Source organism: Paenibacillus sp. ICGEB2008, from assembly GCF_000307675.1.
In the GTDB taxonomy this organism is placed as follows: domain Bacteria; phylum Bacillota; class Bacilli; order Paenibacillales; family Paenibacillaceae; genus Paenibacillus; species Paenibacillus polymyxa.
In genome coordinates, this window is sequence record NZ_AMQU01000026.1 from 346,029 (window position 1) to 395,145 (window position 49,117).

Genomic DNA, 49,117 nt, shown 5'->3' on the forward strand with positions numbered 1-49,117 from the left:
TTGGATGCGTCGCAAGATGAAGAGATTCTCCGATACAATTTGACAGAGGACTATAAAGGGATGTGTAGCATCCGTGTAGGTGAAGTATACCGCTATGGAGGGGAATGGAAATTCGGTGCTATTGGGGAAGGCAGCACCATTACCTCCCTGAATGAGCTTGTCAAAACGTATGAATAAGTATTTTTGGTGTTAAGGAAAAACCCACGTCTGACGTGGGTTTTTATGCTATCTCTTCAACAGCCACCTGATACAGCAGAGAACCTTCACGGAGCAGCAGGCGGTCTTTTCTGAAATCCTGTTCGTGCGGCTGAAGGAGCTCTTGATCGTCATTTAAAAAGCGAATGTGTTGTCCTTTGCTCAAGTTGCCTGGCTTCACATTCCTTTTCAAGACATATTGTCCATTCTTGCCATACCCGCCGTCGAACAAAAAGTGGTACCCATCTGTAGCCACCCCGGAGCAGCCGGAAATTCTCGGATTCATAAACGTAATATTCGTACGGTCGCTACCGGAAATATGCCCTAATGAAAAGTCTGAATAGTAATAAAACCAGATTTCCTGTTCGCTAACCACGTTCAAAGCATAGCAATCATGAATGTCTGCCGCTTGGTTTTCATATATTTTATGCCCCTCTTTATTCCAGGCGACAAGGCCGGAGGACCCCACAGGCTCATTCCAACCATAATTCCCGAATATACCTTCATCAAAATAACTGGTCCAGATCGTACCTTCTTTTGTAACCTGAACACTCTGGATACCGTCTCCAAGCAGCAGTTCATTCACGGTACGACCTTCATAATCAATAACTTTACCATTTAGATCGTATTGGCCGGTTCCATAATAATGACAACGCGCTCCGACGAGTAACAAATAATTTTGTAGAGGCTGTACATAATGATAGTTAAACTGCTGCCCCTCCACATACACTTCTTCAATGTGATCGTCCATAATGAGTATCTTGTAAGTACGTCTCTCTTTAAGAGAGGCAGGCGTGAACATCCCCCGCACTCGTTCTGGGACTTTATCAATGAGCAAAATATACACGCGTCCATCAGGACCAAATTGGGTCGAAACGATCTCAAACCCTTCTATATTATTGGAAATATCGACAAATGAATGAAGCTGTTTATCTAGATGTGACAATGTAGTTCCTCCTCTGAGAGATCAGTAAAGTGAAGTTTTATTTGTATTGGATTTCATTTTGGCATAACGACAAGTAACTGAGGAGGGTGGAAGTATGGCGATATGGGTAGTAATCCCAAGAGATGAGTCATCGGCAAAATATAGCGAACAAAAAAAGCTGGGTTCTGCTTCATAAGAAAAGCAACCCAGCTTGATCTTTATAGATGTTCCCCTTAGAGTGTCTGGCCCTTGTCGGCCTTCTGCCATAAATCCTCAGTCAGCTCATCAATCGTCTCTTTCATCGCCAGCTTCTCGCGCCAGTGACTCGGGATACTGCTTAACCCATAATAAGCCCCTGCAATCTGGCCGTACACTGCTCCGGTCGTATCTGCGTCATCCCCCAGATTTACCGCCAGCAGTGCCCCCTCTTCAAATGAAGCCGAATGGTGAAATGCCCACAGCGCAGCCTCAAGGGAACGAATAACATAACCGCTTCCTTGGATTTCAGGCGGCTCCTTATGCTTGTAAGATCCCTGAATGATTTCTTCAATGGCTGCCGAATAAGCTGACTGGTCCTTCCGCCGCCACTTATAGCAGACATCGGGTGATAACATGGATTCTTTGTCCGCTCCCCGCAGACCTGCCACAAGAATTGAAGCAAGCGCGGCACAGGCCTCCACACTTTCGACTGCTCCATGGGTGGTGCGCGAGCTCAGCTCAGCGTACATCACGGCCTCTTCCGGGCGGTTCGCATAGGCCATGGCGACAGGTGCAAGCCTCATAATCGAGCCATTACCGGCAGTCATGGGGTCAACGGACCCGCTATACGGATCTCCAGTGGCTTCGAAGCGATGCAGTGCTGTTCTCGTCGCACCACCGATATCAAAGCACGTTCCCGTGCTGCTCATATATCCCAGGTGGTACCAATTGGTGTAGCGACGCATCTGGTCCGCTGGATCAAAGCTATCCTTTTGTACCATACTCTGCGCCAAACATAACGCCATAGACGTATCGTCCGTCCACTGCCCTGCCTTCAGCCCAAATACACCACCGCCTACAATATCCGTTACAGGTTCGAATGTGCCTGGACTGCTAAATTCTACTGTGGTTCCCAAAGCATCACCTACGGCCAGTCCAGCGAGACATCCATAAAAACGCTCCTTGTTAAGTGCCATTTTGATGTACACTCCTTTGTAATTGTTATAGCTAATGCATATATTTCCATATCACTAGGAAGGAAGAATATCCGGTACGCCATTTATTCGTCGTAGCTCAAGGCTGTACAACCGCTATCTGGATTTAATTCAATGAAAATTCCTGCCTCTTGATGGTAAATGAGCGGAAATCGCTCCGTATCTATATATTCGCGCACACCGCTTGAAAGCCGCCATACCTGAAGCGGGACTTCTTTTCCCCATAAGAATAATCGGTCGCCGCAAACGGTCATATCCGCTTGGGGATATGGATAAATCCCGTCTTCTTCAGGCTTACAGTTTAGTGGCGGGATCGCAGGAAGCACTCGTCGATACCCAGGCTGAGTCATATCGAATAGGACAACCGCCGGTTCCACTCCCTCCTCTCCCCAATCTTCCTCCTCCAGTAAATCGGCATCCATCTGTCCCCATACCGCCAATGTATCAGGTCCTGTCCAGCATATTGGCCCATCCCAATCTATGGTTTGCCAAAGATGGCGAACTGACGGACCGTTTTCCGATTCCCATGGGTTCAGTAGCCAATCGGATAATGACCAAGTTCGGACCACTCCTAAGGGAGCCCATACCCATCCCGTATCCGCAATCCACTTTCCCTCTGGAGAAGCCAGCAGCCTTCCATGAAAATAATCTAGATAATGCTCATCTTTGCTTTCGCTGTTATAAACCGGGGTAGGTCTTGCTGTCAAAGGCAGCCCTGTTTCTACATCTGTCAAATCCAGCCGGTTCCATTCCGTTCCATGAACAAGAATACATGCACCGTCTTGATGTACAAATGCCAGGGGAAACATACTTTTATCATAGTGGTATTCGTCCCGCGATAATTGCATTTTTTCTTGAGCATGGACTAAATCATACACTGCCGCATGCCGGCCAAAACGATTGGATATGGCTACGTACTTGCCGTCAGGGCTGGTCACCATTTGGACAGGTTGCAGGGGATTAAAATCAGGAATACAAATACGTGTACACAATTCGGCATTACCAGAGCAAAGCTCTAGCCTCCACAGTTCTGCTTGTGTGTTCAATGCCAGCAAGGTTATGCTTCCCTGAGAGCCACCCTTTAGTGGATAAATGGCTGTAAGACGTCCGATCGTCTGTGGTAAATCGGGTAAAGAAACGTGATGAAATGGCATCATTTAACCCCTTTTAATCTGGATAAATAATAATTTATACCCGTATTTGTGAAGCTGGATTTATCGATAAAAAATCTGAGTTCAAGCAATGCAGACAATACTTTCATAAAAACACCCGGTTTTTTCTTGCAGAAACATTTAAAATATGTAATTTCGCTAGGATTACTTTTGAGAATAAAATAGGAGTAATTCATCATGATCATATTGGAGATGAACTGCTCTGTTGGAGATTGATGTTCATTGATACAGTCGATCAGCACTTCTAATAACCTATTTTTATTAGAGTTATAGGCTTGTATAAACCTCGTTGCTTCTGCAAACGACTTGTTGAAATCATCATACGGAAAATCATATACATCATGACTGCCCAAGATGAAGTTGACCAACTGGCCTTGCAAAATTTTTATTTTTCCCAGCGTTGCTCGGGTATCCATATCCATCTTATTTTTGTTAATATGCTCATGCAAAATATCAATTAGAATGTGCAAATCATACTGCTGTCCGTCTTCCATACTGTACAGTATCTTATTATTTTCAATCGTTAGACGATCATAAATGTCATCTCCTAAACCCAATTCAAATAAGAGAAGGTGAAGAAAAAATAGCCTATCCTGAGTAAGTGAGAATTCATTCCCTCTCTCTGCTAGATGTGAAACTTGATATTGATAATAAACACAACATAAGTTTTTTCTGCAATAAGCAACATCTTTATGTATATCAAACATGTTAAAAATAAGCGCGAGCAATCGAATCAGACGTTCAGCATCCGTTACGCTTAGAATGGGATGATCCATTTTGGTAAATAGCGACCTGTCAAATAAATCATGCCATCGCACTAAAGAAATATGATCCTGCTCATTTATATTCAGAGTTAATATTCTTAAATTTTGCTCTTGATCAGGATAGGAATAAAATAGATATTCATGACTTAAATCAGAAATGCGCTCATTAAAGTAGGCTCTTAATTTGTAATCGTATATTTCAGAAAAAGACATTTCTCTCCTCCTTGCACCTTATCTTCGAACTCCTATATTGTAAAATTAATCAGGATCGACTGGCAAGGTAGCATAATTACAGAAACATATGTTCTTCATTTCTATATTATGATATCTTAATGCTAAAAGTAAAACGTGATGTCGCAGGTCATAGCCTACGACTAGAAAGGAATACACACCTATGAAACAGTTAAACGAAGCGCTTACCCGGTTTGTACACCAGCAAAACTTGTATAATGAAACCTACGGGCTGTTCCAAGACCACGATATCCAGCCCCGTTCAGAGAGTATAACAGATTGCTGGGACAGTCGGATTCCTCTATCTCCTGAGCTTGCGTACATGTATAGCCACTATGAAATGATCGATGCCAAGGCAGCGGGAACACACAAATTGAAAAACGCGGCAGTTGAAGTTGGGGATGCCGCAGTTCTCTTTTTTGTCGCACCAGAACATTTATATCGCCAACAGTTGGGTTATCGCTTTATTACGTCTGATGAGCTTGTTCATGAGTCATCTTCATGGCCATCCCATCATGTTGTAATTGCCACGTTTAATGACGATCCAGTCATTGTCGATACTAGCGCACCCGGTTCGCCTGTATACGCTGCAATTGAAGGTGGGGCAGCGCAGCAGGTTGCTGACTCTTTAGCTAACTTCTTTACGGCTCTTTCCATCCTGATTGAAGGTGCCTGTACCTTTAAGGGAGAATTGATAGATGAAGATACATACGAAACCAAAGCAGCATATATCGAGCACGTAAAACCATTGCTGCATCATTTGTTGGGCGAAAACCAAACCACGTATTTGCTGAATTACCTATCCTTTTGTTAGAAATCCTATTGGTTAAAGAGAGGTGGGGCTTTTTATGATCTATATCGCATTACTGCGGGGCATCAATGTCGGCGGCAACAACAAGATCGAGATGAAGAAGCTCAAGCAAACGTTTGAACATGCAGGTATGGGGCATGTGACGACTTACATCAATTCTGGAAATATCATATTTTCCAGTCAGGAGCGGTCCAACCAGGAGCTATCGCTCGTACTGGAACAGGCGATTCTGGAGGATTTTAGCTTACCCATCCGTGTCATCGTCCGTAATATGAAGGAGATTCAGAGCATTATGGAGGCACTGCCGGATGAATGGGCTAATGATACACAGATGAAAAGTGACGTAATGTTTCTGTGGGATGAAATTAACGATATTACCGTTCTGGACAAGCTTCCTTTGAAACCGGGAATTGGGCACGTCATGTATACGCCCGGGGCGATTTTGTTTTCTGTCAGCAAGGAGCAAGTCACCAAAAGCGGATTAACGAAATTAGTTGGCACCAAGCTGTATCAGCAAATGACGGTGCGGAATGTGAACACAACCCGGCAGATTTATAAGCTGATGCAAATGGCTGAACAGGAAGAGTTACGAGATTTGGACTCCTGACTGGATGACGAAAGCAATCTAGTAGAGTCTGCTCAAAAAGGGAGCCTTCTTACGGCTCCCAACTGTTTTTCTTCGTCCTTCATTTAAATACCCATCACCGTATGGTCCTCGTTAAATTTTAAAACCTTCGACCAGTCCATTCAGTCGAGCAGCGCTTTCCTTCACCTGATCAGATTGTTGTGCCACATCAAGAGATTTCTCCGTTGATGAAACCATATTCTCTGCAATGTGCTGAGTAGATATAGCAGACTGCTCGCTGGCGGTTGCAATCTCATGGATCGCTCTCACCATGGTTTGGATGGTTTCATTTACCTGCTTAGAGGTAGCGTTCAAATCATTGACTGTGTTCGTATGCTCAACAGCATCAGTGTAATATTGTCCCGCTGTGTCCTCAAGCAGCTGATAATCCTTGCCCACCTGGGTTTGCAGGAAGTGCAGTAATTCTTCGGCATTGGTAGTCAGATTTTCTACAGACTGCACAACCTCTTGAGTAACACTCTGAATTTGGTCTACCGCGTGTTTGGAGCCGTCTGCCAACTTACGAATCTCATTAGCTACAACCGCAAACCCTCGACCTGACTCACCGGCACGAGCCGCTTCAATAGATGCATTTAGGGCCAGCAAATTGGTTTGTGCCGTAATTTCCAAGATAGACTGAGAAAGTATACGAATTTGATCTACTGCCTTGGCTCGTTCTAATGCTTCTGTCATCTTTGCATTAGCCTTCTGGTAAATTTCCTTGGCCGCTTTATTGGATTGACTAGCCGCTTGCTTCAACGTTTCGGCCTTTACACTTGTATCATAGGCAGACTGAGCTCTTTCTTGAGTTTTGACTGAGATGTACTCTGCTGCCCGCTGCATTTCATCCGCAGAATGATTCATATTTTCGGTGTATGCTGAAGTCTCCTCCATAGCTGCTGACAGCTGTTCGACCGTGGCGGATACATCGCGAATCCGTTCATTGAGATCTGTCATATTCAGATTCGTCTGATCGCTAAGCTGGTTAATTTGGCGCGACTCATTGATCACGCCCGTAATGACCATTGAGGTTGAATCTGTCATTTGCTGAATAGCACGAGCAATGACAGCGATCTCATTATTTCCTTTGAGCAAGGCAGGATCAAGGGCTGCCGTTAAATTGCCTTGGGTAATTTCTTCACAGTATTTCGTAATGGTGCTCATCCGAGAACGAATGTTTTGAATGGCCACAAAGGAGATTGTGATCAGAACAGCCAGTACGAGAGCCAGAACCGTGATCAACACAATTGTGCGCATTTTTATCTCATTTTGCGTATTTTGATATAGGTTGGCGGATTGCTCATTGTTATAATCTGAAATGGTAGTCAGCATCGTAACTATGGCCGTACTAGATTTATTAATCCGACCTCTCTCTTCTGTGTCATAGGTTCCAGTATTTTTTTTGACGGCCATGATCTGTTCAATATCCTGAAAATACGTGTCTATACTGCCTCTTAGTTCCTCATACAATTTCTGTTCCTTTGCATCCAATGTCCTTTGTGAAAATTCATTTAGCCCGGTTGTAACACTATCCTTTCCTTTCTGTACCTGCTTATATTGTTTATCTGTATACTCTTTATTGTCGAGTATTTTTGTATAATTGGCCCGCATATTGTAGAAATCACTTTTGACTTCAAGAATATTGGTTTGGTGTTGAAAGCGATCCACATACAAAATACCTTGACCCTCTTTAGCTTGATACATACCGATAACCCCTACCAACGATACAATGAGCAAACCCACCAAGCTGATCACAATCATGGAGATCATCGTTGTTGTGACCTTTAAATCTCTAAGCCCTTTTCCTTTTTTCGTCCTGTCCGATAGCTTGTTACTCATCCAAACCCCTCCAGCTCGTCTATGGATAATAGTTCACGCTGCTCTCAACTTTCACGAGTACTCCGATCCCCCTTGATGCTGCCCTCCAAACAACAATATGAAGTAGATTACAAAACGTGATGCTATATATATCGGTAGAAAGCGCTTAAATTTATAAGTCAAATTACAGTACTGCAAAAATAATGAATATTATAACAGGCAAATTTATACATGGACTTGCTACGTAAATCCACAATTTTAGTACTTATAAGCATGGGGAGTTTGGTAAACTAGAGGGGAATGCCTGCATGAAGTGAGGCACATATGCAAATTAAGTTCTAAACACTGGATGATGGGAGAGAACGTATTGTGACAAACATACAAAATCCAAAGCAAGTATATATAATCCATGGATACACCGCTTCGCCAGCAGATCATTGGTTTCCTTGGTTACAAGACAAATTGCAAGAAGACGGGGTTTCGGTAGATATACTAGAAATGCCCAACTCGCAAGCGCCCAAGCTTAATGAGTGGATTGAGTATCTATTGCAAAATATTAAAGTTCTACATAAAGACACCTATTTTATTGGTCATAGCTTGGGATGTGTATCCATATTAAGGTACCTGCAGCAAGTAAATATCTCGGAACCGCTGGGGGGCGCCGTGTTCGTTTCCGGTTTTACTGACCCAGTGCCAAGCCTACCATCATTAGATGAGTTTACAATTGACCATTTGGATGATCAGCAAATTATGGATTCACTAAAGGCACGTGCAGCTATAGCTTCAAAGGACGATACGATTGTCCCCTTTGCACTTAGCAAGAAACTAGCGGAAGATATGCAGGCTGATTTTCACGAAGTAGATCATGGGGGGCACTTTTTGCAAAGTGACGGTTTTACCACCTTACCGATGGTATATCAAGTGTTACTTGAGATGATGAATGCAAATGAATAGCATGTCAGGAGAGCCTTGTGTCAAAAAAGCAACGCGGATTGAATCCGTAAACCTAGCTACTATTTACTTTTAGCAAACGATAACAAGCCCCGATGATAAGCTATTCCATCGGGGCTTGTTAATTTGCTATGGCCTTCTTCTCTTTATTGTTAAGTCTTCATTTTAAAACCTAGTGTAATAATTTCATGCGGCTTTACAGACTGAAGTAACTCATTAGAGTAATCCATTACGATGTCTTCTCCTGGTTCTTCGAGGATATTACTTTTATAGAAATCGTACTGCTGCGGCCCGGGCTTGATAATTAATTCGGCTATACTATTGCTCATATTGTACCAGCGTAACAGCACATCCCCCGACAGCTCATTCATTTTCATAGAGGAAAAGGCAAGCTCCGTGCTTTGCCAATCAAACGGCGCATAATCTGAAGCAACTGTACCCGCATGAATCCCCGTTTGTTTTACAATCCAAGGAATTTGGTATTGATAGGCTTCTGTATACGCGCCGGACTGAATACCGTCGCCATCATGTGGAATGATTTCCAGACGAGCGGTGCGCTCACCTGGGCACTGCGCTTCCGGCGTCGGGAACCATCCCCAATCCCCCAGCTCGCCAACTGAGCGAAGCAGCGTTATTGCAATCGTGTTACGACCATCACGCATGATTTCATATTCATTCAACCCGAGATTGGCTACGGTTAGACCCGCCTGTTCCCCGCTTACATCCACAAACGCCTGCTGATGCTGTGTGTTGCTTGGGTTTTCCCACTCAGGTGCAGGTTCATTGTCCCGGATTGCAATTTCAAACATCGAGTCCACCCGATGCTCACCGGTTTCTATATCTGTCGGAAACAGAGCACGAAGACGGTGATCCTTGCCCTGGTTGTTAAAGGTGGTTTCCATGGAAACCCCTCTGCTGTCCCTAGATAAAGAAATGACGGTCCGTATCGTCAGCGGAACGGTCTGCCAGGAGCGCTGAGCCTTGCGGTACGGATAATAAACTAGTTCTCGCTGCTCCTGCTCCAGCGTTTCATCCGCAGAGGCCGGGATTTCCCAATGATGGATAATCTCGATGGATGCCAGAAAAGGTGTATCTTCAAGCACACGAATGTCAGCAATCAAATCTTTGGTAGTCAGTGCCTGCTCTCCCTCGGGCTGTCTGAACATATACTCGTTGCCGATATCACCCACATTTTCATATACGCCAAGGTCTTTGTAGCTGCGGCCTGTACGCTTATCTGTCAGGGTAAAAGAGCCGTTATCCGCAATTTCGACGTGAAGTAAATCATTTTCCATACTGCGACTGCCATGAAAAAGGGAAGAGGAGTCCGTATCGACACTACTTCTCAGCCAAGCATAGGTTTTTAAGCCTAGCAGGGGCACACGTTCAACCTCAAAGGTAAGGCGAACCCGACGAGACATGTAAGGCTGGCGGAATCGGTCATCCGGCAAATCATAACCGAACTGTAGCCCGAGGTCCTCCATCTTGCATGCCACCGGTCTCCCTTCACTGTCCACCAGTATGCGCCCGGAAAGATCCACTGTTTTCGCTCGATGAGCAGCCTCTTCAAGCGTGTATCCTTCGCGGAAGTACAGACGCACCACTTCTAGTTCTGCCGACACTACACCACTGCGTTCCCAGCCTGACGTATTAAAAATCACGAGTGGTAACGCATCTGCTCCAAAGCGATTGAAGTCCGTCGTATCCACGGCTTGCGCAATGACCTCAATGCTTTCATCCACAATGCTCTCGGCTACATGACGGCTCTTATCGAACCGGGTCACCATCTCACGGTGCACCTCGTCCACACTACAACCGCAAATACTGTCATGCGGATGGTTCTGCATCAGTGTTTTCCAGGCATAGGTGAACAAATGATGAGGATAAGCCTGCCCCAGCAGATGGGCAAAGGTCGCAAGCGGCTCTGCCACTTTTTCCAGCATCACTTGTCCCAACTGGTTCATCTGTTTCAAATACACCCGGGCAGAAGCCGTATTCACCAGCGTTCCCCAGCCGTCCGCGCGCTGACTGCGAAACTCTCCCTTCACTGACGAGAGTTGCCTTTGGGAAGTCTGTTTCAGAGAAGTCAGATAATCGTTGAAATTGGAATGAACAAACTCGATATCCGGATAAAGCTTCTGTGCCGTACGGATTGCTTCCGGTAAATCAAACTGTAAAGGCTGATGATCGCAACCGTTCATGAACAGCAGCTCGCCAGTTGAAGCATATTTTTGCGCATCATCCAGTTTACGCTTCCAATACATTTTGGCTTCCGCCTCATCTATAGGAACCTCATTGCCGTTGGAATACCAGTTGGCGAATAAAATACCGAGTACCTCTGATCCGTCTGGCCCCGTCCATAACAGTTCCGAAAAGGAAGACTCGTAGCCTCTATCCGACACCGTATTGTTAAACCCTGTCGGCTTTACGCCCCTTCCGAAGAAAACATTCGTTATCCCCGACTGTTGCATGAACTGCGGAGTCTGCCCAACCAGACCAAACGTATCGGGGAAGTATCCGATCTTGGACGGACTGCCGTAACGCTCACAATCGCGGTGCCCAATCTGCATATTGCGTACATTTGCTTCGCCGCTGGTCAGAAAAGCATCTTGCAAAATGTACCAGGGCCCGATAAAAATACGACCATTGCGAATAAGCTGCTCCAAACGTTCCTTATGCTCGGGCCGAACCTGTAGATAATCCTCCAGAATGATCGTCTGCCCGTCCAGATAAAAGTTTTTATAATCCGGGTCCTGCTCCAGCTTATCCAGCAGAGAATCCATCAGGCTAATCAGGCGCATATGGTGCTTCTCATAAGGCAAATACCACTCCCGATCCCAGTGGGTATGCGAAATAATATGTGCTGTCGTCTTGCTGCCCGTGTATGTGTCTACTTCCCTGCTTATCGCTTGATTGTTGATTGATTCATCCCTTTGCTCGCTCATCGCATATCTCCTCACCGTATGTCTTGACCTGCCATCGTTCACTGTATCACTTCAATCGTCACGTCCTCGGGACGATATACTGCTAGCAACTGACCTTCTCGACCCACAGCAAACAAGATAGAGCGGCTCCTTGGCAACAGAAAAGCGTAGGATAATCCAGTCTCCTTATCCCGAACACGCACTTGGGTATCCCGGGAAAACTCCGATACGAAAATATATAGGCCCCCATTCTTGAAATTCAGCTTACGTCCATATAGCCCCGGCTGATCGCCACCGTCTATCCATTCCAGCTCTCGCTCCACCCCGGCAGCAGCGAAGGCGTAACGATACAATTCGGCAATCGGCTCATCTCTGCCATTCAACTCCAGTGGAAGCGGACTCCAGATCAAGCGCCCCTTGCCAAGCGGTAGATTCACAACTTCATCACCCATCGCTCCATCCGCTTCCGGTGACAGTTGTTCCTCCTTAGCGACCTCAGCAATTCGCCGCTGTCCGAATGAGACAGGGAAGGTTTGACCCTCCAGACTCAGTACTTCCTCCCGTTGGACGTTCCCCAGCGTACGCTGCCCAATAATGGCATCAACCCGTTCGGTCATTTTCCAGTAAGGATCAAGGCCCAACGGTCCAGTGACTAGTAGCGTCACACCGAAGGCTCGCACCATGTCCAGAAGATGCTCCAGCGATGTACTATCGAAATTGTGCGCGCTGGGGATCATAATCAGTTTCGGTAACTGCCGCTTGAGCGAGTCCAGATGATACTCGGAGACGGCACGGAACGGCTGCTTGAGATTATAGGACATCACCCGGGTAAGCCTTGTCGTGGCATCGAAGGCAAGTGATCGGTTAGAGAAATCATTGGAATACGGGAATACAACAGCCGTTTCTTCCAGCTTCCGGTCTGTAAACAGATCGCGAATTTCATTCATAAAACGCCCAAAATCGTAAGATACCTCTGCTTCCGGCTTCTCGGTCCCATCCGCACGTAACGCACCGATGTGCGATTCATTGGCATTATCCATATAAAAGTTCGTATTCCAGATCCAATGAATCGCACCCGCTCCGCCAGTCGAAAAGGCATACGCATACTTGCGCTCCAGCATGTCGCGCAGCTCCTCCTCCGAACGCTTGGCTCGACCATCCGGCGTCTCAACATACATGATCCCGGTTTCCTGCACGAGATTCGGTTTGTCTGGTGTTTTGGCAAAAATACCGTCCCACACCAAATGATCATTCAGCCACCATGAATGCACCGTCGTATAATCCACCACAGCCTCATAAAAAAACGGAGATGGCCGTTGCGCGCCCAGTGCCTCGTCCTGACCTACAGTTACCAAATGTCCGGGACAAAGCTCCCGAATCGTAGTCGCCAATTGCTCGGCCCACAGATTGTGCATTTCCATCGAAAATAAACAGTAATCCAGCCATTTGGCTCCCTTTTTGGCCTGATGCATATCCTGAACGTCGAAGTTGATCTCCTCCGGCTCGGGGATTGTGGCAGAAGAAAAACAGGAAAGCTGCTGTGGCGTCATATTCCAGGCTTCCTGCAAAGCCTCAATGCTGCCGTGTCGTTGCTCCAGCCATGTGCTGAACACCGCCTGTTCCCATGAGTCCCTCGCAGAACGTGGACCGTCTGCGAAAATACGCGACGGATCAAACATAGAAGGCTCGTTAATTAGATCCCAATCCACATGGGTTGTAGCCGTGTGCCGACTGACAATACTGCGGATGAACCGCTTTTGTGCTTCCACGCTTTGCGGATCAAGATATGGGTTAACCCCTTCCCACGTTTCCGGCGTAAAAGAAAAGAACGTGAACGTCACCTGCAGGCCATGCCTTTTGGCTGTCAGCAGAAAAGCATCAATCGCGCGAAGTACCTCTTCCGAGGCGTGCCCGTCTATCTGCATCATGTTGCGATAAGCCGTCCATACCCCTGTACGAATCCAGTTGATGCCCGCTTTGGCCATCTGGGCCATATCCCAATCCCAAATTGCTGCATTGGGCAAAAACAAAAATTTCCGTGCCACATCTGAGGTCATATAGGTCATGCCAACAACAGGTAACGGACGCCCGTCCTTTATTAAATAATCCCGACTACGCATGATGATCTGTCCTTCAGCCAGCAGTTCGGCATCCTGCCCCCAAAAGCCCTGTCGCAATATACGTACTTCACCATCCGATGATTCAGCTCTGCAAATGACCCGATATAAACCGCTTAGAATGGAAAAGCCAAGGGGAATACGTACAAAGTTCTGTTCTTTGCTAACCTCAATCTGCAAGCGATTGCTCCATACCTGCTGATTGTACTCATCCAATATTTGCTCCACCGTCAGGTCAAAGCTCCATACCTCGTGATTTCTGGGCGTGGCTCCTTCTCGCTGCAATTGCTGGGTTTGAAGTGTCAGTATGGCTCGTTCCCCAGGCTCATAAGCAGCATAGTTCGGCTTGATAGATAGCTCCGTCATCCCCTTGGCGCAAAAACGTGCCCATTGGGCAAGCAACTGCTCACCATCCTGTTCCCAAAAGGAAGCTATCAACGGCACATGGATAAACATCCAGCGTGCGCCAGCAAACAGACCTCGGGCATGCTCCCACAGCACGACCGGGGCAGCAATATCCCGACCGTCCTTACTTACTCCCTTAAGCAAAGGATAAATTTGCGTATTCATCGGCCCTGCAGAGCCCATCTGGTGTGGCAGATCGCTGCTTTTGGTCGTATGTGGAACGAGATTACACGTATCTGTCACCTCAAACAGCGACTCCTGACCATACAGTACAGGAATATCCTCTGATGCGACCAGCGAAGCTACCTTCGACGCATCCACTCGCAGCACCTCATGAATATGCAGCTCCTGATGATACGCAGTCTGTTCAGTCTCAATTATCCAGTCTCCATGCTCATCAGCAGGATTGCGTACCGGATGCTTAAAGGGTGCTCCCCCGACGTTAAGCAGCCCTCCTCCCTTATGGAGAAATGCCACGATTTCAGTCCAAGCGGATTTGGGGAAGTACGGTGCATGCAGATTGACAAAACAGCCGTTGTCCATATGCTTTAGCGTTTCAGCCAGTTCATCGGCTCCTACGACCACCACCTCTGCAACTCCATGAAACGCCTCATCCGGCAACAGGTTCCCTATAGCGGGAAAGCCTTGCTCACTAAAAACAACGATGGATGGGCTTACTGTGGATTCATTCATAACAAGCCCTCCTTCATGGCCTTATACACAAGCTGGGCAAACAGACTGTTGGACCAGGCAAACCATTTTCGCGTATAAACCGTAGGATCATCGGCATGAAAGCCTTCATGCATGTAACCGGTATCCCCATCTGTCGCTTCTAACATCCGAATCATTTCCAGCCTCTCTTCTGCGGTCCGGGCCGTTAATCCTTGCATAGACAGGGCCATATGCCAGATGTAACCTGGCAGCGTGTGCGGACTTCCGATGCCTTTAGCCGCCTTGCCCTCAAAGTAAAACGGATTCTCCTGACTTAAAGCAAAGCGTCTCGTATTTTGATAGATAGGATCGTCCGCCGTCGTATAGCCCAAATACGGAATGGACATCAATCCAGGTGTACCCGCATCATCCATCAGGCAGTAGTTGCCAAATCCGTCCGTTTCATAAGCATATATAGGCCCAAATACCGGATGGCGGTAAATGCCGTACAAGCGGATACCGTGCTCCACCTCAGCCTCCAGCTCCTTCAGCTCGTTCAGAAAGTCCATATCACGGAATACCCACTCCGCAAACTCCTGCATCTGCCGCAAAGCAACCACTGCAAACATATTGCCGGGTATATTGTAGTGAAAATCGCAAGCATCATCACTGGAACGGAAGCCCGACCAAATCATCCCTGTATAATTTACAGGCATACCGAGTCCCTGATTGCGCAAGGAATCTGTGGGAATGCCGTTATTACGCGTAAACCGATACGCAGATTGCTCTTGGTGACGCTGCTCCGTTTTGAACACATCCACTATTTTGCGCAGAGCCGACTTGAATTTTGAATCAAAAATATCGGTAAGCTCCGTTTCCTTCCAGTACATATAAGCTAGCCGAATGACAAAGCACAGCGAGTCGATTTCAAATTTTCTTTCCCACACCCATGGTGACATCTCCGTCTCATCAGTCGCATTCCAGTGCCAGTCATTCGCTGTCTCATTGAACGCATTCGCATACGGGTCTATGAGGACATAATGAATATGGCGCTTGATCAGCCCCCCAATGATGCGCTGTAAATCAGCATCCACCCTGGCTAACGGCACATAATGAATGACCTGCTCTACAGAATCCCGCAACCAAAGAGCTGGAATATCCCCTGTAATGAGAAACGTTGTCCCATCATCCATTAGCTTGGTCGTCGTCTCCAGTGAATTTGGAAAACAGTTTTTAAACAGCTTCAGCAGCTTCGGCCTGTGAGCCAGTGCTTGCTCCGCTTCCTTGAGTACGTCCTGAACAGCCTGCGGCATGTCAAGTTCGGGCATCGGTATTTTGGGAAGTCTGAATTGTTCCAATAGCTTTTTCGCTCCTTTATCTGTCGGGAAACACCCGTGCGCTTATAGTCATTCCAATCCAGCGTATCTATTGCAAACGTATTGTTTTAATTTCATAAGGTGTAAAAGACAGCGTAAGACATCCACCTTCCAGCTCAAGAGGATGCACTTGTTCCTCCAGCGCATTCGACATGTAAGCTGCGTTGAACGTATAAGGCCAGGTCAGCCTGATCGTTTCCCGTCCCCCAGAGGATTCATACAAACGAAGAATCGACCCCAGCCCATCTTCGGCCGGCTTGATCGTATCCAGCACAACGTGACGGCTATCAAAGTTAATGAACGATCCACTGCTCGGCAGCACTCCGCTATTGTGCTTTTGCTGCTGCACAACAGGCATATCTTGATTCAGCTCAGCCGCATGACGCAAAGTATGGGCGCTGCGCCAATCTCCAACATGCGGATAAAGCGAATACGTAAAATCGTGCTCGCCCAGATCGGCATCTTTATCCGGCCATTTGGGTGCTCGTAGCAGAGACAGACGGATGGTACTGTCTTGAATGTCGTAGCCATATTTGCAATCATTGAGCAGACTCACGCCATACCCGTGCTCGGAAACATCCGCAAATCGGTGTCCACATACTTCATACTGCGCCTGCTCCCAACTCGTATTCCGATGGGTCGGCCGTTCCAAGGCACCGAACGGAATTTCATAAGTCGCCTTGTCCGTAACCACATCTATAGGAAAGCCTACCTTTAGCAGCTTGTGCGCTTCATTCCAGCTCACATGCGTTTTGAAATCAATTCGCCGCTCATGATGATAAAAGATTACATCCTGTGTCATTTCAGATTGATGGATTCGCCATCGGAAGCGCAGCACATCCTTCGTTTTTCCCTGAAGCACTACTTGTTTTTCCAGCAACTCGGCTTCTCCTGCTACCTGTTCCTCATAGCGGTCATCCAAATCCCAGGCATCCCACAGCGTCGGACGGTCATGGAAAAAATAAAAACGGTTTGCCCGTTCCCCTTGCTTCAAAATTTCACGGTTTGCCGCTTTATCCAGCAAACGAATCATTTCGCCCCGCTCGTTAAATTGCACCTTATAAAAGGCCGTCTCCCACATATCCCCCAGCGATCCAGATATCACAGCGATCTTGGGCTTCTCACCTGCTTGAGCCTGTTCTCGCTCCAACCAAATCGTTTTGTAGCCTAGTGCAGGAATATCCGGAATACGCACTGAAATGCCGCCTTCCTCCACATCGGTGTCCAGCCGCTCGGCTTCATCATTAGCGTAGTGGTAGGCATACCATCCCTGTGCCGATTCCGTAGCAATATGAATCACAGCATTACGGCTCCAGCCCAGGTTGTTAAACACCAGATACGGTATTCCTGCCCTCGATCCTTCCGTGTTCACTTGAGCCGCCAGCGTCGTAATCCCCTGTTGAAGCCCGACATGTCCCCATTCGAAAATTTGCTGATACTCCTTATCCGAAGTGCCGTACACCTCGGTAATCGCCGAGCCAGGGATAATATCGTGGAACTGATTCAACAAAATCAGCTTCCAGCCCTCATGCAATGCCGAACAGATATCCTCCACCTGCTCCGGCTCCAGCTGTGGTAATGCCAGCGTGCTCCACAGTTCTGCCTCGCGGTAGACTCCCTCCGCTTTCCGGTTATTGCGTTTGTTGCGGGCATGAGTCGTGTAGGTTCCTCGGTGCAACTCAAGGTACAAATCACCATGCCATTTGGGAAGCTTCGGATGTGCCTGATCTATGCCTGCGAAAAACTGTCCCGCCGTGCTGAACCGACTCGCAGGCAATCCCACCATTAGCGAAGAACGCTCTATATATTCCAGCATTTCACGCGTAACTCCGCCCCCGCCGTCTCCATGTCCATAGAGCAGCATGTGCTCAGGATGAGCCGATTTTTCACGATAGGACTGCCAGTGGTCACGAATGTCCTGTGGCCGTGTATTTTCATTCACGCCATGATTGAGGTAGGACAACATCGAAGTCCCATCGATGCCCACCCAGTGGAACAAATCGTAAGGAAACACATTCGTATCATTCCAGCCAAGCTTGGTCGTCATAAAATAGTCTATCTTCCCATGCTTTAAAATCTGCGGCAGGGACGCACAGTAGCCAAACGTATCCGGCAGCCATTCGATATGAGAGGTTTGGCCAAATTCCTGTTGGTAAAAACGCTGACCATACAGCATTTGGCGGATGAGTGATTCGCCACTGGGCAGGTTCAAATCAGGCTCTACCCACATCGCCCCGACCAGTTCCCACCGTCCTTCAGCGACTCTTGCTTTGACTCGTTCATACAGCTCTGGATCATTTTCCTTTACAAAAGAGAAAAGCAGCGGCTGGCTCTGTGCATATTGGTAGGCCGGGTATTCATCCATCAGCGCATCCACCGTTGAGAAGGTTCGGCTTGTTTTCCGTACGGTCTCGCGCATCGGCCACAGCCAAGCAATGTCGATGTGCGACTGTCCTACCATGTGCTCCAAAGCTTGCGCATTTCCGCCGATCTCCTGAACCTGCTGAATGAGCTCATTTTCTGTGGCTGATATCGCCCCCCCTGCTCGAATGGCGTCTTCCTCCAGATTCGCAAAACGATCCATCACCCCATACAGAGCCTTCAGCAGGCGTATTTTGCGGATATCGCCCTCAGGCAGTAGTAGAGCGGCTTCGTTAACAACGGTAACGGTATACATCAGGCTTTGCACAGGCTTATTGGGCCGTACAAGATAGCTTATAATAGAAGAAATCGGAGGTTGAATGACAGCCTGCCGATTGAGCGAATCTACGGGCTCAGGTACCGGATCAAACAGCTCAATCTCCAGCTCAGGGGAAAACCCGATGAGCTCTGGATTTAGCGTGACATAGGTATGATTGCGATCAAGCCCGTGATAGGAAGCACCATTGACTCGCAGCAAACCTTCCCCCCCGGACTCAAACACCAATCCAAAAGGCTCTCTCAACCACGTTGTCGGTACATCCAGCTGCGTTCGAAGAAAGTAAGTTGTCCCCTGACTGCTGGGGAATCGCTTGAGATCCAGTCCTTCCGATAAAGGTGCGGCGTCTTCGTATTGACCTGGTGTTAGGTAAGTGGAGCGTGTGATGTTCCAGCTCCGCAAATCCAGCTTCTCCAGCCATTGGCATTCCGACAATTCCCGAATCAGGCGTTTGATACGCTCCATTATTCATCCTCCCGTACGATCAACTCGGCACACAGGGTATCTTTGGAGTGCCTGCCTACTTGAATTGAAAATCGCCCAGCCTCAACGACTGGCTGTAGATCATGCCCTATATATTGCAGCTTGTCGGAGCCTACTGCAAACACCACCGTCCGTGTTTCTTCTGGCTGTAATACAAGCTTGCAAAAGCCCTTAAGTTCCCTGATTGGACGGGTCACCGAACTCACCGTGTCCGAGATATATAACTGAACTACTTCAGCCCCTTCCCGGTCGCCCGTGTTGGTTACATCGACTGTAACCGTAACGGATTCGCCAGCTCGGATCGAATTGGCGCTTAATGTAAGCCTTTCATAGCTAAACGTCGTGTAGCTAAGACCATAGCCAAACGGATAGCGCGGCTCGGCATCGTCTTCCAGATACCGCTTGCCCCGGGAACGCTTGCCATTGTAATATACCGGCAACTGCCCCACATGTTTAGGGATGGAAAGAGTCAAACGTCCCGAAGGGTTCACATCCCCAAATAAAATATCCGCGATTGCATGCCCTCCCTCCTGACCGGGATACCATGCTTCCACAATGGCATGTGCGTGCTCCTCCACCCATGGCTCAGCAATCGGTCGCCCGTTCATATAAACGACGACAAGCTCCTTCCCCAGCCTGTAGACTTCCTGCATGAGTTGAAGCTGTACGCCTGCAAGCCCCAACGTCATCCGGTCAATGCCTTCGCCGCATTCCATGTCGTTCCAATCGTGATCTGATACCTTCGAGGCGCCGGTTTTCAGGTCAATCGTCCCTTCCCCGAAATCGCGGGCGCTGGACCCTCCAACCACCATCACCACGGTATCAGCCTCAGCCGCACATGCCAGTGCGTTATCAAAGCCTTCCCGGGACCTTCCCTTGATCCGGCAGCCAGGTGCATACAGAACGCCTGAATGATCCTTGCCCAGCTTGCCACGGATACCATCAAGTACAGTTACCACACGGGTTCTCTGCTGCGGTGATGTATAATCGCCCAGTTGGTTGTAGATCTGATCTGCATTCGGGCCAATGACTGCAATACGCTTGGAGGTTTTCGGCAGGGGGAGCGTGCTATTGACGTTTTTAAGCAGCACAATCCCTTCGGTCGCAAGCTGACGAGCCAACCGAATATGCTCCGCCTGACCAATTACCTGCTCCGCTCGTTCTGCATTCACATACGGTTTGTCAAACAGACCGAGCCTGAATTTTAACGTGAGCACCCTACGAACCGCCCGATCCAGCATGCTCGTCTCCAGCTTGCCAGCATGAACCGCCTCGACCAGATGACTGCCGAACATTTCCCCGGACATTTCCATATCAATTCCTGCGCGAATTGCCTGCACAGCGGCATCCAATCCATTTTCGGCCACATCATGTCCGCTCGCTAACATTTCAATCGCGCCACAATCTGTGATGATCAGACCGTCAAATCCCCACGCCTGACGAAGAGTATCGTCCAATAGCTCAGTATTCACTGTACACGGAACCCCGTCGATTTCGTTATAGGCTGGCATAACAGATTGGGCCCCTGCTTCCACCGCTTTTTGGAATGGATACAGATCGACCTCCAAAAGCTCGCGCCACCCCATATGCACAGGTCCAGCATTACGTCCGCCTTCCGAGCTGCCATAGCCTGCAAAATGCTTTAGTGTGGCAGCTACGCTATGTTCGCTGAGTAAGCTTTCCCCCTGAAGTCCCTCCACTGCGGCAACAGCAAATTCGCCGATGAGATAAGGGTCTTCGCCAAAGCATTCCTCCGTGCGCCCCCAGCGTGGATCACGCACAACATCAAGCACAGGCGAATACGTGACCGCCCCGCCCTGAGCACGGGTTTCACTCGCAACCGCACGGCACATATCGCGGTACAGATCGACATTCCATGTGCTGCCGATGGACAGCGGAACCGGAAACACAGTGCCGTCAATCGCCATATGCCCATGAGAGCATTCCTCACCGATCAGTATCGGGATACCCAGTCGGGAATGCTCTATCGCATAGCGTTGGATCATATTCACAGCCTCCGCCCCTTGTTTGGCAGATAAGCCATTCTCCAAGGTCACTCCGGTCCACGGATCAGCGCGAAGTACCCCGTATAAGGAGCCGACTCCTCCATTTTGTACCTGCTGCTTGAAATCATGATGTAGGGACAATTCCCCGTCTATGTGCTCATACACTTGCCAGCCAAAGGGCTGCACAAGCTGCCCCACCTTTTCTTCTAACGTCATCAAACCGATTAAGTGCTTAACCCGTTCTTCGATCGGTTTGCTTTTGTCTTTATAAATCAACATGTTCATGTCTCTCCTTCCCTGTTATTCCTTCACAGCCCCAACCGTAAGTCCCTGCACAAAGTAACGCTGGAAAAAAGGATAAGCGAATATAATAGGCAGCGTCGCCAGCACCACCATCGCCATCCGCGAGGTATCTTGCGGAATGGATTGAAGTGCAGCCAGACTCATAGAGCTGTTTTGCGAATTTTGCTGGATGAACTGAATGCTGGATTCAATCCGCATCAACATAGACTGAAGCGGCACCAGATTGGGATTGTCAATATACAACAGGGCATTAAACCAGTCATTCCAGTAACCAAGCGTGCTGAATAAGCCAATGGTAGCAAGTCCAGGCAGAGAGAGTGGAAGCACGATTTTTAAAAAGGTGTAAAACTCGCCTGCCCCATCTATTTTGGCTGATTCGACAATGGCATCAGGCACGCTGGTGCTATAAAATGTGCGCAGGATCATAATATAAAAGGCATTCATGGCAAGCGGCAGTATCAAAGCCCAAATCGTATCCTTAAGCCCGAGCAATTGGGAAACGACCATATAGGTCGGGATCATTCCGCCATTAAAGAGCATGGTTAAAATCGCAAAAATGGAAAAGAATCTCCGGTAGCGGAAGCTCTTTCGTGAAATGGCGTACGCATATAACGAAATAAGAATGAGACTGATCACCGTACCGATGACCGTTACGGCAATCGTCACCCCATAGGAGCGCAGTAGCGTATCACTGGTACGAAATATGAAGCGGTAGGCTTCCAGACTCCATTGAGCCGGGAGCAAACGATATCCGTCCCGCGCCAGCGTTTTCTCATCGGTTAGGGAAATAATGACGACAAACAAAAACGGAAACACACATAGGAACGCGAACATCCCTGCTATCCCATTCAGAACAACATTCCAGCCCCGTGAAATATGATGGAAATCTCGTTTTTTTCTTTTTTTTCCAGAAGCCATAGTCCACACCCCTCTCCTCTTTTTTAGAACAAAGCGCTGTCTTTATCTATTTTTCGCACAACATAATTGGATAGGATGACGAGAACGAAGCCAACCACCGACTGATACAAACCTGCCGCCGTGCTCATCCCGATTTCGCCTGTCGTTTTCAAACCGCGATATACATAAGTGTCGATGACGTTCGTTACTGAGTATAAGGTGCCCGAATCCCTCGGAACCTGATAGAACAAACCAAAATCCGCATAAAAAATCCGTCCGACCGCAAGCAGCGTCATAATGATAATGATCGGCGAGAGCAAAGGGATCGTCACATTACGAATTTGCTGCCACTTGCTGGCTCCATCTATCATGGCTGCTTCATACAATGATTTGTCGATCCCCAAAATTGAAGCCAGATATACGACACTGTTATAACCGATCGCCTTCCATAGACTGACTAGAATCAAGATATACGGCCAATATGCAGCCTCCGAATACCACTGAATGGGCTCGATGCCAAACCCTGCGATAATTTGATTCAGCATCCCCCGATCCATGCTCAGAAAGCTGAAGGCAAAGTAGCCCACGATGACCCACGATAGAAAATATGGGAGAAACATGCCTGTCTGGTACAGCTTCGCCAACCGTTTATTAATCAGCTCGGAGAGCAGAATAGCCATAGCGACTGAAAACACAAGTCCAAGAATAATAAAGACCAGGTTATACAAAAGGGTATTTCGCGTGATGACATAGGCATCATTGTTATTGAACAGAAACTTGAAGTTATCCCAGCCCACCCATTTGCTCGTATAAATACTGGCCCAGAATCCTTCCCTGTTAAAACGATATTGCTTGAAGGCAGCCACAGTACCAACCAACGGCAGATATGAAAAGAAAAAGAACCAGATAGCGCCAGGCAGCACCATGAACAGCATAACTTTGTTTCGAATCACATTTCTGAAAAATGCAGCCATAGGTATCCCCTCCCAATCTGTAATGAGACAAGCAACTAAAATAGCTATTGGAAAAAGACCGGGCGTAACTTACACCCGCCCGATCTCGCTTATATTTCACAACCTAAAGGATTATTTGCTGTTTTGTGCCTTCCAGGCATCAAGCTGGGATTGCGCTTCCGCCATCACCTTATCCAGCCCAGCCTGCTTGAATTTCTCAATTACTTTCGGGAGATTCGTTTCCGGTTCCAGCGTGCCTGTCATCAGCGAAGCCCAAAATTGCTCTTTGACGTTCTGCACCGCTGCCATCTCCGTGGATACTTTACTGCTGTCAAAGTTGAAGCTCAGGATAGGAGAGTTTTTTCCTTCCGAGTTGAACTTCTTGAATTGCTCCCATTTGTCAGCAGGATCATTCGGATTCAGATACAGCAGCATATTGTTACCGAGTGAATACGAAGGCATATCATAGTTTTTGGAATCAGCCAGATTTTCGATATATTGGCCATCTGTTTTTTTGTAATGCACTCCTTCAATACCAGAGTCAACCATATTACGTAATACTGGATCTGTATTCAGCAGGTTCAGGAACTGCATCGCCTTTTCAGGGTTTGCCGAGTTAGCCGAAATTGCCATAATGGAGCCCTGAACAGACGTATTGGTCACAATTGGATCACTGGCAGGTGTCGATATCACCGGATAGCCGTAGCTGGCAGACCATAGATTATCGGCTAGTGGTTGAGTTTGCGCACGATCCAGAAACCAGTTTCCGGACGTAGTTAAATCATTAGTCGAGCCTGTAGTTGCAGCTTCCGGTGATACATATCCGGCCTTGTAATACTTATGCATCGTCGTCAGCGCCTGCTTCATTTCAGGTGTTTCCAAGATGTTTACGATTTTATAGTCCGTAGTATCCAGTTTGACAGCCATCGGCAGGTTTTGAATGATATAGTCATATGGAACATAGGGAACATAGTTTTTGTCCATACCGAATGCCGTTACGCCGGGCTCGTTTTCTTTAATCGTTTTGAGCAGTGGCTCCAGGCTATCCAGCGAGCGGACATTGGAAAGGTCCAGCTTGTATTGGGTTAGCAATTTTTTATTGAACCGCCATACCTCTTGCTGTGGAAGCTCCTTGTTGGCAGGAATGCCATAATGATGACCATCCACCTTGGAGCCTTCCAGAAACGCAGGATCAATCGTCTTTTTAAGATCCTGACCGTACTTGTCAAGCAAGTCGTCCAGCTCCATGAATGCGCCCTTTCTGGCATTTTGTACATAATCAAAACCACCGGAAGCCGTAAATACAATATCCATGGGCTCTCCCGAAGCCACATTCACCTGCATTTTTTGCGGGTAGTCGCCCCAATCGACCATTTTCATTTTGATCGTGGCGTTGATTTTCTTTTGGGTGTACTTGCTAACCTCTTCCATCACCCGATCTACATCTTTTTGAGGTGTACCAATGGTATACCAGATCAGCTCTACCGGCTTTTCCGCTCCCTCATTCGTTGTTTCCCCGCCACCGCTGCTTCCTCCACATGCACTGAGAATGAGCGTCAAAACCATACACATCACTAGAACAAACGAGTAGCTTCTTTTGCTTTTACCCATGTATGATCCTCCCTTATGAAATGGAATCTGACCCTGTCGTTTCATTCATTTCTGTTTCAGGATTTTTGCGAAATCCTCATTGATGAAGCAACTACGTTAACCTTAACTAATGTAAGCACTTTCATAAAGAAGATAAACTTAATAAACCAAGGTACAAATTAAAGAAATCCATGTACACCTGGTATTTATCCCAATCCTTTATAGTCTGTCGGGGAAATGCCCACATATTTTCTGAACTGCTTATAAAAATATCCCGTCTCCCAATACCCTACGTTCCGCGCAATTTCGTTTACCTTGAGATTTGTATTTTTAAGCTGCTCCTTGGCTTTTTTAATCCGGTATTGATTGATATATTCAGCAAAGGTTTCGCCCGTTTCCTTATGAAACAACTGACCGAGATAAACGGGATGAAGGTGGTACTGGTAACCTAATATTTTTAATGATAACTCCTTGGCATAATGAACATGGATATAGGACAGCACCTGGCTTACAATAGGGTTCTTCATATCTTGCAGTAGTGAATTCACCGTCTCTGTCGCCACATGCTGAAGCGCGCTCACCAGCTCTGCCCATGTCGTACAGCATTTTATCTGGTGCAACCCCTGCTGAAACCGGTCCGACTCATTGGAATGCTTGATGCTCTCCAGTTCCATCTTGAACCGGATCACCAGTTCCAGCGCCATATTCCGCAATTCATCCGGGGTAACCCTTTCAAGATGCTGGATTTGCTCAAAATCACTCTGAATCCGTGCGGTAAGCGCATCTAGGTCTCTTGCTATAATCAGCTTCTCATAATCCTTCCATTCGATGGAACAAGTCTCGCCAGCATTTCCCCCGCCCTCCTCTAGCAACGTATAGTCAATGATCCGGCGGTCATCATATAGCATAAAATATTCCAGTGATTTTTTAGCTTCATTATAGCTGCGTGGAGCAGCAACAAGCGAACCGGCGCTGCCTATCCCGATATAAACTGTTTCTTTCCCGTCCGTCGACCACTGAACAGAAAAATCCTCCAACAGCATAATCAAGTCCTGTCTGCCCTCATCATAATTTGGTAGTGCGGCAATGATTACACTATCCGCATCAACATCGAGAAACAATGTTAAATTGGGCTGATGCTGAATGTACTGCCTTAACTGTTGATGCATTCCTACCAAATCCCCCTCCGTCCGTAACACGGCTACCGCCATAAAGGGGATATTTAACGAAAAACCTATCAATTCAGCACGTTCCTGAAATTCTGTAGGCGCAATCTGCCCTGTCAACCAACGGTACAACGTATTTTCCTTAAGCACCTGCACCCCGAACGTCTCATGTCGTTGATCCATCTGGAACCTGTCCAGCTTCTCCGTTGTATTGCATAAAGTGGATTCCAGTTCCTCCACATTAATCGGCTTCAGAAGATAATTTTCGATGCCCAGCTTCATGCCTTCCTTCAAGTAATCAAATTCATTAAATCCGCTCAAAATAATCACCTTCAAGTCAGCATGCAGCTTTCTCGCCTCATGAATCAGCCTGAGACCATTCATCGTTGGCATGGAAATGTCCGTAATGAGTATGTCCACGGGCCTGGAGGCCAGCGCTTCCAGCGCCAAAGAGCCATTTTCCGCATGTCCGACAATTTCTAGCCCAAAAGAGGTCCAATCCACAATATCGTATAATCCTTCAATGATAAAAGGCTCATCGTCTACAATAAATACTTTATACATATATGGCATCCATCCCTTCCCTGTTGGGGCATCGTACCCGAATCGTCGTTCCCTCACCGCTGCGGCTCTCCAGTTCAATCCCGTAATCGGCTCCGTGTAGAAACCGAAGTCGGGTGTGCACACTGCGTAGTCCAAACATTTGTCCGTTTTCCTCCTGGCGTTCCAGTTCCTCCAAAATCTCTTTCAAACGCTTCTCTTTAATGCCCTTCCCATTGTCACGGATCTCAACCAGCAGAACTTCCCCCGTTTCCCGTACATCAATGGTCAGCACATTATCATTCCGGTCGCTTTGGATACCATGAACAATATAATTCTCAATGATGGGTTGAAGCATCAGCTTCATGACAGAGCGGGTATACAACTCGGGGTCGACCGTAATCGTGTAATTGAACCCTTCCTTGTAGCGTATTCTGAACAACTCAAGATATAATCTGCAAGCCTCCAATTCATCTTTAAGCGTGTATATTTTTTTCTGCTGAACCAGGCTTTTGAACAACACTGATAAGCTATAGATCATTTCTCCTACATCCTTGGCTCCCTGGGAAATGGCCCTCATACGTATCACTTCAAGCGTGTTATACAAAAAATGTGGATGAATACGTGCCTGCAAGGCCACAAGTTCCGTTTGCTTTTGTTTGATCTCTGCTTTATACACCCGTTCAATATATAGATTAAGTTCGTCCAGCATATCGTTGAAGCTTCGAGAGATTTGTCCCAACTCGTCCTCTCGGAGGTCCTGAATGCGAGCTGTGAGGTCACCATTTTTTACTTGACGAGTGAATTTAATAATCCGATTCGTTCGTTTAGCAAAGTTAATGACGAAGAATGCAGGGAACAGCACAGCAAACAGAATACAGATGACACTGATGGTCAAAATCGTATTACGAATGCCCCGGTACGATTGAGCCATTTCCTCATGGGGGACTGCCCCAATCACGACATATCCTTCGTCCGGAGAAATCAGCTTGTTAATATACATATTTTTCTTCGTCTGAATGATCCCGGCATCGGAATCCACATCGTCATATAATGATCGGGTCACTTCGACATAAGGGTACGTTTTTCCGTAATAGTTATTCCTTGAATCGAACAGAACGGTTCCATTGCTGGACAGAACGATAATTTCTCCCTTCAGGTTGTTCCCGTAGCTGGCAAGTGCATTGGAGATACTTTTGGAATTTAGAAATACTAGAAGCTGACCGGTATTTTTGAGTGTTTGCTTATTGTTAATGGGGACTTGTAACGAATATAACGAGGGGCTCCACTGATCGACCGCCTTCCGAATCCAGTAATTCGGAGTAGAGACGCTTTTGCTTTCTGCAGCCATCACATCCGGTACAAAGGAACGCGCCGCATGCACCGGGAATTGCTTGAATTGCTTGTTCTCATTGAAAGTAGACAGATATTGCTGGTCGGCACTGTACAAAATCAAATTGCTGATATCGCTATTTTCATCCAACCAATTTTTAAAATAGGTGAGTACATCTGTTGAGTAATCATGACTCTCCATGTACATTTCGTCCATGCGGTGCTGTACATATTCGGAATACGCGTGGTCCATAAAAAAGGAAACATTCATTGAGAGAACCTCATTCCGGTACATATCTCGCACCATGTTCTGGACGGATTCATGCCGGAGATGGATATAACGGTCAATACTTTCCATAGCTGCTTTCTGGGTATCCAGTTCCCGCCGAACAATGGATTGCGAAATGGATACATACGTGACATATGCAATTGTAATGATGGACAAAATCGCAATACAGGAGAACAACACTAGTATCCTCAGGAACATGTTGTTTTTAAAATAAGCAGTGTATCTAGTACCCCTTTTCATGGTATAAGCCTCCAGAATCGTGATGCGTGAATAAAGTATACCATGTCCTTCGCAGGAGATAAGTAAGCGCATTCATGAAAAACGCGATTTTCTTTAATTTAAACGCTATATCTTTAATTTATCCTCTATGTAAAAACCGTTTTATTGATTATCTTTAGGGGGATAAATACTCGTTAGGGGGATGAGCTATGAAACGTAACAAGGTTCACAAGTTCGCTTTAAAATGGACTGCTCTGGTTTTGACTTCTGTCCTGTTCAGTCAAACCCTCTCTCCATCCGTGTATGCAGGCGATACCCTCCCGTATAAAGGAGAAAGCGCCAAAGGACCGAATCAGCCTTATCAGCATGGATACGCCAGCTCACATATTTTGGACTGGACTCCCACCCAAGATGTCTATGGAGATATGCTTCGCGCCCGTGTCCCACTGCAACAACGAAACAGCCCCTTTGCAGCCACACAGGCTCAGCCTGCTTTAAGCCCTGACACGCAAATGTTTACACTCAGCGGGGATTATGGTAACGCTTTCTTCGATAGCTATCCCTATACCAATAAATTCAGCCAATATTTGTTCAATTACTGGCAGTATACCGACTATTACGGCTACTGGCATGGCATGCCTACCGCTCATGTCCCTGAAGAGCTATACGATCCCCAAAAGGATTGGACGGAAAAGTGGTTTGAGTTCGGCATTCTGAACATTCCAAATCCGGGTTATACGAATGCGGCGCACAAAAACGGCGTTCTCTCCATCGCCTGTATCTTTTTCTCGGATAATGACCGTGGACCGCAAACGTATAAGCAAATGCTCGTACAGGATGCTCAGGGAGAATTTCCGGTAGCCAGAAAATTGATCGAAATGGCGAAATATTATGGCTATGACGGCTACTTCATCAACCAGGAGGAAGCTTCAAAAGGCGTAGCTACAGAGGATATCCCCCGGTACAAACAGTTTATGAAATACTTACGGGATCAGGGTATGTATGTGCAATGGTACGACTCCACCGTAAACGAAACCGGGAAAATTGCTTATCAAAATGAGTTTAATGCCGTGAACAGCCCGTTTGTCAAAGACAAGCAATATGGACAGGTGTCCGATTCTATTTTTCTGAATTATTGGTGGGACAAAGCGAAGCTGAAAAGCTCTCGTGACCATGCGAAGCAATTGGGTCTGGACCCTCTTAAAACTGTTTTTGCCGGGATTGAGGGCGGGAACGGTGACTTCGGCAGATGGAAGCAAAAATACGACCTTCGTCTGAACATTGGTGATAACGGGCAGCCGATGAACAGTATCGCAACGTTGGGAGCCGATTTCACACATAATGCGCTGGATGAAGAGCTTGGCGGGCAGGACACCAATCGCAGAGCTGACAATGCGTATCAATGGATAACCTTTATCCGCGACCGTGTCTGGTGGTCCGGTCCGAATCAGAATCCCGTCCGTGCACAAAGAAACCCAAGTGTAGATTTGTCTGATGTAAAAGCTTCAGGCGCAAACTGGGACGGTATCGCGGCATATATCGCCGAACGTTCTGTCATCCGTGGCTCCCATTTTAACACCAGCTTCAATACCGGCCATGGCTTGCAGTATGTAGTGAATGGAGTTGTTTCCAATCCCAAGGAATGGTCCAACATTAATATTCAGGATATCCCGGTGACCTGGCAATGGTGGCTCGATACCAAAGGTAAACCGCTCTCGGTTGACTACGACTATGGCCCGAATTATACCAAAGGCACTCGGTTTACCTATCAGCCTATCGGTGCTTATCAGGGCGGCAGTTCCCTCGTCGTGAACGGAGAGCTGAATTCAGATAACTTTTTACGACTGTATAAAACGGATCTGTCGGTTAATCAGAATTCAAACTTGTCCATCACGTACAATAAGCCTTCCTCTGATGACAGCTCAGTACTGAGCATCGGACTTATGTTCAAGGATAACCCCGGCCAAGTCGTAAAAGTCAGCATCCCTAACTCTGGTAAACAAACCACGGGCTGGGTTAGCCGCAATTTGGACTTGAGTCCCTATCAAGGAAAAACAATTGCAGTTTTCGGTTTATCTTTTGAAAATACGAATAAAACAATCAAAAACTATCAGATGAATATCGGCCAAATCAAGATAACAGACGGTTCTGCCCGGAAACCAGCCGCGCCGACAGGATTTAAAATCACCAAGGCACTGACCGATACGAACGAAATGCTCGTAGCCTGGGACCTTGAGGATTACTCCAAAGTTAAACAATACAATCTGTATGAGAACGGCTCCTATATCGGCGGAATTTATGACTCAACCTATTATATTAAATCCCTAAACCATAAATCCGGTGAATTAATGCTTACCGCAGTTGGGGCTGATGGAACGGAAAGCGAACCGGCTCGATTAAGCTACGATCTGAATGCTGCCGTCAGTCATATTAAGGTGGAGACGAAAGAAAACGGGGAGGCTACAGTAACGTGGAAAAATCCCTCTAAAGCGGACGGAACGGTTAAATTGACCTTAATCACCGACTATACGGACACCGTATTCCATAAAACCATTACGGCGGACAATGGAGCTGAAACGGCTACGTTTACCGATCTGCCCACAAATGGTGATCGCTACACCCTACGTATCGCCATCGGCAATCATGAACCTGTAGCCTATACCGGGCAGCTCGCAGACACGATGATAGAGCCTTATGCAAAAGAGAATGTGACAGTCACCGGATCAACCTATACGCTTGCTCTACCCACCTTGAAGGACTGGCATTATTTATATGTATACGAAAACGATGTGCCCAAACTATTTGGTGTAACTTATGTATCAAAAAAGTTCCCTTACATTGTCCGGGGAAGAACAAAATTAAGTGAACTCACTTTTACCCCTACTTCTCGTACCAGCTCGCTAAAGATCGTGCTTGAAGATTACGCTGGCAATCAGGCCACCACATATGTAAGATAGCTTGGTGCAAGAATTCCGAGACCGTCGATTCGTTGTTCAAACAACTAGCTCAAATTCAGCTATAGGGACATACCCATACGGCACAATAGCGAGAAGTCCCCAATTCAATAGACTTCTCGCTATTGCTATATATTGGGCAGGATCATGCACCTATCAATATAATGCCCATTTTTCCGTACACAGCTCTATAAATGAATGGGCAACCTGTTCACATTCGTCATACCCCAAGCTACCAGAATGAGCAAAAAGAATGGGGTATTCGTTGTTTCTTTTTTCCTCTCTCATATCAAACATATAGTGGTTTCCGCACCCATCCATCGCAAACGACACGGCACCCGGCATATACTCTGGCAGCTCGTAGGCGAGGTTCATTTCTCTCAAATCCTCGGTATTGAAAAATTGAAAATAACGTTCTCCATTTTGAAATTCCCCTCCATTAGAGTATTTCAGCAATTCTATGTAACTATCAGGAAATTGTTCTTGGGGCAGATGCCAGCCCACAGGATCTAGCGGTTTATATTGATCATAAAATGGAGACGATTTCGGGAAAGGATTCACTTGTCTTTGTTGGATTTCGTGAATTTCCTGCTCCGATAGCTTGATGTTCCATGTGCTCAAAAAATCCCCGATTTGTTCACCAGTTGCTTCCGGGCATTTTACAAACTGTTGCTCAAAATGAATACTCCACATAATAACCAACCTCCCTGCCTTGACGTCTCTAAAAGTTGTTGTTGCTACCTTTTTCAACCTTCTCCATCTTTTTCAACCCATTCAGCCACACTTTCATGAGGTTGAAGGTTCTCTCGTTTATAGTAAAAAACGGTCTTGAGCTCGTAATCCAAGCTTTCAGCAGCAATGAAAAATCGAGTGCCGAACGTTTTATCCTCCATACAAATCACAGGCCCCTCATGAAATCCGTAAGAGACGGTTTTTAACATTTCCAATTCCTTGTCATTAGCCAGTCTAAAGCACTCAATTGAAAATACACCGCCCGGACAGGAAAGAAATGAGACCTCGTAAAAAGTGATCTCTATGTTGTGATAATAGCTAAAGTCAAAGCTCCCTGCTAGTACCAGCTTGGGGCGACTTGTATAATCATAAATGTAGTAATGATCAATGTTATTTTGAGAAAGTATTTCATTCAGCTGCACCAGTTTGGATTGAATGGAATGATTCATGATCTTATGTCCCCCTCCCCACTCGCGGCTATTCCCGATCCGTCACCGCCTGCCACGCTTCTGTTATTGCTATAGGTGATTTGTGGCTGGTCTCTCCGCCACCTTCCTGAGTCCATAGCGGCGGATAATAAGCAAATACCTCTCCTGGCTGAAGTTGCTCCATATCCGACTGCCAACCATTCCAACGGAATGTCTGGTAGAACAAGCCCAAATCTCCCTCAGCCAACCAGCTCAAGAAACCGGAATAAGCCAGCTCAGTGGATTCCCACTCCAATGCATCCGGTGCAAAATAGTAGATGTGGCCGCTACGTCCAAACTTCCCTGTATCCAATCCAAAGAAGCCACCTGCTGCATCATAGGCCACAATCAGCATTCCCCCAAGTGCAGGGACGCTCACTGGCTCTTGCAGCCCGTTCCACGAAGCCAAACTACCGTAAATTTCAGGCCCACCTGCACCCAGTAAGGTGATCCATCCGTGGTCAAATATGATCCCTCCTGTTTCATAGGCAACCGTTCCCAAGTACGATTTTGTGCTCACTTGCAAACGGTAGAGCGAATCTCCCCTAGCAGATTCCGATTCTGCCGGTACAATGCGAAATGGATTATTCCCTTCTTGCAGAATGTTTCTGACCTCTTCCCATGCATGGTTATCCTGATCCACCAGCTCATCAACCGTTAACGTATGCATATCCATTCTCCTTCCTGTATTCCGATATCTATCTTTCAACCTTTGAACTGATTTTCGAAAACCTGCGTTTGCTCTAAAATCACCCACTGATTCAGCTCGTCGTAGCCTTGGACAATCGCCGTGATCTCATGCCTCGGATACATCCACTCAGATGGGGTCTTTTCCGCATATGAATGGGTGTCTGCCAATCCGACTGCATTGTGCTGGAAAATATGAATAAGTATTCCGTGTGGAAAAAAGGCTTCAATATATCCGCTTACCTTAGTCCCAACCGGCAGTACGGTTTTGACTTGATGCCATTCCTTGTTAAAGGTGTGAAGATTGCTAGACCAGATTTCTTCAAACTCTTTTTTTTCTAATTTTCGTATAATAGGGCTCTGTATCATCAATCGCTTTCTCTGCTAACAAGAAATGATATTGCTCGTGCTTGCGATTAGAAGCAATAAAAGTACCGTCATCCTGGATCACAATTTGCCGATAGCTACGCCATCTGAGTCTATTTCAAAATACCAGGTTCCCATGCCTGGTTCCGGACAATCTTTAAGATATTTCATTGGCCCCTCCTAAAAGGATGTATAACCGTGTCATTTCTTCTTTCTTTTTCCGCTGTAGACTCTTGTCAAGTATGCGAGATATTCCGAACGCGTCAGGCCTCCCGTTTGGCGGTTGAACTCATCGTACGAAATGTCTTCCGGGAATCCGAATTCGGCCAGTGCTTTTCGACGCTCCTCCCGATACAACGGATTATCCAGCGTTTTGTGCCACTCCCGCTCTTCCCAAGGACCAAAACAGTCCGTAATAATACCTGAATACACACCGTTATTTAAAAATTCCCGCGAAGACTTGAACACTGTCTCCCCTTCCGGTTTGGAAATCGTGCCCGTTCCCCAGGACAGCCTATATATTCTTTCTTTACTGCTATCCGTGCTAATGCCGTAACCCATCGGAAACACAATATCCTCTTCTACCAATGCTTTATGCCCTACCCACTCGTAGGACCCTCGCATAAAGGAATCATCCATAACAATCCAGGTTGTATCCGATAACGGGGCGGCTGTGATGGATTCCAAAGTTATTGAACGGTCACGACTTGTACACAAATACGGACGTACGAATAAAGGCATCGTCATGACACTGTTCCATATACTCTCCTTTGCAAACAACTGATCCTTTTGCATTTGGCGCAAATCACCGACGACCAATACATACCCATCTGTGAAAAGGTCTATTTCCACACGAAAGATGTCTCCCGGGATGGTTTTATAACGCTGGTTTTTCATATGCTTTAATCGATCCAGCTTTCGATCATAATCGTTAGGCACAAGTGACGGGTAACGTTGAAGCCAATCCATGATCTCTTCTTTACTATGTAAATGCTCACATCCAGTGATGGGCAATCTCACGCCAGTTTTGCTATTCACAGCAGTAACATAACTAATAGGACGATCTCTTCGAATGCCTGCTGAAAAGGACACACCTTCTGCTGAGATGCTCGAAACACTTGTATAATTCAGTTTTTTCTCTTTGCCACGAGCCGTTTTAGGCAGAACAAATGCCCGATCACGGGTAAAAATCTCTACATCAGCTTCTCCATAAGCATCCTCTTTAGAAGAAATTCGCTTGCGAATAACATCTCCATCCATACAAATAAAATATCCTTCTTTAATTTCTAACACGTCCCAATGTTCTTCCAGCGTCTCCAGCCCAAAATAGGGTCGTAACGCGTTCGTTAACCAACTATTCATCTGCTCCTCCTGTTCCGAGTTTAATTCAATAGACTTCATTTCTGTTATTCCAGAAATTATAACATAACACGGCATGTAGCTCGTTTATTCATACATTGTTCCAGCTTGGGCCAACTCCTCCTGAATCCAGCTACTGCTGGTAGACAGTTGGAGCAAGTCGGCTGTGATCTGTTTGGCCTGTTCTTGCAATACGTGTGGCTGATCTGTTCCTTCCAGAAAGCGACTCACAAAATGAAGAAATACGTCTACCTTTCTAAGCAGCATCAACACAGGCAAAGCGTCGATCTCGGGTTGGCTTAAACGGATCTGGCGGCTGAAGCCCTGACAAAAATCACGAACAGCCGTTGTCTCCTCCGGTTGCCCCAAAAATCCTGATAAGATGACCGCTGGTTCCATCACCCGAACGTCTAACGTGCAAAATTCAAAATCAAGCAGTGCAGCCACCTGGCTATGATCAGAATCTTTTACTAATAAATTAGAAGCGTTCAAATCTCCATGTACAAGCTGATGCGGCAACTCTTCCAATGCTTGAAGTGAATCTGTAATCTCTTCATATACTTTTCCTATCAGGCGCAGCTCTTCATGTAAATTCTTGAGAGGCTCCGGCGGGTTTAAACAAAAGCCTTGGATTACTTCCGGGCTACATAATGGATAGGATTGCTGCAAAGCATAATACGGCCGATAGACTGGGGTCATATCAAGATTAAGTGTTGCAAGCACGGCAGACAATTCACCAGCTGCCTCGCCAAAAGAATGGGCAAAGCTAGGGTCCTGTTCCAAGGGTGATATACCTTCTATGTATTCGAATAGACACACATATTTGCCACTATCCTTCTCAACCTGTGCAAGTGTCTCTCCTGTAATCGTTCGAATTGGCATTGGAACCCTGAAGGATAGAGATTGCTTGCTCAGCGCCTGCAAAACCACATGCTCAAATTCAATTTTGTCCCGATCCCTGTGTGTATCGTAGACGCGCAGCACCCCGCTTCGCCCACCGCTCTTAACAAAATACGTCGTATTATTCCAGCCCCCGGTTCGTCTCTGCAATCTTCCGTTCCACTCTGGCCAGTTCCGTCTTAGTACCGCTTCCAAGGATATCCCCCTTTACTTACTAGCTTATGAATTTGCCGATATTATAACATATAGACGCCCAACTCAAATTGGACGTCCTTGTGCATTCTTCATTTCCTCATTTGTTTGTTTCTGATATTTTGCGGGGTGGCACCATACGCGGTTTTAAATTTTTTATAGAAAAAAACTCATGCTGTTATATCCCACCTGCTTAAAGATCATTTCGAACGGCAGGTTGGTATTCACAACCAAAGAATAGGCGGCATTAAGCTTAATGTTGGCAATCAGCTCAGTGTAAGTAAGACCCGTTACTTTTTTTAACTTGTTACTTAAATACGTGCTATTGTAATTAAAATGGTTAGATAATTGCTGTAGGCTTAAATGCTGATAATGCTCTTCCATATAATTCAGAATAGAGGTAATATTATTTTCCTGCTGGTTTACATGAATATTATGCTCGCTTTCCAATACACGAACCAATTCTCCAAATACGATTGGCAAATAAGCCTTGACCAACTCCATGGAATCCTCTTGCCTGGAAAAATATTCGATTAAGATTCTACGCAATATATACTGAAGGTTCTCATTATGCTGCGACTCAAAAATAATAAAGTGATTATGGTGCTGATGCTGAAGGACTGAATTGGCGAGAAATTCGCCGATCAAACTTTTTTTCTTGGATAGCCGCTGTAGAAAGAGGGACGAGATCGTTTCTCTTTGCAGCAGGATATTAATCAGTATATCGTTTTCTCCCAAAGGAGAGATGCTGTGCGGCACATCCTTATCCAGAACACACACTTGACCTTCACAAAGCTGAATCTCTTTGCCTGCTATAATTTGGTTGCATTTACCTGAGTAAACATAGTTTAATTCAATAAATTCATGCATGTGCTCTAGCATCGGAGCAAACCTGTTGTGCTTGCTAATATAAATATCATGTTCTCCGAAAAAGAATAAAGCGGGCATTCGATACATATTCAGATTCATATCAAAAAATCGCTCATTCTCCGATTCTTTGGAGAGATCATTAATCACCTGATTGCTTTGTTGTTGCAGAAGCTCGATTTCTGTTGTGGTTCTCAGCAACTGATCCAACTCATCAAGGTTCATAAACAAGGACTCCTCCTTCGGCTCCCATTAACTATGCACTGCCGTCTGCGTTTTGCTTTCCTTTCCTCTAATAGCGATTCCCAGACAGAGCAGCGCAGCAATCGTAAAGACAATTGCTGAAACGAGAAAGGCAAACGAGGCAGTTTCATTCCCAAACAACACCCCAACTAACTTGATGATATAAGGCGAAGCAAACGCTCCCAAATTGGAGCCTACCATTGCAATTGAAATAGATATCGTCTCACTGCCCTTAGGTACAATTTTAGTTAGTATGGTAAAAATATAGGGAATAAACAGTGCAAAGCTAAAGCCAATAATCAGCATGGCAACCGTAACCATCGTCACACTCTGAGCAAACCAGAGCAAGACAAAACCTGTTGCTGTTAATAAACTGGAGATAAAAGGAGCGTAATTTCTGAACCATTTATATATTCTACCGAACAAGAAGCCTGCAATCATAGTTGATAAGGAGAACAGCGTCAAAGCGGTCCCTAAAAACCCTGCGTTAGGCATACTCTTTTCAGCAATCATAATACCTGTTTTGGTATACACAATCATGATAAAGGTCATAAACAGGAAAAGTGCAGCCCCTAATCCAAGTACAGATAGAGATATTCCCCCACCTCTGTGACCCGTTCCTATGGAGCTCACTGTAGGCTCCTCGCGCTCTGGTTCAGGGATGATAAAAAAGAATAACAGTGCGATCGGAATCGTGATCGCATAGCATAAAAAGGCAAACGGCCAGTCGATTAGGGCAAGCTGTCCTGCCACAAAGGTAGCCAGGCTACTTCCGAGCCCTTGTACAGCGCTTTGAAAGCCTACCAATTGAGCACGTTCGTCCCCTTCAAAAAAATCACTAATTAAACTGACAGCCAGTGAATTGAACATCCCCAGACCTGCTCCTAGCACCAAACGCAACGCGAGAATCCATGTAATGTTCGTAGTGAGCATAGGAAGTATTCCGCCGATGACCACGAGCAAAAGTCCTAGCAGGACTGTATTTTTTTTACCCAGGCGAGAAGAGATCGGACCACTCAGCAGCACAAACAGCATCATCGAGAAGGACGGGATCGTAACTACGCTTTCAATCAGCGAACTGGAGACTCCCGGTAATTGGTTCAGCATCATCGGGATGACAGCCGAAATAGCACTCGCTGATGTCAGGACTAAGGAAATGGACAGCAACGCCGTTTTAAACCATATTTTGTTTTTAATATTCATCAAGCTTCTCACCTCTAGTCTATGTTATTTAGCCTCTGGTTGTATTTGTACTGGAACGTATACTGTCCAGATCCGACGGTAAACGTCAATTCATGATCTCCACTCAGTTGGAAAATCGCCTGTTCTCCGGGAGAACCTAATTTCCCGGCCAGCTCTCGTGGCACAGTACCAGGCGGATACTGAATGGACGGGTATTGTGTGGTAATGGTCTGTTGTAGCGCATCTGGCTCTAGAACGCCCGGAAGCGTAATCTCGGCCGTCGTATTATGCGGTACGTGAACCGTCATCTGCATTTCTTCATTCACGATTTTCCAATGGACAGCAAGCGCACCATATGGTGTCTCCAGCTTGCCATGAGCCGAAGTAAGATTAACAGGCGGTTTGGGTGCTAAACGAGATTTTTTATAGCCCGCTTCAAGCACATCGATTCCGGCAATATTTTGGTACATAAAGTCTCCAACTGAACCGTACGAATAGTGATTGAACGAATTCATATCAGTGCTCCAGAACGAGCCGTCCACTTTGATGCTGTCCCAATGCTCCCACATGGTCGTGGCCCCACGTTCAACCTGATAGAGCCAGGAAGGATAATCTTTCTGGAATAAAATTTTATAAGCTACATCTGTATAGCCGTTGTCGGATAAAACTAGGCATAGATAGGGTGTGCCCACAAAGCCGGTATCCAGATGCATATCATTTTTTTCTATCAGCCGTACGAGCTCCTGGATCACTTGCTTTTTATACCTTTCTGGTACCAATCCGAAGTGCAAAGCCACAACCTGTGCAGTTTGGGTATTCGAAGTCAGCTTGCCAATGTCATCAAAATAACGGTCCGCAAAAGCGGCTTTAATCCCTTCATGCAGGCTTTGATAGGTGTTGTAATCGGTATAGCGATTCAGCAGTTTGGCCGTCTGCGCAAAAATATGAGTCGAATACGCAAAGTATGCAGTCGCTACCAGCGTTCCATCGGTCGCTCCAAAATAGCTTCCTTCCTCGCTGTCCAGCGCCAACCAGTCTCCCAGTTGCAAACCACTATCCCACAGATGCTCCTCAGTCCCCTGGGCACGGATATAATCGACCCATGCTTTCATACTGTCATACTGCTGAGCCAAAATCTGCTTATCCCCATAACATTGATAGATCGTCCACGGACATATAACCGCCGCGTCCCCCCATGCTGCCGTCGTTTTGTCCATATTATCTGCAAAGGTTCCTTTGAGGACGTCCGGCACGACAAAAGGCACAGCCCCATTCTCCAACTGGTTGTAAGCCAAATCTTTCAGCCACTTTCGGAAGAAGGAAGCACTATTCATATTGAAGCTGGCCGTTCTGGCAAAAATCTGTGCATCGCCGGTCCAGCCTAATCGCTCATCACGCTGCGGGCAATCGGTCGGCACATCCAGGAAGTTCCCCTTTTGTCCCCATACAATATTGTGCTGGAGTTGATTGAGCTTTGGATCGGATGTCTCGAACAAGCCAATTGTCGCCATGTCTGAATGCAAAACAACGCCTGTAAAATCTTCAATCGCTACGCCAGCCGGAAAGCCCTCAAGCTTCACATATTGGAAGCCTTGAAAAGTGAAATGCGGCCTAAATATCTCCGTCCCCTTGCCGTTGCAAATGTACGTAATCTGCTGCGCTGCATCCCGAATGTTATCTCGGTAAAAATTCCCTTGCTGATCCAGCACTTCACCATGTATCAAATTCAGAACCGTACCCTCAGGAGCTTCAACTTTAAATTCCAGCCAGCCTACCATATTTTGCCCCAAGTTAAGGACCAGCTCGCCTTTAGGCGTTTGAATCAGTTCAACAGGCTTTAATCGGTTCATTACACGGACAGGCTCGTTCTCCTGAGCAACCAGATGACTTAACGGAAACGGGACGACCTGCATCATTTTCCGTTCATTCAAGGAGCGATGCTCGCCTGCCTGCTGCTCCAATCGGGCATCATAGATTTCGCCGTTATAAATGTCCGACATCAAAATGGCACAGCTCGTTTCCTCCCAGGAAGAATCTGAGCAAATGAGTTCTGAACGGCCATCTTCATAGCTAATCTTCATTTGAAATAACAAAGCATTCGTGTTCCCATAGGTATCCTTGCGCTTTTGCCAGCCTAGATAGCCGCTGTACCAGCCTTCTCCTACCGTGGCTGTGATGCGATTATGTTGTTCTCGAACGGTAGAAGTCACATCATAGGCTTGCACCTGGACACGATCGTTATAATCTGTCCATCCCGGGGTAAAATAGGCATCGCCTACTCTTTGTCCATTTAGCTCCAGCTCATATAGACCAAGGCTTGTGGCATAAATGACTGCTTTTTTTACTTTTCCCTCAACTGAAAAACACTTGGAGGAAGCAAAAGGGGCTCTTGTCTGAAACTGTTCATGGATGCTGCGTTCCTTCACTGTAATCCATTCTGCCTTCCAGTCCTGCTCATGGAGCAGTCCCATTTCCCAAAAGCCAAACTCACTCCATTCCGATTCCTCCGGTTCGGTGTCACCCGCTCCCTGAGCCCATACTTTTACCCGGTAATAGTATCGTTGTCCGGATTCCAGTGGAGGACCTCCATAGGGAAACAAAATGGATTGCTCCGAATAGCAAAAATGATTCCAAAACAGCGGTTCAAAAGTAGGATGTATGGATACTTGCAATTGGAAGCGTTTTTGGAAAACGTATATGTTGTCAGATTCAATTTGCCAGCTTAGTCGCGGCTTTAGGCAGCCCAGTCCAATCGGATTGTTTAAATGTTCACATCTAAGCGCTTTCACTTTTAGCATTCGTATGTCCTCCCTGAGGTCTTCTTTTGTGTTTCTATACTCAAATTAAAACGCTTCCAATAGTTGTGCGCAATGTTGTATCCCTGCATGTTGTATGCTTGATTTACAGGTGTTGAATGTCCAACCCTTATATTGAATCTTAAAATGGGTCTATTAGAAAAATATGTACGTGTATACATCGCTGCTACACTAAGCGATCCCGTCTCAAAAGGAAATCGCTTGTTTTATATACATATGGATTGTAGTATTAAGCCGATCAAGAAAGGAGAATCACAGTATTGGAAACGAACTACAAAAGGCTGCTGGATCAGATGATGGCACCCTATGATGAAATGCTGCAGAGTCTAGTAAGTGATCACGCCGATTTTTCGAAGGTTGACTATTTGGAGCAACACAATGAGGAATATGGAAAAAGTGATGCCAATTATACCAATCGCCTGAAGGTGCTTTTGGCTATGTATAATCGTGAGGATCGAGATGCCCCGCATTACGAACCGATTGTGAGAAGGCTGCTCGTGAATGAGATTATAGACAGGGAAACGAACAGTTTTCAGGGGATTGGCGATGCTCTGTATTACGCCATTTTTTTACTGCAAAAGTATGAGCGTGAGCAGGACCAAATTTTGTTCCAGCAGGCCAAGAAGGCCAATTTCGATACATATGCCGGGTTTGACCCTGAGTTGATTTTGGAAACATATTTGTTCAGCAAAGATACAGCTGATCTTGAGGATTGCATCAATATCGCGAGTGAGCTCGGAGAAGATATGTATCTATCATTATTTATCGATTTGTGGATCAGAGAGCAGACGGATTGGAACAAAGAAAATTTACAGGCACTCGTTTATCATGAGAGATGGCGCAACCATCCAGAAGGTGAAATTGAAGCCCTTAAAAAGCTGGCCGAAATGGAAAAAACAGAAGGAAATCATCATAATTACTGTTCTACTGCATCTAACTTGGCAGAGAAGTTCATTGAAACAGGTCGATTGGATGAAGCGTGGGAAACGATGGTCACCATTATTCCGCTTATTACGAAGGAAAAAGAATGGTTCCTGTACGGACTTGGTCGCAATATTATTACCTCCTGTATCCATATCATCTTGCATTTTGGGGCAGAAAGCCTGCAGGCCTCTTCATTATGGCAAACAATAAAAGGGATTCTTCAACCTGCCGCTAACAATATGGGCACCAATCAATATCAGCTTGCTGTATCTGCCAGCAAATTTATGGCAGATACCGAATTGGAGCAAACGTTAATCAGAAACCAAAAGCACCGTTAATAATCCAGTTGCAACAAGGAGACTGTCGCGTGTACTGCAAAGAACCAGGCACTCGACTCAGTGGCTCGCCGTCCGGTCGCCCCTCGAAGCGAGGGGCAGCAAAAATACGGATTGCAGTGCATGGCCTTCTCTACAGATTTCCGGTCACGATAATACCATCTGCTTGCTTCAGATGCGCTCTGACCCATGCTGTAAAGGAATCGATAAATAGGCGTAATTCTGACTCCTTGGTAGGCCAAGTATCCAATTGTGTTAATATTTCATGCCATACCGACGCCTGAATCGGATTATCCCAGCAGGGGTCAAAAGCCTCATACGTTTCTCCCGTATCAGGATCGACAAGTGGATATTTGGACTTTAACGCAGACAGCACGATATCAAAGTCATCTGCGTAGATGAATATCATCTCCTCCAGCTTCGGTTCATCAGCATCCCCATAACGCAACGGTTCAAAAGTATATCCAATATTGGCTCGTGGACCGCTATAGCGATAGATTAGTGTCTGAATCTCTTTTTTGTCCTTCTTACTCAATCTCACCCACTCCTTTCTTCGGCTATAACTCGAACCAATCCGCAGCGCATTTCTCTTCTTCCAGCACCCTGCACATTCCTTCCCTCAACCTCATCGCATCTCCGCCGCCGATATGAAATAGACAATAGATATAAGGTTCATCATCTTCTAAATATTCAATATTTCTTGCCTCTTCCAATGAAATCTGGAGCGCTTCAGGCCAATCAGAATTATTCTGAAGCAGGACAAAACCATCCTCATCCCTTTGCATCCGATATCCGTCAATCCTAGGCAATGCTTCAGCTAAGCGTTCCATTAGCGCTTTAATATCCTTAACATTTGCGACCTTAATTCCATACTCCCAACCCATCTGCATTCCTCCAACACGTTTTCAAAAAACCTGACTTAAAGACCTGAGTGCGTACAAGCTATATTTTTTGTTTAATGCCGCCCATTTTGGCCGGATTTCCATAAGCTCTTCACTCCCTTCTGATTTTCCTGAAATTTCTTATAACTTATTATAATAGATATAGGCTTCCGATGAGTATACTCCGGAAGCCTATGGATTCATCTAACCACTCTTTTATTTATCATGCCTTGTCAGGCACAGGCTTACTATTCCCGTCTCCCTTTTTTACCCCCAGCATAACGATAGCCATACAAGCAACCAGAACCGCTATAAGAATAAAGGGAATATATTTGTCTACTCGATATAAAGTGGTCGTCAAAATAGGAGCAATGATCGCGGAAATTCCCTGTATCGCAGCTACCAGCCCTGCTGCTCCCCCTTGCTGTTCTTGACTGACCGAAAGCGAAGCACCTGCCATAAATCCGGGCATCAGTAAGCCCGTGCCTATGCCAAACATAAAGAACGCTGCATAGTAAAGGACCAAGCTGGCTGAAATCAGAAAAAATGCCATTCCAGCAATCAGGAATAGAGAACCGAGCAAAATCATCGGCTTAGGCTGCCATTTAAGCCATTTCATTTGGATGATCTGCACGATCAGCATCGCTGCTCCGGAGAACATAAGTCCAAAGGAAACAACTCTTGCTGTTTCTTCGGATGTAAGACCTAACTGATCTTGAAAATAAAAACCACCTATAACCTGAATAGTCACAATACTAATCATCGTAACCAAGCCTGCAAACAAATACATTCTTAGACCTGGCTGGAGGGGATTAATTCGAGCAGGTTTTTGCTGAATAACAGGCTGGGCGGCCGGAATCGCCAGTAGAGACACCACGAATGCAACAGCGGCAATGACAATTCCAAAATATAAGGGCCATAACAGTCCTATTAAAGTAAAGGCACCTGCAATCGCGGGGCCAAATACCAGCCCAAGCCCATTCGCCGCACTAATAATAGCCATACCACTTCCACGCTCTTCACCCTCCGTTACATCCCCCATATAAGCTTGGGAAGATGACAACACCGCCGGGATAAAGCCGCCAATTAAGCCGCGTGTAACAATCAGCAGGACTAACAGCAGTCCCCCACTGAGCCAACCCTTTAATCCTGCAAAAAGAGTAAGCGTAAACAACAGACAGCTTACACACATCCCTATAAACCCAAGCAAAATCACAGGCTTGCGGCCCTTTGCATCACTCAGATTTCCCCATACTGGAGCCATTAAGGCCATCGTTATAGAACCAAGCGATATAATTATTCCGGAATGGCTTTCTCTTAAGCCTAATTCACGAATAAGGGGCGGCATAATTGGAGCAATGAGCATGAGCCCTAGCATAGCCACAAAAACACTGAAAAAGATGCTCCCTTTTATTCTATTCATCCTCGCACACTCCTCTGTTATAGATTCTCTCTATGCAGAAGTATACGGAGCATACCAAAAAGCTACTGCCTATAGACGGATAAATTTGCGGTTAAACGGATTTAATTTAGCCTATAAAATAGCAGCCAGGCTGAAAGGGCTTAATTTCCTGACGAGTTTTTACGATATATGATGTACAGTCTTTTTACCTTTAGTAACAAAATGCAGTTGTGGGTTGAGTCTGTATATCGATCTCTAAGGGGGAAATCACAGTGAAAACAAAGATAGGATCAATCATGAAGGTGAGATCGTTAAGGGCGAAGTTAACCATAATGTGCTTGATTATTTTAATTGTACCTACTTTTGTGATTGGAAGCAGTTCTTATGTTGTTTCCAAGAATGAAATGAATGAATCAGGCAAAGTGGCACTTAAGAATAGTGTGCAAATGGTAATTGGTATGATTAGTTTCCTCAATGGGCAAGTCGAAGCCGGTAATTTAACATTGGAGGAAGCACAGGAAAAACTGCGCATCGAACTGCTCGGTGTAAAAGATGCTAATAACAAAAGACCGGTAAAGATTAAATATACTGTAGGTAAAACAGGTTATCCGTGGGCAGTCAACCAAGATGCGGTTTCAGTGATGAACCCTTCAAATGAAGGCCAGGATTTAATAAATGCCGTATCCGAAGACGGTGTGCATGTGGGAAAAGAGTTTGTAGAAGCCGGCACAAACGGCGGGGGATTCGTCACTTATAAATGGGCTTTACCTGGTACAGATCAAGTAGAGACGAAAATCTCGTACGTTGAAAAGGATCCTTATTGGGGGTGGATCATCGGTTCTGGAGCATATTTTAACGAATTTAACAGCGGAGCGACCAAAGTCCTTTATATTGTCCTGATTATTACGGCTGTTGCGGTTATTCTGGGAGCAGTTATCGTAAGCTTTGTTTCGGGACGTTTTACGAAACCTATTATCACGATTGCAAAGCGGCTTAACTCAGTTGCGGACGGTGATTTAACAGTCCAAGAAGTCAAAATGAATTCAAAAGATGAGATCGGTGAGCTTGCACAGGACTTCAATTATATGATTAAAAATATTCGATTTCTGATCGGTGAGGTAAACCTGTCCACCAAGCAGGTCGCTGCTTCCTCAAAAGAATTGACCCTTGGAGCAGAGCACACTGGACAGGCAACCGAGCATATCACCATTGCGATTCAGGAATCGGCGGCCGGTGCGAAGGAGCAGCAACTGATGCTTCAGAAGACAACCAGCTCGCTTGAGGAAATTTCAATAGGTATGCAACGGATCACGGATAGCTCCTTGACTATTGCTGAATCGTCTGCAGACGCGATGGAAATGGCGAGCCTTGGCGGTACTGCTGTACAACATACAGTGAAGCAAATGGACTTGATTAACCATTCCGTCAATGAAACCGATGCGGTTATGAGAATGTTGGATGAACGCACTCAACAGATCGACACGATGCTACATGCCATTACGGATATCGCACAGCAGACCAATCTGCTTGCCTTAAATGCTTCGATTGAGGCTGCCCGTGCAGGCGAAGAAGGCCGCGGTTTCTCCGTAGTTGCTTCAGAGGTAAGAAAGCTGGCCGAACAATCGAATCAGTCTTCCGGGCAGATTTCTGAGTTGATTCAGAATATGCGCAAAGATATGGAGCATTCGCTTCAGACCATGGAACGCGTAAAACAGGATGTCGACTCCGGCATTAAAATTGCCAATGAGACGGAGCAGCAGTTTAACAAAATTGTGGCGTCCACCAATCATATCGCACAGCAAACGGAAGAGCTTGCAAGCATCACGGAGCAAATAACCGCAAGTGTCCAGGAAATTTCAGCAAGTGGAGAAAACGTTTCGAGTCTGGCGCTCCAAGCGGCGGACAACTCGCAGAATATTGCAGCGTCTGCAGAAGAACAGCTAGCTTCGATGCAGCAGATCACCAGCCTGGCAACGACCTTGTCGGATATGTCACAGAAATTACAGGATCTAACGGTCAAATTTAAATACTAACGGAATAAGTCTTTCCAAAATATCACGCTAAACTGTCATTCATATTATGAGGTCAACCATTTCTTTCTGGTTGACCCTTTTTGCATTTGCTCTGAGAAATTACGGAAAAGGCTCGCAAATCGTGATCCCCTTCTAGCGATGTGAATTGGGCACGGTTTTTGTCGATTTGGTTCAGAATTGGTTCAGAGGCATTTAGTATAGTAAATCAGTAGTGTAAGAAAGAAAAATTATATTAGTAGGTTAGTCATCATGGAGGATCCTAGTAAGTTCATCGTGACACCGGAATTTTATGGAGGAAATTTATGCGTAAAATCAAGTCTTTTTGTTTATCTTATCTTGCTATTATCGTTTTATTTGGAACCTGGACATGGAGTTTTTCCGAGAGTGCTGTGTATGCAACCTCCTCACCAGTACCTAGTGTAACGGATGCTGTGTATGCTACTGAAACCACAGTAACGAGTTGGACAAATCCTTCTAAACAAGGTCAATCCGTAACGTTTAGCATCAAAACCATCTCAACTCCACAAATTACGAAGGATTTAACCGGCACGGTGGTCCTTATGGATGGTACGGATATATTAGATACGCTGACGATGAGGCCAAATGGCATTGCGAATGGATATGCCACTGCCACTTACACCACAAGTAATCTAAGTGTGGGAAGTCACCCGATTACGGCTTTATATAGTGGGGATGCTCGTTTTATTCCCAGTACATCTGAGCCATACATTCAGGTCGTAAATGCATCTGCACCTGCGCCTACACCTTCACTGAGACCTACAGTAACTACAGTATTGAGTTCGACGAATCCGTCTAGTCAAGGTCAAGAAGTAAGGTTTAGCGTGAGGACAACTTCAAACCCACAAACTTCGGGCGATTTAACTGGAACGGTCATTCTTATGGACGGCACGAATGTATTAGATACGCTGACGATGGAGCCGGTGGGCATTTCGAACGGCTATGCCAATGGGTACTACACTACAAGAGACTTAAGTGTGGGAAGCCACGCGATCACTGCTATATACAGCGGGGATGCTCGATTTGCCCCGAGTACATCTGAAGCGTATATACAGGTTGTAAATGGAAATGCAAGCACTGGCGGAACTGGTGATACTAGCAATAACGACAGCAGCAGTAGCAATAAAAAAGATAAGAAGGATAACACGGATAGCAGTGATTCATCTTCTTCCAGTGAAACAACCACACCTTCATCACCATCGGTTTCTTCAACGGTTTTACCGACTCCAGAAATCATGCCAGTAGAGCAATCCGAGGTTGCGCATGAAAAATATATAACGGGTTATCAGGATGGTACTTTCCGACCGGACCAGTCGATTACACGGGCTGAAACCGCTGCGATGATGGCTAGGATTATGAAGTTGGAGACAAAAGAAGGCTCAACGACATACAAAGATGTACCTAGCACGTATTGGGCAAAGGATTCGATTATAGCACTTACGACACAGCACCTCATGAATGGGTATGCAGATGGAACATTTCGACCAGAGCAACCCATTACCCGTGCAGAAATGGCAGCAATACTCGCATCCTGGAAGCAGCTTAAAGGAACACAAACCACAGCTTCTCCTTATACCGATATCGAAAAACATTGGGCAAGAGATTCCATTGTAGCGTTAGCTAATGCAGGATGGATTACCGGCTATAATGATGGAAGCTTCCAACCCAATAATTATATAACACGCGTAGAAACCGTTACAATTTTGAACACAATCTTAAAACGAGGACCCCTGGAAGGAACCATTCAGGCTACATGGAAGGATGTACCAACAGATTACTGGGCATTCAAAAATATTGAAGAAGCGTCTCGTACCCATACTTCAACCATCGATACAGATGGCATTGAAACTTTCGTGAAATAAGCACCAAATAAAAAGGCTGGAATCCTATCTATACGGGTTCCAGCTTTTTGTTTACTTAATATTTTTTAACATGGTCAAAACAGAATTTTTAAAATACTTTCTTTAAAGATGATGGCTTCACTCCGTATTCCCGGAAAAATTGCTCTGAAAATGCACTCACATTACTGTATCCTACAGCCATCGCAGCTTCTGTTACATTGCTTTCCTGGCTTCGAAGCAGCTTCATCGCATATTCAAGACGAATTTGGCGCAAATGTTCAAAT

General features: G+C 46.0%; 35 protein-coding genes and 1 pseudogene (1 of these 36 running past the window's edge). 8 read left to right on the forward strand and 28 right to left on the reverse strand.

The window, feature by feature from the left end; all coding sequences use genetic code 11:
* Positions 1–177 carry the 3' portion of a TerD family protein gene (locus tag C400_RS0122425; protein WP_017428284.1) on the forward strand. 393 nt of this gene lie to the left of the window's left edge, so 177 of the gene's 570 nt are visible here — the last part of the coding sequence; the start codon falls outside the window, past its left edge; the stop codon is at positions 175–177.
* 43 nt (positions 178–220) lie between these two features.
* Here the strand turns inward: C400_RS0122425 and C400_RS0122430 are convergent, their stop codons facing one another.
* The 4 genes from C400_RS0122430 to C400_RS0122450 form a co-directional block, all read right to left on the reverse strand.
* Entirely contained in the window at positions 221–1,141 is a 921-nt protein-coding gene (locus C400_RS0122430; RefSeq protein ID WP_017428285.1) for a hypothetical protein, read from the reverse strand.
* A gap of 212 nt (positions 1,142–1,353) precedes the next feature.
* Positions 1,354–2,295 carry an ADP-ribosylglycohydrolase family protein gene (locus C400_RS0122440; protein ID WP_017428286.1) on the reverse strand — a complete coding sequence of 314 codons (942 nt, stop codon included), beginning with the start codon at positions 2,293–2,295 and terminating at the stop codon, positions 1,354–1,356.
* Between the two features lie 83 nt (positions 2,296–2,378).
* Positions 2,379–3,467 carry a hypothetical protein gene (locus tag C400_RS0122445; RefSeq protein ID WP_017428287.1) on the reverse strand — a complete coding sequence of 363 codons (1,089 nt, stop codon included), beginning with the start codon at positions 3,465–3,467 and terminating at the stop codon, positions 2,379–2,381.
* Positions 3,467–4,462 carry a hypothetical protein gene (locus tag C400_RS0122450; protein ID WP_017428288.1) on the reverse strand — a complete coding sequence of 332 codons (996 nt, stop codon included), beginning with the start codon at positions 4,460–4,462 and terminating at the stop codon, positions 3,467–3,469. The genes C400_RS0122445 and C400_RS0122450 overlap by 1 nt, the downstream gene beginning before the upstream one ends.
* 181 nt (positions 4,463–4,643) lie before the next feature.
* On the opposite strand from C400_RS0122450, the gene C400_RS0122455 reads away from it, so the two are divergent.
* The gene (locus tag C400_RS0122455) at positions 4,644–5,294 is read left to right on the forward strand and encodes a hypothetical protein (protein WP_017428289.1); all 651 of its coding nucleotides are present in this window, start codon (positions 4,644–4,646) and stop codon (positions 5,292–5,294) included.
* Between the two features lie 34 nt (positions 5,295–5,328).
* Positions 5,329–5,898, forward strand: coding sequence for a DUF1697 domain-containing protein (locus tag C400_RS0122460; protein ID WP_017428290.1), 570 nt, complete (start codon positions 5,329–5,331; stop codon positions 5,896–5,898).
* 111 nt (positions 5,899–6,009) lie between these two features.
* Here C400_RS0122460 and C400_RS0122465 read toward each other — a convergent pair whose 3' ends face one another.
* Complete coding sequence (locus C400_RS0122465) at positions 6,010–7,755, reverse strand: methyl-accepting chemotaxis protein (protein WP_017428291.1); 1,746 nt, start codon at positions 7,753–7,755, stop codon at positions 6,010–6,012.
* Between the two features lie 348 nt (positions 7,756–8,103).
* On the opposite strand from C400_RS0122465, the gene C400_RS0122470 reads away from it, so the two are divergent.
* Complete coding sequence (locus C400_RS0122470) at positions 8,104–8,688, forward strand: RBBP9/YdeN family alpha/beta hydrolase (protein WP_017428292.1); 585 nt, start codon at positions 8,104–8,106, stop codon at positions 8,686–8,688.
* Between the two features lie 149 nt (positions 8,689–8,837).
* Here the strand turns inward: C400_RS0122470 and C400_RS0122475 are convergent, their stop codons facing one another.
* From C400_RS0122475 to C400_RS0122520, 10 genes are all read right to left on the reverse strand, one after another.
* Complete coding sequence (locus C400_RS0122475; RefSeq protein WP_017428293.1) at positions 8,838–11,630, reverse strand: alpha-mannosidase; 2,793 nt, start codon at positions 11,628–11,630, stop codon at positions 8,838–8,840.
* 38 nt (positions 11,631–11,668) lie between these two features.
* Positions 11,669–14,824: a beta-galactosidase gene (locus C400_RS0122480; RefSeq protein ID WP_017428294.1), complete on the reverse strand. Its 3,156-nt coding sequence runs from the start codon at positions 14,822–14,824 to the stop codon at positions 11,669–11,671.
* Positions 14,821–16,140 (reverse strand): glycoside hydrolase family 125 protein, encoded by a 1,320-nt coding sequence (locus tag C400_RS0122485; RefSeq protein ID WP_017428295.1) that lies wholly within the window; start codon positions 16,138–16,140, stop codon positions 14,821–14,823. The genes C400_RS0122480 and C400_RS0122485 overlap by 4 nt, the downstream gene beginning before the upstream one ends.
* 67 nt (positions 16,141–16,207) lie before the next feature.
* The gene (locus C400_RS0122490; protein WP_017428296.1) at positions 16,208–19,321 is read right to left on the reverse strand and encodes an alpha-mannosidase; all 3,114 of its coding nucleotides are present in this window, start codon (positions 19,319–19,321) and stop codon (positions 16,208–16,210) included.
* Positions 19,321–21,624 (reverse strand): glycoside hydrolase family 3 N-terminal domain-containing protein, encoded by a 2,304-nt coding sequence (locus C400_RS0122495; protein WP_017428297.1) that lies wholly within the window; start codon positions 21,622–21,624, stop codon positions 19,321–19,323. Before C400_RS0122495 ends, C400_RS0122490 begins: the two co-directional genes overlap by 1 nt.
* A gap of 21 nt (positions 21,625–21,645) precedes the next feature.
* A complete protein-coding gene (locus tag C400_RS0122500; protein ID WP_016821751.1) occupies positions 21,646–22,566 on the reverse strand; it encodes a carbohydrate ABC transporter permease in 921 nt (306 codons plus the stop codon).
* A 23-nt stretch (positions 22,567–22,589) separates the two neighbouring features.
* Positions 22,590–23,519, reverse strand: a complete 930-nt coding sequence (locus tag C400_RS0122505) for an ABC transporter permease (RefSeq protein WP_017428298.1) — start codon at positions 23,517–23,519, stop codon at positions 22,590–22,592.
* 111 nt (positions 23,520–23,630) lie between these two features.
* Positions 23,631–25,109: an ABC transporter substrate-binding protein gene (locus C400_RS0122510; RefSeq protein WP_017428299.1), complete on the reverse strand. Its 1,479-nt coding sequence runs from the start codon at positions 25,107–25,109 to the stop codon at positions 23,631–23,633.
* A 185-nt stretch (positions 25,110–25,294) separates the two neighbouring features.
* Complete coding sequence (locus C400_RS0122515) at positions 25,295–26,818, reverse strand: response regulator transcription factor (RefSeq protein ID WP_026065498.1); 1,524 nt, start codon at positions 26,816–26,818, stop codon at positions 25,295–25,297.
* Positions 26,811–28,655 carry a sensor histidine kinase gene (locus C400_RS0122520; protein WP_017428301.1) on the reverse strand — a complete coding sequence of 615 codons (1,845 nt, stop codon included), beginning with the start codon at positions 28,653–28,655 and terminating at the stop codon, positions 26,811–26,813. Before C400_RS0122520 ends, C400_RS0122515 begins: the two co-directional genes overlap by 8 nt.
* A gap of 188 nt (positions 28,656–28,843) precedes the next feature.
* Between C400_RS0122520 and C400_RS0122525 the strand changes: the two genes are divergently transcribed.
* Positions 28,844–31,591, forward strand: a complete 2,748-nt coding sequence (locus tag C400_RS0122525) for an endo-beta-N-acetylglucosaminidase (protein WP_017428302.1) — start codon at positions 28,844–28,846, stop codon at positions 31,589–31,591.
* A gap of 153 nt (positions 31,592–31,744) precedes the next feature.
* Here C400_RS0122525 and C400_RS0122530 read toward each other — a convergent pair whose 3' ends face one another.
* The 9 genes and pseudogenes from C400_RS0122530 to C400_RS0122570 form a co-directional block, all read right to left on the reverse strand.
* Entirely contained in the window at positions 31,745–32,281 is a 537-nt protein-coding gene (locus tag C400_RS0122530; protein WP_017428303.1) for an SMI1/KNR4 family protein, read from the reverse strand.
* Positions 32,282–32,334: 53 nt separating this feature from the next.
* Positions 32,335–32,769, reverse strand: a complete 435-nt coding sequence (locus C400_RS0122535; RefSeq protein WP_017428304.1) for a hypothetical protein — start codon at positions 32,767–32,769, stop codon at positions 32,335–32,337.
* Positions 32,770–32,797: 28 nt separating this feature from the next.
* A complete protein-coding gene (locus C400_RS0122540; RefSeq protein WP_016821759.1) occupies positions 32,798–33,457 on the reverse strand; it encodes a DUF2625 domain-containing protein in 660 nt (219 codons plus the stop codon).
* 35 nt (positions 33,458–33,492) lie between these two features.
* The gene (locus C400_RS0122545) at positions 33,493–33,846 is read right to left on the reverse strand and encodes a hypothetical protein (protein ID WP_232795412.1); all 354 of its coding nucleotides are present in this window, start codon (positions 33,844–33,846) and stop codon (positions 33,493–33,495) included.
* A gap of 195 nt (positions 33,847–34,041) precedes the next feature.
* Complete coding sequence (locus C400_RS0122550; protein WP_017428307.1) at positions 34,042–35,202, reverse strand: immunity 26/phosphotriesterase HocA family protein; 1,161 nt, start codon at positions 35,200–35,202, stop codon at positions 34,042–34,044.
* An 84-nt stretch (positions 35,203–35,286) separates the two neighbouring features.
* On the reverse strand, positions 35,287–36,294 hold the full coding sequence (locus C400_RS0122555) for a phosphotransferase (RefSeq protein ID WP_016821762.1): 1,008 nt from the start codon (positions 36,292–36,294) through the stop codon (positions 35,287–35,289).
* 89 nt (positions 36,295–36,383) lie between these two features.
* Positions 36,384–37,383, reverse strand: a pseudogene (locus tag C400_RS0122560) (AraC family transcriptional regulator).
* A gap of 27 nt (positions 37,384–37,410) precedes the next feature.
* Positions 37,411–38,604, reverse strand: coding sequence for an MFS transporter (locus C400_RS0122565; protein ID WP_017428309.1), 1,194 nt, complete (start codon positions 38,602–38,604; stop codon positions 37,411–37,413).
* A 14-nt stretch (positions 38,605–38,618) separates the two neighbouring features.
* A complete protein-coding gene (locus C400_RS0122570) occupies positions 38,619–41,381 on the reverse strand; it encodes an alpha-L-rhamnosidase (protein ID WP_017428310.1) in 2,763 nt (920 codons plus the stop codon).
* A gap of 278 nt (positions 41,382–41,659) precedes the next feature.
* Here C400_RS0122570 and C400_RS0122575 point away from each other — a divergent pair, with 278 nt between their 5' ends.
* Entirely contained in the window at positions 41,660–42,661 is a 1,002-nt protein-coding gene (locus tag C400_RS0122575) for a hypothetical protein (RefSeq protein WP_017428311.1), read from the forward strand.
* A 130-nt stretch (positions 42,662–42,791) separates the two neighbouring features.
* Here C400_RS0122575 and C400_RS0122580 read toward each other — a convergent pair whose 3' ends face one another.
* The 3 genes from C400_RS0122580 to C400_RS0122590 all read right to left on the reverse strand — a co-directional run bounded on the left by C400_RS0122580 (position 42,792) and on the right by C400_RS0122590 (position 44,962).
* Positions 42,792–43,193, reverse strand: coding sequence for a hypothetical protein (locus C400_RS0122580; protein ID WP_017428312.1), 402 nt, complete (start codon positions 43,191–43,193; stop codon positions 42,792–42,794).
* A 22-nt stretch (positions 43,194–43,215) separates the two neighbouring features.
* Complete coding sequence (locus tag C400_RS0122585) at positions 43,216–43,542, reverse strand: hypothetical protein (protein WP_017428313.1); 327 nt, start codon at positions 43,540–43,542, stop codon at positions 43,216–43,218.
* 220 nt (positions 43,543–43,762) lie between these two features.
* Complete coding sequence (locus C400_RS0122590) at positions 43,763–44,962, reverse strand: MFS transporter (RefSeq protein WP_017428314.1); 1,200 nt, start codon at positions 44,960–44,962, stop codon at positions 43,763–43,765.
* Positions 44,963–45,273: 311 nt separating this feature from the next.
* Here C400_RS0122590 and C400_RS0122595 point away from each other — a divergent pair, with 311 nt between their 5' ends.
* The gene (locus C400_RS0122595) at positions 45,274–46,974 is read left to right on the forward strand and encodes a methyl-accepting chemotaxis protein (protein ID WP_232795413.1); all 1,701 of its coding nucleotides are present in this window, start codon (positions 45,274–45,276) and stop codon (positions 46,972–46,974) included.
* Between the two features lie 302 nt (positions 46,975–47,276).
* Positions 47,277–48,854, forward strand: a complete 1,578-nt coding sequence (locus tag C400_RS0122600; RefSeq protein ID WP_017428316.1) for an S-layer homology domain-containing protein — start codon at positions 47,277–47,279, stop codon at positions 48,852–48,854.
* Positions 48,855–48,942: 88 nt separating this feature from the next.
* Here the strand turns inward: C400_RS0122600 and C400_RS26350 are convergent.
* On the reverse strand, positions 48,943–49,117 hold a 175-nt coding region (locus C400_RS26350), incomplete at its 5' end, for a helix-turn-helix domain-containing protein (RefSeq protein ID WP_017428317.1).

What these genes read in the sequence shown, in the direction of transcription:
- C400_RS0122590 (WP_017428314.1), bottom strand. Translation starts at nt 44,962, where the DNA reads ATGAATAGAATAAAAGGGAGCATCTTTTTCAGTGTTTTTGTGGCTATG.
- C400_RS0122540 (WP_016821759.1), bottom strand. Translation starts at nt 33,457, where the DNA reads ATGCATACGTTAACGGTTGATGAGCTGGTGGATCAGGATAACCATGCA.
- C400_RS0122450 (WP_017428288.1), bottom strand. Translation starts at nt 4,462, where the DNA reads ATGTCTTTTTCTGAAATATACGATTACAAATTAAGAGCCTACTTTAAT.
- C400_RS0122440 (WP_017428286.1), bottom strand. Translation starts at nt 2,295, where the DNA reads ATGGCACTTAACAAGGAGCGTTTTTATGGATGTCTCGCTGGACTGGCC.
- C400_RS0122480 (WP_017428294.1), bottom strand. Translation starts at nt 14,824, where the DNA reads ATGAATGAATCCACAGTAAGCCCATCCATCGTTGTTTTTAGTGAGCAA.
- C400_RS0122520 (WP_017428301.1), bottom strand. Translation starts at nt 28,655, where the DNA reads ATGAAAAGGGGTACTAGATACACTGCTTATTTTAAAAACAACATGTTC.
- C400_RS0122460 (WP_017428290.1), top strand. Translation starts at nt 5,329, where the DNA reads ATGATCTATATCGCATTACTGCGGGGCATCAATGTCGGCGGCAACAAC.
- C400_RS0122510 (WP_017428299.1), bottom strand. Translation starts at nt 25,109, where the DNA reads ATGGGTAAAAGCAAAAGAAGCTACTCGTTTGTTCTAGTGATGTGTATG.
- C400_RS0122455 (WP_017428289.1), top strand. Translation starts at nt 4,644, where the DNA reads ATGAAACAGTTAAACGAAGCGCTTACCCGGTTTGTACACCAGCAAAAC.
- C400_RS0122525 (WP_017428302.1), top strand. Translation starts at nt 28,844, where the DNA reads ATGAAACGTAACAAGGTTCACAAGTTCGCTTTAAAATGGACTGCTCTG.
- C400_RS0122570 (WP_017428310.1), bottom strand. Translation starts at nt 41,381, where the DNA reads ATGCTAAAAGTGAAAGCGCTTAGATGTGAACATTTAAACAATCCGATT.
- C400_RS0122515 (WP_026065498.1), bottom strand. Translation starts at nt 26,818, where the DNA reads ATGTATAAAGTATTTATTGTAGACGATGAGCCTTTTATCATTGAAGGA.
- C400_RS0122490 (WP_017428296.1), bottom strand. Translation starts at nt 19,321, where the DNA reads ATGGAGCGTATCAAACGCCTGATTCGGGAATTGTCGGAATGCCAATGG.
- C400_RS0122495 (WP_017428297.1), bottom strand. Translation starts at nt 21,624, where the DNA reads ATGTTGATTTATAAAGACAAAAGCAAACCGATCGAAGAACGGGTTAAG.
- C400_RS0122530 (WP_017428303.1), bottom strand. Translation starts at nt 32,281, where the DNA reads ATGTGGAGTATTCATTTTGAGCAACAGTTTGTAAAATGCCCGGAAGCA.
- C400_RS0122465 (WP_017428291.1), bottom strand. Translation starts at nt 7,755, where the DNA reads ATGAGTAACAAGCTATCGGACAGGACGAAAAAAGGAAAAGGGCTTAGA.
- C400_RS0122585 (WP_017428313.1), bottom strand. Translation starts at nt 43,542, where the DNA reads ATGGGTTGGGAGTATGGAATTAAGGTCGCAAATGTTAAGGATATTAAA.
- C400_RS0122565 (WP_017428309.1), bottom strand. Translation starts at nt 38,604, where the DNA reads ATGAATATTAAAAACAAAATATGGTTTAAAACGGCGTTGCTGTCCATT.
- C400_RS0122505 (WP_017428298.1), bottom strand. Translation starts at nt 23,519, where the DNA reads ATGGCTGCATTTTTCAGAAATGTGATTCGAAACAAAGTTATGCTGTTC.
- C400_RS0122500 (WP_016821751.1), bottom strand. Translation starts at nt 22,566, where the DNA reads ATGGCTTCTGGAAAAAAAAGAAAAAAACGAGATTTCCATCATATTTCA.
- C400_RS0122535 (WP_017428304.1), bottom strand. Translation starts at nt 32,769, where the DNA reads ATGAATCATTCCATTCAATCCAAACTGGTGCAGCTGAATGAAATACTT.
- C400_RS0122475 (WP_017428293.1), bottom strand. Translation starts at nt 11,630, where the DNA reads ATGAGCGAGCAAAGGGATGAATCAATCAACAATCAAGCGATAAGCAGG.
- C400_RS0122550 (WP_017428307.1), bottom strand. Translation starts at nt 35,202, where the DNA reads ATGAATAGTTGGTTAACGAACGCGTTACGACCCTATTTTGGGCTGGAG.
- C400_RS0122600 (WP_017428316.1), top strand. Translation starts at nt 47,277, where the DNA reads ATGCGTAAAATCAAGTCTTTTTGTTTATCTTATCTTGCTATTATCGTT.
- C400_RS0122445 (WP_017428287.1), bottom strand. Translation starts at nt 3,467, where the DNA reads ATGCCATTTCATCACGTTTCTTTACCCGATTTACCACAGACGATCGGA.
- C400_RS0122595 (WP_232795413.1), top strand. Translation starts at nt 45,274, where the DNA reads ATGTGCTTGATTATTTTAATTGTACCTACTTTTGTGATTGGAAGCAGT.